General features: G+C 61.1%; 49 protein-coding genes, 1 tRNA gene and 6 pseudogenes (2 of these 56 cut by a window edge). 37 read left to right on the forward strand and 19 right to left on the reverse strand.

Translation table 11 applies throughout. The features are described from left to right. On the forward strand, nucleotides 1–259 hold the end of the coding sequence (locus E0E29_RS01750; RefSeq protein ID WP_130848370.1) for a putative DNA modification/repair radical SAM protein. 1,007 nt of this gene lie to the left of the window's left edge; the window shows 259 of its 1,266 coding nt (coding positions 1,008–1,266); its start codon lies beyond the left edge, outside the window; its stop codon occupies nucleotides 257–259. Between the two features lie 13 nt (nucleotides 260–272). Continuing rightward, entirely contained in the window at nucleotides 273–1,064 is a 792-nt protein-coding gene (locus tag E0E29_RS01755) for a TIGR03915 family putative DNA repair protein (RefSeq protein ID WP_242622337.1), read from the forward strand. Between the two features lie 190 nt (nucleotides 1,065–1,254). On the opposite strand, the gene nifJ is transcribed toward E0E29_RS01755, so the two are convergent. Continuing rightward, nucleotides 1,255–4,821, reverse strand: coding sequence for a pyruvate:ferredoxin (flavodoxin) oxidoreductase (nifJ, locus tag E0E29_RS01760; protein ID WP_130848371.1), 3,567 nt, complete (start codon nucleotides 4,819–4,821; stop codon nucleotides 1,255–1,257). Nucleotides 4,822–5,065: 244 nt separating this feature from the next. On the opposite strand from nifJ, the gene E0E29_RS01765 reads away from it, so the two are divergent. From E0E29_RS01765 to E0E29_RS01775, 3 genes are all read left to right on the forward strand, one after another. Then, nucleotides 5,066–6,583: a YifB family Mg chelatase-like AAA ATPase gene (locus E0E29_RS01765; protein WP_130848372.1), complete on the forward strand. Its 1,518-nt coding sequence runs from the start codon at nucleotides 5,066–5,068 to the stop codon at nucleotides 6,581–6,583. Between the two features lie 339 nt (nucleotides 6,584–6,922). Further along, complete coding sequence (gene thiI / locus E0E29_RS01770; RefSeq protein WP_130848373.1) at nucleotides 6,923–8,092, forward strand: tRNA uracil 4-sulfurtransferase ThiI; 1,170 nt, start codon at nucleotides 6,923–6,925, stop codon at nucleotides 8,090–8,092. A 24-nt stretch (nucleotides 8,093–8,116) separates the two neighbouring features. Then, the gene (locus tag E0E29_RS01775) at nucleotides 8,117–9,376 is read left to right on the forward strand and encodes a competence/damage-inducible protein A (RefSeq protein WP_130848374.1); all 1,260 of its coding nucleotides are present in this window, start codon (nucleotides 8,117–8,119) and stop codon (nucleotides 9,374–9,376) included. A 47-nt stretch (nucleotides 9,377–9,423) separates the two neighbouring features. On the opposite strand, the gene E0E29_RS01780 is transcribed toward E0E29_RS01775, so the two are convergent. Continuing rightward, a complete protein-coding gene (locus E0E29_RS01780; RefSeq protein WP_130848375.1) occupies nucleotides 9,424–10,977 on the reverse strand; it encodes a sodium:solute symporter family protein in 1,554 nt (517 codons plus the stop codon). Between the two features lie 118 nt (nucleotides 10,978–11,095). Continuing rightward, entirely contained in the window at nucleotides 11,096–12,730 is a 1,635-nt protein-coding gene (locus E0E29_RS01785; protein ID WP_130848376.1) for a class I adenylate-forming enzyme family protein, read from the reverse strand. Between the two features lie 221 nt (nucleotides 12,731–12,951). On the opposite strand from E0E29_RS01785, the gene E0E29_RS01790 reads away from it, so the two are divergent. The 5 genes from E0E29_RS01790 to E0E29_RS01810 all read left to right on the forward strand — a co-directional run bounded on the left by E0E29_RS01790 (nucleotide 12,952) and on the right by E0E29_RS01810 (nucleotide 17,514). Next, nucleotides 12,952–13,305, forward strand: a complete 354-nt coding sequence (locus E0E29_RS01790) for a YerC/YecD family TrpR-related protein (RefSeq protein WP_130848377.1) — start codon at nucleotides 12,952–12,954, stop codon at nucleotides 13,303–13,305. Beyond that, nucleotides 13,302–15,044 (forward strand): indolepyruvate ferredoxin oxidoreductase subunit alpha, encoded by a 1,743-nt coding sequence (gene iorA / locus E0E29_RS01795; protein WP_130848378.1) that lies wholly within the window; start codon nucleotides 13,302–13,304, stop codon nucleotides 15,042–15,044. Before E0E29_RS01790 ends, iorA begins: the two co-directional genes overlap by 4 nt. Before the next feature lie 3 nt (nucleotides 15,045–15,047). Beyond that, nucleotides 15,048–15,620, forward strand: a complete 573-nt coding sequence (locus E0E29_RS01800) for an indolepyruvate oxidoreductase subunit beta (RefSeq protein ID WP_130848379.1) — start codon at nucleotides 15,048–15,050, stop codon at nucleotides 15,618–15,620. A 143-nt stretch (nucleotides 15,621–15,763) separates the two neighbouring features. After that, complete coding sequence (locus E0E29_RS01805) at nucleotides 15,764–17,065, forward strand: phenylacetate--CoA ligase family protein (protein WP_130848380.1); 1,302 nt, start codon at nucleotides 15,764–15,766, stop codon at nucleotides 17,063–17,065. Nucleotides 17,066–17,079: 14 nt separating this feature from the next. Next, nucleotides 17,080–17,514 (forward strand): acetolactate synthase, encoded by a 435-nt coding sequence (locus E0E29_RS01810; RefSeq protein WP_130848381.1) that lies wholly within the window; start codon nucleotides 17,080–17,082, stop codon nucleotides 17,512–17,514. A 67-nt stretch (nucleotides 17,515–17,581) separates the two neighbouring features. Here E0E29_RS01810 and frlD read toward each other — a convergent pair whose 3' ends face one another. The 7 genes from frlD to E0E29_RS01845 form a co-directional block, all read right to left on the reverse strand. Then, nucleotides 17,582–18,379: a fructoselysine 6-kinase gene (frlD, locus tag E0E29_RS01815; RefSeq protein WP_130848382.1), complete on the reverse strand. Its 798-nt coding sequence runs from the start codon at nucleotides 18,377–18,379 to the stop codon at nucleotides 17,582–17,584. 24 nt (nucleotides 18,380–18,403) lie between these two features. Beyond that, complete coding sequence (frlC, locus tag E0E29_RS01820; protein ID WP_130848383.1) at nucleotides 18,404–19,222, reverse strand: fructoselysine 3-epimerase; 819 nt, start codon at nucleotides 19,220–19,222, stop codon at nucleotides 18,404–18,406. A gap of 53 nt (nucleotides 19,223–19,275) precedes the next feature. After that, nucleotides 19,276–20,271: an SIS domain-containing protein gene (locus E0E29_RS01825; RefSeq protein ID WP_130848384.1), complete on the reverse strand. Its 996-nt coding sequence runs from the start codon at nucleotides 20,269–20,271 to the stop codon at nucleotides 19,276–19,278. A 21-nt stretch (nucleotides 20,272–20,292) separates the two neighbouring features. Beyond that, the gene (locus E0E29_RS01830; protein WP_227603057.1) at nucleotides 20,293–21,378 is read right to left on the reverse strand and encodes a polyamine ABC transporter substrate-binding protein; all 1,086 of its coding nucleotides are present in this window, start codon (nucleotides 21,376–21,378) and stop codon (nucleotides 20,293–20,295) included. Between the two features lie 74 nt (nucleotides 21,379–21,452). Then, entirely contained in the window at nucleotides 21,453–22,274 is an 822-nt protein-coding gene (locus E0E29_RS01835) for an ABC transporter permease (RefSeq protein ID WP_130848385.1), read from the reverse strand. Next, a complete protein-coding gene (locus tag E0E29_RS01840; RefSeq protein WP_130848386.1) occupies nucleotides 22,275–23,183 on the reverse strand; it encodes an ABC transporter permease in 909 nt (302 codons plus the stop codon). A 12-nt stretch (nucleotides 23,184–23,195) separates the two neighbouring features. Then, nucleotides 23,196–24,269 carry an ABC transporter ATP-binding protein gene (locus E0E29_RS01845; protein ID WP_130848387.1) on the reverse strand — a complete coding sequence of 358 codons (1,074 nt, stop codon included), beginning with the start codon at nucleotides 24,267–24,269 and terminating at the stop codon, nucleotides 23,196–23,198. Nucleotides 24,270–24,616: 347 nt separating this feature from the next. Here E0E29_RS01845 and E0E29_RS01850 point away from each other — a divergent pair, with 347 nt between their 5' ends. Then, entirely contained in the window at nucleotides 24,617–25,366 is a 750-nt protein-coding gene (locus E0E29_RS01850; RefSeq protein WP_165449757.1) for a GntR family transcriptional regulator, read from the forward strand. Further along, a complete protein-coding gene (locus E0E29_RS01855; RefSeq protein WP_130848389.1) occupies nucleotides 25,356–26,087 on the forward strand; it encodes a GntR family transcriptional regulator in 732 nt (243 codons plus the stop codon). Before E0E29_RS01850 ends, E0E29_RS01855 begins: the two co-directional genes overlap by 11 nt. A gap of 120 nt (nucleotides 26,088–26,207) precedes the next feature. Here the strand turns inward: E0E29_RS01855 and E0E29_RS01860 are convergent, their stop codons facing one another. Further along, nucleotides 26,208–26,909, reverse strand: coding sequence for a YczE/YyaS/YitT family protein (locus E0E29_RS01860; protein ID WP_130848390.1), 702 nt, complete (start codon nucleotides 26,907–26,909; stop codon nucleotides 26,208–26,210). Between the two features lie 299 nt (nucleotides 26,910–27,208). On the opposite strand from E0E29_RS01860, the gene E0E29_RS01865 reads away from it, so the two are divergent. The 6 genes from E0E29_RS01865 (at nucleotide 27,209) to E0E29_RS01890 (ending at nucleotide 33,149) form a co-directional block, all read left to right on the forward strand. After that, the gene (locus E0E29_RS01865; protein WP_130848391.1) at nucleotides 27,209–27,823 is read left to right on the forward strand and encodes a TetR/AcrR family transcriptional regulator; all 615 of its coding nucleotides are present in this window, start codon (nucleotides 27,209–27,211) and stop codon (nucleotides 27,821–27,823) included. A gap of 350 nt (nucleotides 27,824–28,173) precedes the next feature. After that, a complete protein-coding gene (locus E0E29_RS01870) occupies nucleotides 28,174–29,388 on the forward strand; it encodes an ABC transporter substrate-binding protein (protein ID WP_130848392.1) in 1,215 nt (404 codons plus the stop codon). A 174-nt stretch (nucleotides 29,389–29,562) separates the two neighbouring features. After that, a complete protein-coding gene (locus tag E0E29_RS01875) occupies nucleotides 29,563–30,438 on the forward strand; it encodes a branched-chain amino acid ABC transporter permease (RefSeq protein WP_227603048.1) in 876 nt (291 codons plus the stop codon). A gap of 15 nt (nucleotides 30,439–30,453) precedes the next feature. Further along, a complete protein-coding gene (locus E0E29_RS01880; RefSeq protein WP_130848394.1) occupies nucleotides 30,454–31,626 on the forward strand; it encodes a branched-chain amino acid ABC transporter permease in 1,173 nt (390 codons plus the stop codon). Beyond that, nucleotides 31,619–32,467 (forward strand): ABC transporter ATP-binding protein, encoded by an 849-nt coding sequence (locus E0E29_RS01885; protein ID WP_130848395.1) that lies wholly within the window; start codon nucleotides 31,619–31,621, stop codon nucleotides 32,465–32,467. The genes E0E29_RS01880 and E0E29_RS01885 overlap by 8 nt, the downstream gene beginning before the upstream one ends. Continuing rightward, a complete protein-coding gene (locus tag E0E29_RS01890; protein ID WP_130848396.1) occupies nucleotides 32,454–33,149 on the forward strand; it encodes an ABC transporter ATP-binding protein in 696 nt (231 codons plus the stop codon). Before E0E29_RS01885 ends, E0E29_RS01890 begins: the two co-directional genes overlap by 14 nt. A 51-nt stretch (nucleotides 33,150–33,200) precedes the next feature. Here the strand turns inward: E0E29_RS01890 and E0E29_RS01895 are convergent, their stop codons facing one another. Continuing rightward, nucleotides 33,201–33,695 (reverse strand): phosphatase PAP2 family protein, encoded by a 495-nt coding sequence (locus tag E0E29_RS01895; RefSeq protein ID WP_165449758.1) that lies wholly within the window; start codon nucleotides 33,693–33,695, stop codon nucleotides 33,201–33,203. Nucleotides 33,696–33,833: 138 nt separating this feature from the next. Here E0E29_RS01895 and metF point away from each other — a divergent pair, with 138 nt between their 5' ends. From metF to E0E29_RS01935, 7 genes are all read left to right on the forward strand, one after another. Then, the gene (gene metF, locus E0E29_RS01900) at nucleotides 33,834–34,718 is read left to right on the forward strand and encodes a methylenetetrahydrofolate reductase [NAD(P)H] (protein WP_130848398.1); all 885 of its coding nucleotides are present in this window, start codon (nucleotides 33,834–33,836) and stop codon (nucleotides 34,716–34,718) included. Then, nucleotides 34,711–35,358 (forward strand): Vitamin B12 dependent methionine synthase activation subunit, encoded by a 648-nt coding sequence (locus tag E0E29_RS01905; protein WP_130848399.1) that lies wholly within the window; start codon nucleotides 34,711–34,713, stop codon nucleotides 35,356–35,358. The genes metF and E0E29_RS01905 overlap by 8 nt, the downstream gene beginning before the upstream one ends. Nucleotides 35,359–35,394: 36 nt before the next feature. After that, nucleotides 35,395–37,776 carry a homocysteine S-methyltransferase family protein gene (locus E0E29_RS01910; protein WP_130848400.1) on the forward strand — a complete coding sequence of 794 codons (2,382 nt, stop codon included), beginning with the start codon at nucleotides 35,395–35,397 and terminating at the stop codon, nucleotides 37,774–37,776. Nucleotides 37,777–37,908: 132 nt separating this feature from the next. Then, complete coding sequence (locus E0E29_RS01915) at nucleotides 37,909–40,254, forward strand: S-layer homology domain-containing protein (protein WP_165449759.1); 2,346 nt, start codon at nucleotides 37,909–37,911, stop codon at nucleotides 40,252–40,254. An 86-nt stretch (nucleotides 40,255–40,340) separates the two neighbouring features. Next, nucleotides 40,341–40,508 carry a late competence development ComFB family protein gene (locus E0E29_RS01920; protein ID WP_130848402.1) on the forward strand — a complete coding sequence of 56 codons (168 nt, stop codon included), beginning with the start codon at nucleotides 40,341–40,343 and terminating at the stop codon, nucleotides 40,506–40,508. 745 nt (nucleotides 40,509–41,253) lie between these two features. After that, nucleotides 41,254–42,171, forward strand: a complete 918-nt coding sequence (gene metA, locus E0E29_RS01930) for a homoserine O-acetyltransferase MetA (RefSeq protein WP_130848403.1) — start codon at nucleotides 41,254–41,256, stop codon at nucleotides 42,169–42,171. Nucleotides 42,172–42,740: 569 nt separating this feature from the next. Then, nucleotides 42,741–42,816: transfer RNA gene (locus E0E29_RS01935), tRNA-Pro, on the forward strand. A 430-nt stretch (nucleotides 42,817–43,246) separates the two neighbouring features. Here the strand turns inward: E0E29_RS01935 and E0E29_RS01945 are convergent. Next, complete coding sequence (locus E0E29_RS01945) at nucleotides 43,247–44,524, reverse strand: tyrosine-type recombinase/integrase (protein WP_130848405.1); 1,278 nt, start codon at nucleotides 44,522–44,524, stop codon at nucleotides 43,247–43,249. A 342-nt stretch (nucleotides 44,525–44,866) separates the two neighbouring features. Further along, a pseudogene (locus tag E0E29_RS01955) lies at nucleotides 44,867–45,157 on the reverse strand (sigma factor-like helix-turn-helix DNA-binding protein); the annotation flags it as partial. On the opposite strand from E0E29_RS01955, the pseudogene E0E29_RS01960 reads away from it, so the two are divergent. After that, nucleotides 45,156–45,338 (forward strand): annotated as a pseudogene (locus E0E29_RS01960) (IS66 family transposase); the annotation flags it as partial. The pseudogenes E0E29_RS01955 and E0E29_RS01960 overlap by 2 nt on opposite strands. Nucleotides 45,339–45,392: 54 nt before the next feature. Here the strand turns inward: E0E29_RS01960 and E0E29_RS19380 are convergent. Both E0E29_RS19380 and E0E29_RS01975 read right to left on the reverse strand, forming a co-directional pair. Then, nucleotides 45,393–45,473, reverse strand: a pseudogene (locus E0E29_RS19380) (excisionase); the annotation flags it as partial. 701 nt (nucleotides 45,474–46,174) lie between these two features. Next, nucleotides 46,175–46,940, reverse strand: a pseudogene (locus E0E29_RS01975) (IS5 family transposase). Between E0E29_RS01975 and E0E29_RS01980 the strand changes: the two are divergent. Further along, the gene (locus E0E29_RS01980; RefSeq protein WP_130849047.1) at nucleotides 46,933–47,367 is read left to right on the forward strand and encodes a DNA mismatch endonuclease Vsr; all 435 of its coding nucleotides are present in this window, start codon (nucleotides 46,933–46,935) and stop codon (nucleotides 47,365–47,367) included. The pseudogene E0E29_RS01975 and the gene E0E29_RS01980 sit on opposite strands and share 8 nt — an antisense overlap. Before the next feature lie 149 nt (nucleotides 47,368–47,516). Here E0E29_RS01980 and E0E29_RS01985 read toward each other — a convergent pair whose 3' ends face one another. Further along, nucleotides 47,517–48,563: a Fic family protein gene (locus E0E29_RS01985; protein WP_130848406.1), complete on the reverse strand. Its 1,047-nt coding sequence runs from the start codon at nucleotides 48,561–48,563 to the stop codon at nucleotides 47,517–47,519. A gap of 417 nt (nucleotides 48,564–48,980) precedes the next feature. Here E0E29_RS01985 and E0E29_RS01990 point away from each other — a divergent pair, with 417 nt between their 5' ends. The 3 genes from E0E29_RS01990 to E0E29_RS02000 all read left to right on the forward strand — a co-directional run bounded on the left by E0E29_RS01990 (nucleotide 48,981) and on the right by E0E29_RS02000 (nucleotide 50,921). Continuing rightward, nucleotides 48,981–49,847: an IS110 family transposase gene (locus E0E29_RS01990; protein ID WP_130848407.1), complete on the forward strand. Its 867-nt coding sequence runs from the start codon at nucleotides 48,981–48,983 to the stop codon at nucleotides 49,845–49,847. A 51-nt stretch (nucleotides 49,848–49,898) separates the two neighbouring features. Continuing rightward, nucleotides 49,899–50,255, forward strand: a complete 357-nt coding sequence (gene tnpB, locus E0E29_RS01995) for an IS66 family insertion sequence element accessory protein TnpB (protein WP_130848408.1) — start codon at nucleotides 49,899–49,901, stop codon at nucleotides 50,253–50,255. A gap of 96 nt (nucleotides 50,256–50,351) precedes the next feature. Beyond that, nucleotides 50,352–50,921, forward strand: a complete 570-nt coding sequence (locus E0E29_RS02000) for an IS66 family transposase zinc-finger binding domain-containing protein (RefSeq protein WP_242622389.1) — start codon at nucleotides 50,352–50,354, stop codon at nucleotides 50,919–50,921. Here the strand turns inward: E0E29_RS02000 and E0E29_RS19175 are convergent. Both E0E29_RS19175 and E0E29_RS02010 read right to left on the reverse strand, forming a co-directional pair. Further along, nucleotides 50,918–51,076 (reverse strand): annotated as a pseudogene (locus E0E29_RS19175) (AAA family ATPase); the annotation flags it as partial. The gene E0E29_RS02000 and the pseudogene E0E29_RS19175 overlap by 4 nt on opposite strands. Further along, a complete protein-coding gene (locus E0E29_RS02010) occupies nucleotides 51,073–52,215 on the reverse strand; it encodes an exonuclease SbcCD subunit D (protein ID WP_130848410.1) in 1,143 nt (380 codons plus the stop codon). The gene E0E29_RS02010 and the pseudogene E0E29_RS19175, both read right to left, overlap by 4 nt. 416 nt (nucleotides 52,216–52,631) lie before the next feature. Here E0E29_RS02010 and catA point away from each other — a divergent pair, with 416 nt between their 5' ends. From catA to E0E29_RS02045, 7 genes and pseudogenes are all read left to right on the forward strand, one after another. Next, a complete protein-coding gene (gene catA / locus E0E29_RS02015) occupies nucleotides 52,632–53,282 on the forward strand; it encodes a type A chloramphenicol O-acetyltransferase (protein ID WP_130848411.1) in 651 nt (216 codons plus the stop codon). Next, nucleotides 53,279–53,689, forward strand: coding sequence for a peptide deformylase (locus E0E29_RS02020; RefSeq protein ID WP_130848412.1), 411 nt, complete (start codon nucleotides 53,279–53,281; stop codon nucleotides 53,687–53,689). Before catA ends, E0E29_RS02020 begins: the two co-directional genes overlap by 4 nt. Continuing rightward, nucleotides 53,686–54,000, forward strand: a complete 315-nt coding sequence (locus E0E29_RS02025; protein WP_130848413.1) for a TIGR04076 family protein — start codon at nucleotides 53,686–53,688, stop codon at nucleotides 53,998–54,000. The genes E0E29_RS02020 and E0E29_RS02025 overlap by 4 nt, the downstream gene beginning before the upstream one ends. 12 nt (nucleotides 54,001–54,012) lie before the next feature. Next, nucleotides 54,013–54,723 carry an SDR family oxidoreductase gene (locus E0E29_RS02030; RefSeq protein ID WP_130848414.1) on the forward strand — a complete coding sequence of 237 codons (711 nt, stop codon included), beginning with the start codon at nucleotides 54,013–54,015 and terminating at the stop codon, nucleotides 54,721–54,723. Further along, nucleotides 54,720–55,178 carry a metallophosphoesterase family protein gene (locus E0E29_RS02035; protein ID WP_130848415.1) on the forward strand — a complete coding sequence of 153 codons (459 nt, stop codon included), beginning with the start codon at nucleotides 54,720–54,722 and terminating at the stop codon, nucleotides 55,176–55,178. Before E0E29_RS02030 ends, E0E29_RS02035 begins: the two co-directional genes overlap by 4 nt. Continuing rightward, nucleotides 55,178–55,693 (forward strand): DUF6933 domain-containing protein, encoded by a 516-nt coding sequence (locus E0E29_RS02040; RefSeq protein ID WP_130848416.1) that lies wholly within the window; start codon nucleotides 55,178–55,180, stop codon nucleotides 55,691–55,693. Before E0E29_RS02035 ends, E0E29_RS02040 begins: the two co-directional genes overlap by 1 nt. 143 nt (nucleotides 55,694–55,836) lie before the next feature. Beyond that, a pseudogene (locus tag E0E29_RS02045) lies at nucleotides 55,837–55,954 on the forward strand (DUF5714 domain-containing protein); its annotated part runs 395 nt beyond the window's last position; the annotation flags it as partial.

Consider the following 55,954-nt stretch of genomic DNA (forward strand, 5'->3'; position numbering starts at 1 on the left):
GGTGCCCGGCATGGGGGTGACCTCCGCCCGCCGGGTGCTGGCCGCCCGCCGGGTGGGCCCCCTCACCTTTGAGGGCCTCAAGACCCTGGGGGTGGTCCTCAAGCGGGCCCAGTACTTCCTCACCTGCTCCGGCCGCACCGTTCCCGGCGCCGCCCGGCTCCAGCCCGAGGACCTCTTCTTCCGCCTGGCCGACCCCATCCCCGGCGGCAGTGCCAAGGTGCTGCCCGGTCAGCTCTCCCTCTTCTCCCCCGCCACCTGAAAGGAGCATTGTTATGTCCATGTCCCAGCGCCCCCAGTTCGTCTACCTCTACGACGGCACCTTTCCCGGCTTTCTCACCTGCGTCTTTGAGAGCTACGCCAGGGACGAGGAGCCGGCCTGCTTCTCCCTCTTTGACGACCCCCGGACCTCCCTGTGGCCGGAGCGAGTGGTAGAGACCGACCGGGAGAAGGCGGAGCGGGTGTACCGCTCCCTGAGCCGCCGGGTCTCCCCGGAGGTCCAGAAGTGGGTCCGCCACGGCTTTCTCACCTGCGCCCCGGAGAAGGAACGGCGGCTCTACGACTTCATCCGCCTGGCCTACCGGGCGGGACCCGCCGTGGTCCGGGACCTGACCGACCCCCGGGTGGCCCCCCTCCACACCGCCCTCCTCCACCTGTGGAAGGAGGCCCACCTCTTCCAGGGCTTTGTCCGCTTCTCCGACCAGGGCGGCGTCCTCTGCGGCCAGATCTCCCCCAAGAACCGGGTCCTCCCCCTGCTGCGGCCCCACTTCTGCGCCCGTTTCTCCCGGGAGCGGCTCCTCCTCTACGACCGCACCCACAAAGAGGCCCTCCTCTACCAGCCCCGGCAGTGGGCCATCCTCCCCCTGGAGGAGTTCCACCTGGAGGGGCCCGGCGAGGAGGAGCGGGATTACCGGCAGCTGTGGCGGCGGTTCTACGACACCATCGCCATCCGGGAGCGGGAGAACCCCCGGTGCCGCATGACCCACATGCCCAAGCGGTACTGGGACGACATGACCGAGTTCCAGAGCGAGGCGGCGGCTCTCGGCACGGCCCTGGCACGGCCGTAGTTTTTGTGTGGGGCGCGACGGCCCCGGCGCGCCAAACCACAGCCGAAGCGCCCCCTCATCCGGCGGCTCCGCCGCCACCTTCCCCCCTGAGGGGGGAAGGTTTTGCATGGTCGACAGCATCAAAAAACGCCCGCCCTTCCATATGGAAGGGCGGGCGTTTTGCTTATGTCAGGGGATCACGCGGCGAAACTCAGGCGTAGAGCTCCTGCAGCTTGACCAGGTGCTCGTAACGAGCCTTGGCCAGCTCCTCGTTCTCCTTGAAGAGCTTCTCGGCGCGGTCGGGGAAGGCGCGGGTCAGAGCGGAGTAACGGGCCTCGTTCATCAGGAACTCCTGATAGCCGCCAGCGGGGGCCTTGGAGTCCAGGGTGAAGGGGCTCTTGCCCTCGGCCTTCAGAGCGGGGTTGAACCGGAACAGGTTCCAGTAGCCGCACTCCACAGCCTTCTTCATCTCGCTCTGGCAGTTGGTCATGCCGCCCTTGATGCTGTGCATCTCGCAGGGGGCGTAGCCGATGATGAGGGAGGGGCCGTGATAGCTCTCAGCCTCGTTGATGGCCTTCAGGGTCTGAGCGGGGTTGGCGCCCATGGCCACCTGGGCCACATACACATAGCCGTAGCTCATGGCGATCTCGGCCAGGGACTTCTTGGGCATGGTCTTACCGGCAGCCGCGAACTGGGCAACAGCGCCCACGTTGGTGGCCTTGGAAGCCTGTCCGCCGGTGTTGGAGTACACCTCGGTGTCGAAGACCATGACGTTCACGTCCTCACCGGAGGCCAGGACGTGATCCAGGCCGCCGAAGCCGATGTCGTAGGCCCAGCCGTCGCCGCCGAAGATCCAGATGGACTTCTTGGCCAGGAACTCCTTGTGAGCAAGGATCTCGCGGGCCAGCTTGCAGGCGTCGCAGCCGCAGTCGCCGTTCTCAGCCATGACGGCCTCCAGAGCAGCCACATACTTCTTGGTGGCCTCAGCGTTGGCGGTGCCGTCAGCCATGGTATCCAGCCAGGCCTGACCGGCGGTCTTGATGCTCTCGTCGGTGTAGTCGATGGCCAGCAGAGCCTTGGTCTGCTCGGTCAGACGGTCGCGGAGGGCCTTCTGGCCATAGTAGAAGCCCAGGCCGTGCTCGGCGTTATCCTCGAAGAGGGAGTTGGCCCAAGCGGGACCGTGGCCGGCCTTGTTGACGGTGTAGGGAGAGGTAGCGGCAGGACCGCCCCAGATGGAGGAGCAGCCGGTGGCGTTGGAGATGTACATCCGGTCGCCGCAGACCTGGGTGATCAGGCGGGCATAGCTGGTCTCGGCGCAGCCGGCGCAGGAGCCGGAGAACTCCAGCAGGGGCTGGTTGAACTGGCTGCCCTTGACGCTGGTGGTGTCGGCCATATCGGCCTTGTCGGCCACCTTGGCCACCATGTAATCGAACACAGCCTGCTGATCGGCCTGAGACTCCTGGGGAACCATCTCCAGAGCCTTGACGGGGCAGACGCCCACGCACACGCCGCAGCCCATGCAGTCCAGGGGGCTCACAGCGATGGCGAACTTGTAGACGCCCTTGCCCTTGCCGGCCTTCACGTCCACGATCTTGGCGGCGGCGGGGGCGTTCTTGGCCTCCTCCTCGGTCAGAGCGTAAGGACGGATGGTGGCGTGGGGGCAGACGTAAGAGCACTGGTTGCACTGGATGCACTTGGTGGCATCCCAGGTGGGCACGTTCACAGCGACGCCGCGCTTCTCATAGGCGGCAGCGCCCTGCTCGAAGGTACCGTCGGCGTGGCCCTCGGCGAAGGCGGAAACAGGCAGGCTGTCGCCGTCCATGCGGCCCACAGGCTCCATGATCTCCTGGACCATCTTCACGGTGGCGGTGCGGCCCTCCAGGTGCTCCTCCTTCTTCTCGTCCACGGCGGTGGCCCAGGAGGCGGGCACGGTGAACTTCTTGAAGGCGGTGGCGCCCATGTCGATGGCCTTGTGGTTCATATCCACCACGTCCTGGCCCTTCTTCAGGTAGGAGTGGGTGGCGGCGTCCTTCATGTAGCCGATGGCCTCAGCCTCGGGCATCACCTTAGCCAGCTTGAAGAAAGCGGACTGCAGGATGGTGTTGGTACGCTTGCCCATGCCGATCTTGGCGGCCAGGTCGATGGCGTCGATGGTGTAGACGTTGATGTGGTGCTCAGCGATGTAGCGCTTGGCCACGGCGGGCATGTGCTTGTCCAGCTCCTCATCGCTCCACTGGCAGTTGATGAGGAAGGTACCGCCGTCCTTCACGTCGCGGACCATGGGGAAGCCCTTGATGATGTAGGCGGGCACGTGGCAGGCCACGAAGTCAGCCTTGTTGATGTAGTAGGGGCTCTTGATGGGCTTGTCGCCGAAGCGCAGGTGGCTGATGGTCACGCCGCCGGTCTTCTTGGAGTCGTACTGGAAGTAAGCCTGGACGTACTTGTCGGTGTGGTCGCCGATGATCTTGATGGAGTTCTTGTTGGCGCCCACGGTGCCGTCGCCGCCCAGACCCCAGAACTTGCACTCGATGGTGCCCTCAGCAGCGGTGTTGGGGCAGTCGTGCTCAGGCAGGCTGAGGTTGGTGACATCGTCCACGATGCCGATGGTGAACTGGTGCTTGGGAGCGTCCTTGGCCAGCTCCTCGTACACAGCGAATACGCTCTTGGGCGGGGTGTCCTTGGAACCCAGACCGTAACGGCCGCCGATGATGGTGGCCTGACGGCCGGCGTTGGCGAAGGCGGTCACGACATCCAGGTAGAGAGGCTCGCCCTGGCTGCCGGGCTCCTTGGTGCGGTCCAGCACGGCGATCTTCTTGGCGGTGGCGGGGATAGCGGCCAGCATCTTGTCGGCGCGGAAGGGGCGGTACAGGCGGACCTTCAGCAGGCCCACCTTCTCGCCGTGAGCGTTGAGGTAGTCGATGACCTCCTCAGCCACGTCGCAGATGGAGCCCATGGCGATGATGACGCGGTCGGCGTCAGCGGCGCCATAGTAGTTGAAGAGCTGATAGTCAGTGCCCAGCTTGGCGTTGACCTTGCCCATGTACTTCTCCACGATCTCGGGGACAGCCTCGTAGTACTTGTTGGCAGCCTCGCGGTGCTGGAAGAAGATATCGCCGTTCTCGTGGGAACCGCGCATGGTGGGATGCTCGGGGTTCAGGGCGCGGGCGCGGAAGGCGGCCACGGCGTCCATGTCCACCATGTCCTTCAGGTCATCGTAGTCCCAGATCTCGATCTTCTGGATCTCGTGGGAGGTACGGAAGCCGTCGAAGAAGTTCAGGAAGGGGACGCGGCCCTCAATGGCGGCCAGGTGGGCAACAGCGCCCAGGTCCATGACCTCCTGGGGGTTGGTCTCGCACAGCATGGCGAAGCCGGTCTGGCGGCAGGCCATGACGTCGGAGTGGTCACCGAAGATGTTCAGGCTCTGGGCGGCCACGGTACGGGCGGAAACGTGGAACACCGCGGGGAGCAGCTCGCCGGCGATCTTGTACATGTTGGGGATCATCAGCAGCAGGCCCTGAGAGGCGGTGTAGGTGGTGGTGAGAGCGCCGGCATTCAGAGAGCCGTGCACGGTACCGGCAGCGCCGGCCTCAGACTGCATCTCAATGACGCGGACAGGATCGCCGAAAATGTTCTTGCGGCCTGCGGCGGCCCACTGGTCTACATTATCGGCCATGGGGCTGGAGGGGGTGATGGGGTAGATACCCGCGACCTCCGTAAAGGCGTAAGAAACGTGTGCTGCGGCGGTATTGCCGTCCATGGACTTCTTTTTTCTGGCCATGTTGATCGTTCCTCCTTGTTCTTCCAATGGATACAACTCCATTTTCTAGCCCCTTAATACTATCACTCCTTCCTGCGTTTGTAAATCGAATCTTGCTCCGTTCGAAGATTTTCGTCGATGAGCCTAAAATTGGTCCCTCCAATTTGGCAATTCTTAAAAATTAGACGGGTGCTCTCCTTGAAATGCCCTATAAAATAAGGTATAGTTAGGAAAAAGTTCTCAGTGAAATGGAGGTGCTCCCCCCGTGCTCTGTACCCTCAATTCCCTGGGCCTTCACGGCATTACGGGCTATCTGGTGACGGCGGAGTGCGACCTCTCCAGCGGTCTGCCCAACTTTGACATCGTTGGTCTCCCCGACACGGCGGTGAAGGAGGCCCGGGAGCGGGTCCGTTCCGCCATCCGGAACTGCGGCTTTACCTTCCCCGTCTCCCGGATCACGGTGAATCTGGCCCCCGCCGACCGGCGGAAGGGGGGCACCCTCTACGACCTGCCCATGCTGGTGGGCATCCTCTGCGCCGGTCGGCAGATGCCCGCCCCGGCGGCAGGGTCCGCCTTCGTGGGAGAGCTCTCCCTGTCCGGGGAGCTGCGGCCGGTGACGGGCATGCTGCCTATGGCCCTGGCCGCCCGCTCGGCGGGACTCACCGCCCTCTATGTCCCCGCCGACTCCGCCCCCGAGGCCACCCTGGCCGGTGGACTCACCGTCTACCCGGTGGAAAATGTAGCCCAGCTGGCCGCCCACCTGCGGGGGGAGGTCCCCATCGCCCCGGCGGAGCCCTGGGTTCCGGTACCCGGCAACGGGACGGTTCCCGACTTCGCCGACGTGAAGGGCCAGGAGCCGGTGAAGCGTGCCCTGGAGATCGCCGCCGCCGGCGGCCACAACATCGCCATGATCGGCCCCCCTGGGTCAGGTAAGTCCATGCTGGCCAGAAGGCTCCCCTCCATCCTCCCCGACCTCACCGAGCGGGAGGCCCTGGAGTGCACCCAGATCCACTCTGTCCTGGGTCTCACCACCAAGGAGGAGCCCCTCCTTACCCGGCGGCCCTTCCGTGCCCCCCACCACACCATCTCCGTGATGGGCCTCTCCGGCGGCGGCTCCCCGCCCCGGCCCGGGGAGATCTCCCTGGCCCACAACGGCGTCCTCTTCCTGGACGAGCTGCCCGAGTTCCAGAAGGAGACTCTGGAAGTGCTGCGGCAGCCCATGGAGGAGGGCAGGGTCCAGATCTCCCGGGTGTCGGGCACCGAGGTCTTCCCCAGCCGGTTCATGCTGGTGGCGGCCATGAACCCCTGCAAGTGCGGCTGGTACGGCCACCCCTCCGGCCGGTGCCGCTGCTCGGAACACGAGGTGAAGCGTTACCTGGGCCGGCTCTCCGGTCCCCTGCTGGACCGCATCGACCTCTATGTGGAGGTACCGCCCCTGGCGTTTGACGAGCTCTCCGCCCGCCCTGCCGGGGAGTCCTCGGCGGAGATCAAGAAGCGGGTGGACGCCGCCCGGGCCGTCCAGACCGCCCGGTTCGGCCCCGACGGCCCTGACTGCAACGCCCACATGGGTCCGAAGGAGCTCCATGCCTGCTGTGAGCTGGACGAGGGGTGCAGGGCCGTCATGCAGGGGGCCTTTGACCGCATGGGCCTCACCGCCCGGAGCTACGACCGCATCCTGCGGGTGGCCCGGACCATCGCCGACCTGGAAGGGTCGGAACACATCCAGGTCCCCCACCTGGCCGAAGCCCTCCAGTACCGGGAGAGCAGCTATCTGCGGCGGTAGACTGGACTTTTTCTCCCAGGGCATCTATAATAATGCCTACTGAATAAACCGCGATGGGGTTTATTCGCGCGGCATTGCCGCGCAATTGGTATGAAAACGGCTGATCCCAGTCGTTTTCATACCAATTTAGACATTATCGCAATGTGTATACTCACATAAGTGCCGCGGCACTTGTGTGAGTGGTGCAAGGGTTTGGGGCGCAAACTGCCCAAAACCCTTGCACTTGAACAAAGCTATTTTGCCTTGAAAGCCTTGGCTTTCAAGGTGTGCAGCTTTGTTCAGTATGCATTATAATATCCGAGAAAAACATCTGTTTTCAAAACAGGAAAGGAAGTTCACATGACCGAGATGATCCTGCTCAAGCAGGGGGAGATGGTCCTGAAGGGGACCAACCGATACACCTTTGAGGACAAGATGCGGGCCAACATCGCCCGGCGGCTGAAGCACCTGGGCAAGTTCAAGGTCTATACCCGGCAGTCCACCACCTACGTGGAGCCCCAGAGCGAGGACTGCGACATGGACGCCGCCTACGAGGCCATGAAGCACGTCTTCGGCGTGGTGGGTCTCAGCCGGGCCAAGGCCTGTGAAAAGACCAAGGAGGCCATGCTGGAGACCGCCAAGAGCTACCTGGGAGACCAGCTCTCCAGGGCCAAGACCTTCAAGGTGGAATCCAAGCGGGCCGACAAGACCTTCCCCATGACCTCCATCGCCCTGAGCCAGTGGGTGGGCGGGGAGCTGGACGACCTCTACCCCAACCTCACCGTGGACGTCCATAACCCCGAGCTCACCGTCCACCTGGAGGTCCGGGACTACGCCGCCTTCGTCCATGCCGACCCGGAGCCCGGCGCCGGCGGTCTCCCCGTGGGCACCAGCGGCCGTGCCCTGAGCATGCTCAGCGGCGGCATCGACTCCCCCGTGGCCTCCTGGATGATGGCCAAGCGGGGCGTGGCTTTGGAGATGATCCACTTCTACTCCTACCCCTATACCTCCCCCGAGGCCAAGCAGAAGGTGCTGGACCTGGCCCAGCTCCTCACCCCCTGGACCGGACGTCTCACCGTCCATGTGGTCCCCTTCACCCACATCCAAGAGGAGCTGCGCCGCTCCTGTCCCGAGGACTACTTCACCCTCCTCATGCGCCGGTTCATGATGCGCATCGCCGAGGGCGTCGCCCACCGCACCGGCTGCCACGCCATCGTCACCGGTGAGTCCCTGGGCCAGGTGGCCTCCCAGACCATGGACGCCATGGCCGTCACCGGCGCCGTCACCGACCTGCCCGTCTTCCGTCCCCTGGTGGGCATGGACAAGGAGGAGGTGGTGCGCCTCTCCCGGAAGATCGGCACCTTTGAGACCTCCATCCTGCCCTACGAGGACTGCTGCACCGTCTTCACCCCCCGCCACCCCCGGACCCGTCCCCGCCTGGAGGACGTGGAGGCCATCGAGGCTCCCCTGGACATCGACGGCCTGGTGAAGGAGGCCCTGGAGGGCATCGAGCGGGTCCAACTGGGCTGAAAAACAGGAAAGAGGCTTTATATTATGTCCTACACTGCCGAGCTTATTGCCGTTGGAACGGAATTATTGCTGGGCAATATCGCCAACACCGACGCCCAGGTCATCTCCCAGGGCCTGTCCGCCATGGGTATCAACGTCTACTACCACACCGTGGTGGGGGACAACCCCGACCGGCTCCGGGCCGCCGTGGACATCGCCAAGGGCCGGGCCGACATCATCATCACCACCGGCGGCCTGGGGCCCACCTGCGACGACCTCACCAAGCAGACCCTGGCCGCCGCCTTCGGCCTGCCCCTGGTCTTCCACCAGCCCTCCGCCGACCGCATCGCCGACTACTTCCGCCGGCTCCACCCCGACCGGCCCATGACGGAGAACAACCTCCAGCAGGCCATGCTGCCTCAGGGCTGCACCGTCTTTGAAAACGACTGGGGCACCGCCCCCGGCTGCGCCTTCGAGTCCGGCGGTGTCCGGGTGCTCATGCTCCCCGGTCCGCCCCGGGAGTGCCGGGCCATGTTCCAGCACCGGGCCCTCCCCTACCTCCAGTCCCTCTCCGACGGCGTCATTCTCTCCCGCACCCTGAAGCTCTTCGGCATCGGCGAGTCGGCCATGGAGGCCCGGCTCCGGGAGCGCATGAATGCCATGACCAACCCCACCCTGGCCCCCTACGCCAAGGAGGGGGAGTGCGAGCTGCGCATCACCGCCCACGCCCCCAACAAGGAGGCCGCCCACGCCCTCATCGCCCCGGTGGAGGCCGACATCCGGGCCCTCTTCGGCCCCCTGGTCTACGGCGCCGACGTGAAGAACCTGGAGTCCGCCGTCCTCCAGCTCCTGAGAGACAAGGGCCTCACCTTCGGTACCGCCGAGAGCTGCACCGGCGGCCTCATCGCCAAGCGCATCACCGACCTGCCCGGTGCCTCCTCCGTCCTCCGGGGCGGCGTGGTGAGCTACACCGACGCCGTCAAGCACGGCGTGCTGGGGGTGCCCCAGGACCTGCTGGACCGGCACGGCGCCGTCTCCGCCCAGGTGGCCCAGGCCATGGCCCAGGGTGCCCGACGGGTGCTGGGCTGCGACCTGGCCGTCTCCACCACCGGGGTGGCCGGTCCCGACCGCGACGACCGGGGCAACCCGGTGGGCCTGGTCTATGTGGCCCTGGCCGGGCCCGACTTCTGCTACGTGAAGGAGCTCCATCTGGGGGCCTCCGGCCGGGCGGGCATCCGCAACCGCTCCGCCCACCACGCCTTCGATCTGGTCCGCCGGTACCTCACCGGACTGCCCCTGGAATAAAACCGAAAGGTCCGTCCTCATCAGAGGACGGACCTTTTTCGTTTGGTTCAGTTCTCCTCGGCGGCGGTGCCCAGAGCCTCCCGCTGCCGGACGGTGACCCGCCGGTCGTAGCAGGAGAAAGCCCCCTCCACCAGATCGTGGTCCGGCTTTTTGGTAAAGAGGGAGATCACCGGCACCAGCACCAGCCCGGAGAGCATGCAGAAGGCGCCGGCGTTGATAGGGGATTGGAGCAGGGCGGGGAAGGCATCCCCCACAAAGATATTGGCCAGCATGACCACCACGGAGAAGAGAAAGCTGGCCCAGCAGCCGGCCTTGGTGGTGCCCTTCCAGTAGAGGCCGTAGAGGAAGGGGGCCAGGAAGGCCCCGGCCAGGGCACCCCAGGAGACGCCCATGAGCTGGGCGATGAAGGTGACGCTGGACCGGTGCTGGATGATGGCCAGCACCACCGAGATGGCGATGAAGACCACGATCAGCCCCCGGATGACCCGGAGCTGCCGGCGCTGGTCCATGCCGGGGGCCATCATCTCCACGATGAAGTCCAGGGTGAGGGTGGAGCTGGAGGCCAGCACCAAAGAGGAGAGGGTGGACATGGAGGCCGAGAGGACCAAGATGACCACCACGGCGATGAGGAGGTCGGGGAGCCCCGAGAGCATGGCGGGGATGATGGCGTCGTAGCCCTCGGCGGCCACGTCCACCCGGTCGCCGTAGAGCCGTCCGAAGCCGCCAAGGAAATAGCAGCCCCCTGCCACCACGGCGGCAAAGAGGGTGGAGATGACGGTACCGGTGTCGATGGCCTTTTCGCTGCGGATGGCGTAGAATTTCTGGACCATCTGGGGCAGGCCCCAGGTGCCCAGGCTGGTGAGGAGGACCACCCCCAGCAGGTTCACCGGGTCGGGGCCGAAGAAGGAGGCGAAGACGCCGGGGGTCTCAGAGACGGCCGGGTCGGACACCCGGGCCAGGGCGTCCAGGGCGGCAAGGAAGCCCCCCTGGCTGCCCAGCACCGCCCCAATGACGGCGCAGATGCCCACGATCATGATGAGGCCCTGGATGAAGTCGTTGATGGCGGTGGCCATGTACCCCCCGGCGATGACGTAGACGCCGGTGAGCACCGCCATCACCAGGACGCACACGGCGTAGTCGATGTCAAAGGCCATGGCGAAGAGGCGGCTCAGGCCGTTGTAGAGGCTGGCGGTATAGGGGATGAGGAAGAGGAAGGTGATGGCGGAGGCGGCCAGCTTCAGGCTCCGGGAGCCGAAGCGGCGGCCAAAGAACTCGGGCATAGTGGCGCTGTTCAGGTGCTGTGTCATGATGCGGGTCCGGCGGCCCAGCACCACCCAGGCCAGCAGGGAGCCCAGCAGGGCGTTGCCGATGCCCGCCCAGATGGCGGCGATGCCGTATTTCCAGCCGAATTGCCCGGCGTAGCCCACAAAGACCACGGCGGAGAAATAGCTGGTGCCGTAGGCGAAGGCGGTGAGCCAGGGCCCCACCGACCGTCCACCCAACACGAAGCTGCTCACGTCGGCGGCCCGGCGGCGGCAGTAAAAGCCCACCCCCACCATGACGGCGAAAAAGATCAGCAGCATTCCCACTTTGATGGCCATGATTCCTCTCTCCTCGTCTCTTTTGATTTATTGCTTAAAAGTGTTAAAGTATACAGGTAAGGAAAGGCGCCCGGAAGGGTATCGCCCTTCCGGGCGCCGGAACTGTACGGCTTCGCGCTTAGCTGCTGCTCTGGGCCTCCACCAGGCGGGTGGAGCAGTACTGCTCCCGGAGCTTGGGCTTTTCGATCTTGCCGGTGGCGTTGCGGGGGACGGGGGCGAAGATGATCTTCCGGGGCCGCTTGTACCGGGGCAGCTCAGTGCAGAAGCGGTTGATCTCCTCCTCGGTACAGGTCTCCCCCTCTTTGACCTGGATGATGGCGGCGGCGATCTCACCCAGACGACGGTCGGGCAGGCCGATGACGGCCACGTCGTGGACCTTGGGATGGGCGGAGAGGAAGTCCTCGATCTGCACGGGGTAGAGGTTTTCGCCGCCGGAGATGATAACGTCCTTTTTCCGGTCCACCAGGTAGTAGAAGCCCTCCTCGTCCTGGCGGGCCATGTCGCCGGTGTGGAGCCAGCCGTCGTGAAGGACCTCGGCGGTGGCCTTGGGGTCGTGGTAGTAGCACACCATGACGCCGGGGCCCTTTACGCACAGCTCGCCCACCTGGCCCTGCTCCACCTCTGCGCCGTTCTCGTCCACGATCTTGGCCTGCCAGCCGTAGCCGGGGACACCGATGGCACCCACCTTTTCGATGTTGTCCAGGCCCAGGTGGACACAGCCCGGGCCGGTGGACTCGGAGAGGCCGTAGTTGGTGTCGTACTTGTGGTTGGGGAAGTAGCGCATCCAGTGCTTGATGAGGCTGGGCGGCACCGGCTGGGCGCCGATGTGCATGAGCCGCCACTGGCTGAGCCGGTAGTTGGGCAGCTGGATGGTCCCCCGGTCCAGGGCGGCCAGGATGTCCTGGCACCAGGGCACCAGCAGCCACACGATGGTGCACCCCTCCTGGGAGACGGCGTGGAAGATGGCCTCGGGGGAGTTGCCCTTCAGGAGGACGGCCTTGCCGCCGGTGAAGAGGGAGCCCATCCAGTGCATCTTGGCGCCGGTGTGGTAGAGGGGCGGGATGCAGAGGAAGACGTCCTCATGGGTGGTCTTGTGGTGGATGGCCTCCATGCGGGCGGCCTGGAGGAGGGCGCTGTGGCGCAGGAGGATGGCCTTGGGAAAGCCGGTGGTGCCGGAGGAGTAGTAGATGGCGGCCTCGTCCTCGTCGTCGACGAGGACCTTGGGCGCTACGCTGGAGCAGTTGGCCGAGGCCCGGTGGTAGTCCTCGGCAAAGGAGGGGCAGCTGTCCCCCACGAAGAAGAGGAGCCGCTCCCGGCCCAAGTCGTCGGCGATGTTCTCCACCCGGCCGATGAACTCGGGTCCGAAGAAGAGCACGTCGGCGTCGGCCAGCTTCACGCAGTAGTCGATCTCCTCCGCCGTGTAGCGGAAGTTCAGGGGGACGGCCACCGCCCCCGTCTTTAAGATGCCGAAGTAGATGGGCAGCCACTCCAGACAGTTCATCAGCAGGATGGCCACCTTCTGGCCCTTCCGGATGCCCCGGCCCCGGAGCAGATTGGCTACCCGGTTGGCCTTCTCGTCAAAGACCGACCAGGTGATCTCCCGGCGGTAGGGGACGGAGGAGGTGGGCTGGATGAGGGCGTACTCCTTCCAGGTCACCCGCTGCTTTTCGTGGACTTCGGGGTTGATCTCCACCAGGGCGATCTCGTCGCCGTAGAGCTTGCTGTTGCGCTCCAGCAGATCGGTAATGGGCATACCGGCTCGTTCCTTTCCACGGCGGGCGTCCCCGCCGGTATTTTTTCCTTTAAACCGTTAAAGTATCATAACCGATTTCCCACGTTCTGTCAAGTAACCCATATAAATTTTAAAAAAGGCGAATTTTGTGTTTACTGTCGCGCTTTAATGTGTTAATATTGAAGCAGTATATCCGGCCGGCGGGAGCCGGTCCATTCTTGATCGTCCGGAAGGAGCATATTATGGAAAAGGCAGAGCGCAAGGAGCGCAGTCTGGCGCTGTACGAGACCATTGCGAAGCTGAAAGACGCGGAGGAGTGCTGCCGCTTTTTTGAGGACCTGTGCACACCCGTGGAGCTGCGGTCCATGGAGCAGCGCTTCGATGTGGCGGTCTATCTCCAGCAGGGGCTGGTGTACCTGGATATCCTGGAGCGGACGGGGGCCAGCAGCGCCACCATCAGCCGGGTGCGCCGGGCCATGCTGGACAACGGCGCGGGAGGCGTCATGCGGGACGTCATCCTCCGGAGCGGTCTGGACAAGCGGGAGATCCCGCCGGTCTCCCAAGAAACGCAGGAAAGCAAGGTGGAAGTGGAATGAAGCAACTGATGTTGGGCAACGCCGCCGTTGCCCGGGGGCTCTATGAGGCTGGCTGTTCCCTGATTTCCAGCTATCCGGGCACCCCCAGTACCGAGATTACCGAGGAGGCCGTCAAGTACGACGAGATCTACTGTGAGTGGGCTCCCAATGAGAAGGTGGCCATGGAGGCCGCCTTTGGCGCCTCTCTGGCGGGCAAGCGTTCCTTCTGCGGCATGAAGCACGTGGGCCTCAACGTGGCCGCCGACCCTCTCTACACCATGTCCTACACCGGCGTCAACGCCGGCATCGTCATCGGCGTGGCCGACGACGCCGGGATGCACTCCTCCCAGAACGAGCAGGATTCCCGGCACCACGCCATCGCCGCCAAGCTGCCCATGCTGGAGCCCTCCGACTCCGCCGAGGCCCTCCAGTTCGCCAAGCTGGCCTATGACCTCTCCGAGGAGTTCGACACCCCGGTGCTGCTGAAGATGTGTACCCGTGTTTCCCACTCCCAGGCCCTGGTGGAGACCAGCCCCCGGGTGGAGCCCCCCGCCAAACCCTACGAGAAGAACATCGCCAAGTACGTCATGATGCCGGGCAACGCCAAGCAGCGTCACCCCATCGTGGAGGAGCGCACCCGGAAGCTCACCGCCTGGGCGGAGACCGCTCCGGTGAACCGGGTGGAGATGGGCGGCACCGCCCTGGGCATCATCACCGCCTCCACCTCCTACCAGTACGTCAAGGAGGTCTTTGGAGATTCCGTCTCCGTCCTCAAGCTGGGCATGACCAACCCCCTGCCGGTGGACCTCATCAAGGATTTTGCCGCCAAGGTGGACAGGCTGGCCGTGGTGGAGGAGCTGGACCCCATCATCGAGGACCACTGCCGCAAGCTGGGCCTGGAGGTCGTGGGCAAGGACGTCCTCCCCATGATCGATGAGTTCTCCCAGAACCTGGTGGCCTCCGCCCTGGGCGGCGAGGTACATACGGGCAAGACCCTCTCCGACGCCATTCCGCCCCGTCCCCCCGTCATGTGCGCCGGCTGCCCCCACCGCGGTCTCTTCTACACCCTGAATAAAAACAAGTGCACCGTCCTGGGCGACATCGGCTGCTACACTCTGGGCGCCGTGGCCCCCCTGGCGGCCATGGAGATGACATTGTGCATGGGCGCCTCCATCTCGGCCATCCACGGCTTTAACAAGGCCCTGGGCACCGAGAGCGAGGGCAAGACGGTGGCCGTCATCGGTGACTCCACCTTCATGCACTCCGGCATGACCGGTCTTGCCAACATCGCCTACAACCAGTCCAACTCCACCGTCATCATCCTGGACAACTCCATCACCGGCATGACCGGCCACCAGCAGAACCCCACCACCGGCTACAACATCAAGGGCGACCCGGCGGGCAAGATCGACCTGGAGGCCCTGTGCCGGGCCATGGGCTTCAACCGGGTCCGGGTGGTGGACCCCTACGATCTGAAGGCCTGCGACCAGGCCGTGAAGGAGGAGCTTGCCGCCAACGAGCCCTCTGTCATCATCTCCCGGCGGCCCTGCGCCCTTCTTAAGTACGTCAAGCACAAGGCCCCCCTGGCGGTGAACAAGGACAAGTGCATCGGCTGCAAGTCCTGCATGAAGATCGGCTGTCCCGCCATCTCCATCAAGGAGGGCAAGGCCCGGGTGGACAACACCCTGTGCGTGGGCTGCGGCGTGTGCGAGCAGCTGTGCCCCGTGGGTGCCTTCGAAAGCACCGGGAAGGAGGGTTGAGCCATGGAAACCAAGAATATTATGATCGTGGGCGTGGGCGGCCAGGGCTCCCTGCTGGCCAGCAAGCTACTGGGCCACCTCCTCATGGAGCAGGGCTATGACGTGAAGGTCTCCGAGGTCCACGGCATGAGCCAGCGTGGCGGCAGCGTGGTGACCTACGTCCGCTACGGCGACAAGGTCTACTCCCCCGTCATCGACAAGGGCGAGGCCCACTGCATCGTCTCCTTCGAGCTGCTGGAGGCGGCCCGTTGGCTGGAGTACCTGCGGCCCGACGGCCAGATTGTCACCTCCACCCAGCAGATCGACCCCATGCCGGTCATCACCGGCGCGGCGGCCTATCCCGAGGACCTGGTGGTCAAGATGCAGGCCGCCGGCGCCAAGGTGGACGCCCTGGACTGCCTGGCCCTGGCCGAGGAGGCCGGTTCCTCCAAGGCGGTCAATCTGGTCCTCATGGGCCGGCTGTCCCACTACTTTGACTTCCCTGAGGAGGCCTGGCAGGAGGCCATCGAGGCCTGCGTGCCGCCCAAATTCCTGGAGCTGAACAAGAAGGCCTTCGCCCTGGGCCAGAAGGCGTAACCTCCGCTCCGCTTTTTTGACCGCTTTCTTGAAAGAAAGCTTGGCAAAGAACTTTATTCTGTGTGTCGATACCGGAGTCCGTTTGTCCTCCCTTTTTCAGGGATGGGCACGGACATTTCAGAAACCAGAGAGGGATGGTACCCATGGAACGCTATTATCAGCCTGAGATCGAGTGCGCCTCCCGGGAGCAGATCAAGGCCTGGCAGGATGAGCGCCTGGTCAAGCAGGTCCAGCATGTGTGGGAGCACATGCCCTATTACCGCAAGAAGATGGAGGCCAAGGGCCTGACCCCCGCCGACATCAAGGGGACGGAGGACCTCTACAAGCTGCCCTTCCTCTCCAAGGCCGACCTGCGGGAGGCCTATCCCTACGGCCTGCTGGCCAAGCCCCTGAAGGACTGCGTGCGCATCCAGTCCACCTCGGGTACCACCGGCAAGCGGGTGGTGGCCTTCTACACCCAGCACGACATCGACCTGTGGGAGGACTGCTGCGCCCGGGCCATCGTGGCCGCCGGCGGCACCGACGAGGACGTGTGTCAGGTGAGCTACGGTTACGGCCTCTTCACCGGCGGCCCCGGCCTCAACGGCGGCAGCCACAAGGTAGGCTGTCTCACCATCCCCACCTCCTCCGGCAACACCGAGCGTCAGATCATGTTCATCCGTGACCTGAACGCCACCATCCTCTGCTGCACCCCCTCCTACGCCGCCTACCTGGGTGAGACCATGAAGGAGATGGGTCTCACCCCCGACCAGATCCCCCTGAAGGCGGGCATCTTCGGCGCCGAGGCCTGGAGTGAGGAGATGCGCCAGGACATCCAGAACACCCTGGGCATCAAGGCCTATGACATCTACGGCCTCACCGAGCTCTCCGGCCCGGGCGTGTCCTTCGAGTGCTCCGCCCAGAGCGGCATGCACATCAACGAGGACCACTTCATCGCCGAGATCATCGACCCCGACACCGGCGAGGTGCTGCCCGAGGGCGCCCAGGGCGAGCTGGTCTTTACCTCCATCACCAAGGAGGCCTTCCCCCTGTTGCGCTACCGCACCCGGGACATCTGCTCCCTCAGCCGTGAGAAGTGCTCCTGCGGCCGCACCCATGTGAAGATGGTCAAGCCCAAGGGCCGCACCGACGATATGCTCATCATCCGTGGCGTCAACGTGTTCCCGTCCCAGATCGAGACGGTGCTCCTCAACCACGGCTATCCCGCCAACTACCAGATCATCGTGGACCGGGTCAAGTCCACCGACACCCTGGACGTCCAGGTGGAGATGACCCCCGAGATGTTCACCGACAACCTGGGCGAGGTCTCCCGCCGGCAGACGGAGCTGGTGGAGGGCCTGCGCTCCATGCTGGGTCTGGCGGCCAAGGTCACCCTGGTGGCGCCCAAGTCCATTGTCCGCAGCGAGGGAAAGGCCGTCCGGGTCATCGACCGCCGCAAGATCTGAGGGGAGGAACGACCATGAGTTTGAAGCAGATCTCCGTGTTTCTGGAAAACAAGCCCGGCACCCTCTACACCATGACCACCGCTCTGGCCCAGAACGGGGTGGACATGCGGGCGCTGTCCCTGGCCGAGACCAAGGACTTCGGCATCGTGCGGCTCATCGTGGACAACGTCTACGACGCCACCACCGTCCTCAAGGACGCCGGCTTTATCCACAGCCTGACCCCGGTGCTGGGTGTGATGATCCCCGACGAGCCCGGCGGACTCAACCAGGTCCTCCAGGTCCTCAACGAAGCCGCCGTCAACGTGGAGTACATGTACGCCTTCCTGGGCGGCGCCGACGCCGACCACGCCTACATGATTTTCCGTGTCCAGGACGGGGAGGCGGCCACCGCCGCCCTCACCTCCCACGGCATCCGCCTGGTGGACCAGGACGAAGTCGCCGGACTGTAAGGCACAACAAAACGCCCTCACCGCATAGCGGTGAGGGCGTTTTTTCTGTTCCGTATGGGGAAGAGGCTCACCAGGCTCCGGCGTAGCTCAGGGTGACGCTGCTGTTTTGGGCGCCCAGGGCCATACAGGCGGGGATGTCCTGTCCCCGCATGAGGCCGTACAGGAACCCGGCAATGAAGCTGTCTCCGGCGCCCATGGTGTCCACCACCTGGCAGGGGACGATATCCCCCCGGTAGAAGTGCTGGCCGTCGTAGGCCAGGCTCCCCTTCTCTCCCCGGGTGACCACCGCCGCCTTGGGTCCCTTGGCGGTGACGTTTCGGAGGAAGTCCTCCAGAGCGGCATCCCCGTCGGCGTCGTTGGAGAAGAAGGCGTAGTCCACGAAGGGAAGGGCCTGGGCCACCACCGGGTCCTCCGGCTTGTCGGCGAAGTCAAAGGCCACTTTGACTCCACGGGCCTTCAGCTTGGGCAGGTCGGGGGCGATCATGCCCCACAGGCCGGACACCACCATGTCGTGGGCGCAGAGGAAGTCGATGTCCTCGTCGGTGAGGCGGAAGGAGGCCATGACCCCCTCCTCGTAGTCCCCAAAGACCCGGTCTCCGTTTACGATGGACACGTGGGACAGGGCGGTATTCCCCGGCTCGGTGCGCAGGTGGGAGACGTCCACCCCCTTGCCGGCGATGGCCCGGCGCATGAGCGCGCCGTAGTCGTCCTCCCCCACCACTCCGGTGTAGGAGGCCGTCCCCCCCAGCCGGACGGTGTAGACCGCCACGTTCACCGGGTTGCCGCCGGGATAGGCGTCCCCGGTCTGGTCGTAGAAATCGATGCAGTTGTCTCCTACGGCGGCCAGCTTGCAGTTCTCGTTCATGTCGTCCTCCTGTGTTCCGTTGGCTTATGGCAGCATGGCCCGGACCCGCTCCACCGCCCGGCGGGCGGCCAGGGTGGGCTCGGCGATGTAGGCCGTCACCAGCTCGATGGTGGCCCGCCCCTGGTAGCCCCGGCGCTCCAGCTCCCGGAGCAGCTCCGGCAGGTAAAGCCGGCCCTCCCCGGGGAGCAGATGGGTGTCGCTGGCCCCGTCGCTGTCCACCAGATGGAGGTGGGCCATCCGGGCGCCCAGCAGGTCCAGATACTCGGTCACCGGCTCCCCCGCGGCAGAAGGCGGCACCACGTCGCACATGCCCAGCAGGCAGGGGGAACCCACCTCCTCCAGCACCTGGGCCAGCTCTCCCGCCGTGTTGCACAGGTTGCTCTCATAGGGGGTGAGGCTCTCCAGCAGGATGTTGTGGCCGATGGTCTCGGCGTGGGCAGCCAGTACACGCAGGCTGTCGGTGAGCCGTTTCCACAGCTCCCGCCGGGGCACGCCGTAGCCGCCGTGGCCCACGGAGATCAGGGTGTGCTCCGCCCCCAAAGCCTTGCCCATATCCAGGCACAGCTTCAGGTAGTCCATGGTATCCTCCCACTGGAGACGGCTGCCCGTCATATAGTTGTAGGGGTAGGCATTGTGCTCTGGGGTGTAGACCCGTACCGGCATCTCGTATTGCTCCGACAGGGCCAGCACCTCTTTCAGCTCTCCCCGCTTCAGATCGGGGGCAAAGGCGTGGGGCCGGCCGCCCCAGAGCTCGATGTAGTCATACCCCAGGTCCCGGGCGTCGGCAAAGGCCCGCTCCAGGGGGTAGCGCTGGTAGCCGCTGGTGAACATGCCCAGTTCCATAGGCTCCTCCTGACAGGGACCGCCCCGGTGCTGCCCGGGGCGGTCCCTTTTGCTCAATACTTGAATTGACGGTAGTAGCGCCGGATCTCCATGGGGTGGCAGTTGATGGCCTCAATGTGGGCATCGATGCGCTGGGTGACAGCGTGGGTCACCAGGTGGGAGAGGTTCCCGCGGTACTTCTCATCGATGCCGGGCAGGTCGTAGTCCTTGGAGTCGATGACGGTGAAGTTGGCACACACCCGGGGCAGGAACTTCACCACCCGCTCGCTGAGGGGACGCTGGGCGTCCTCGCCCACGAAGACGGTCACCGGGGTGTCCCGGTCCACGATCTCCAGCATGCCGTGGAAGAACTCGGCGGAGTGGATGCTCTTGGTGCGGATCCAGTGCTGCTCCTCCCAGTAGCACATGGCGTAGGAGTAGGTGGAGCCGTACTGGTTGCCGGCACCCACGAAGTAGTGGAGCTTGTCGTCGTGGTGCTTCTGGGCAAAGGCCAGGCCAAAGGCGTCGGCGGCCTTCTCCACCTCCACCAGGTCACGGGCCAGGTGGGCGTCCAGCTGGGCGTAGTAGTCGTCGTACTCCGGGAACTCGCCACGGTGGTACATGAAGCGGTCGGCCACCATGAAGAATTTGAGCTGCTCATTGGCGGGATAGGCGATCTCCCAGTCCACCATACTGGCCAAGGCGGCGGTCTCCACGTCAATGAAGCCCAGCACCTTGGCGCCGGCGGCCTTGGCCTTCTCCACACCCTTCACCATTTCTTCGGTGCTGCCGGTGACGGAGGAGATGACCACGATGGTGCCCTCCCCCACCCGGCGGTTACCGGTGGTGAGGTACTCCGCGGCGTTTTCCACAAAGAGGTCCAGGTCAGAACGCTCCTTCATGTGGGCCTGGGCCTGGAGGCAGGAGGCGTAGGTCCCGCCGATGCCCAGCCAGCACAGGTTCCGGAAGCCGTCCTTGCAGATGCCGTCCACGACGGCCTCAATCCGGGGCCGGAGGGCCAGGGCGCCCTGGACGCTGGCAAGCTGTTTTTCCTCGTCAAATTTCAGCATACAAATCTCCTTACCGTGGGCTTACTGGCCCACCTTCAGCTTCTGATAGTAGTCGTTGTAAATGGTGAGGGCGTCGCCCACGTCCTCCTGGAAGAAGACGTTCTCCTTATAGGAGAAGTTGCGGGCGGGGTCGTTGCGGTAGGACTCGGAAGCGGCGGCCACAGCGGCGTCGTTGGGGCAGGAGTAGGGGTACTCCTCCAGGTTCTTGGCCATGACCTCGGGGTCGCAGATGTAGTTGAGGAACTTATAGGCCAGGTCGGTGTGCTGGGCGCCGGTGGGGATGACATAGAGGTCGAAGCCCAGCTGCACGGCGTCGTCGAAGGGATCGGCCACCACCAGGGTGTTGTTCTCGCCCATCTCGGCCATGGCCCAGGAGGTGTTGCCGTCGTAGGTCAGGGCCACGGAGGCGGTGCCGTTGGTCAGGTTCTGCTCGGCAGCGCCGTAGGCCACCACGTTCTCGTTGAACTTCACCAGCCACTCATAGGCCTCGGCGATCTCGCTCTCCTCGGTGGAGTTGGGGTCGTAGCCCAGGGCGATGAGGGCGATGGGGAACAGGTTACGGGCGCCGTCGATGGTGCTGATCTGGCCCTTCAGGGCGGGGTCGATGAGGTCATTGTAGCAGGTGATCTCAATGGGGCAGGTCTCGGTGTTGTAGACGATGTAGATGTAGTTCATGAGGTAGGGGACGCAGTAGTCCTTGGCAGTCCAGTAGGCCTCGTTGATGTTGCTGGAGTTGGGGATCTGGGTGAGGTCCAGCTTCTCCACGTAGCCGCCGGCAATGAGGGACTCCATGTAGGCGTCGCAGGTCATGATGAGGTCGTACTCCTGGCCGCCGCCGGCGGTGAGCTTGGTGATGGCGTCGGCGTTGTCGCTCATGTAGGAGAGGTTGACGGTGCAGTTGTTCTCCTCCTCAAAGTTGGCAATGAGCTCGTCGGAGATGTACTGCTGCCACATGTAGATGTTCAGCTCGGTGCTGGCCTCGGCAGCGCCGGTCTCAGCGGGGGTGTCGGTACCGGCGGTGGTCTCAGCGGGGGTGCTGCCGCCGCCGCAGGCGCACAGGGCCAGGAGCATGGCACTGGCAAGGACTCCGGACAGGATTCTCTTCATGAAAATGTTCCTCCTTTTAAAATTTGGCTCTATTCCATATCGCCGGGGCGATCCCCCGGGCGGTAAGGACCTGTTCAGGCGGCCGCGCTCCGCTTGCGGAGAGCAGCCTTGACCGCGTTGCTCAGGAGCATGCACGCCACGATGACCAGGATCATGATGGTGGTGAGGGCGTTGACGTCTGGGGTGACGCCGCTCTTGTTCATGGACAGGATGAGCACAGGCAGGGTGGTGTTCTTGGCGCCGGCCAGCATGTTGCTCATGACCACGTCATCGATGGAGAGAGTGAAGGAGAGGAAGGCCGCCGACATGACGCCGGGCATGATGCTGGGCAGGGTCACCCGCAGGAAGGTCTGGATGCGGTTGGCGCCCAGGTCCATGGAGGCCTCCTCCAGGGTCTCGCCGTCGCCGCTGATGCGGCCCTTGATGGTGACCACGGCATAGGGGATGCAGAAGGTGCAGTGGCCGATGAGGATGGACCCCATGCCCAGGGAGACGCCGATGTTCATGAAGATGATGAGCAGGGCCACCGCCAGCACGATCTCGGGGACGATGATGGGAATAAAGATCATGCCGTTGACGAACTTCTTCATCTTGAATTCATAGCGCTTGAGGCCCAGGGCGCCCAGGGTGCCCACCACCACCGAGATGACGGTGGCCAGCACGGCGATGATGATGGAGTACCACAGGCTGTCCATGAGGGCGTGGTTGGTGAAGAGCTTGCCGTACCACTGGGCGGTGAAGCCGCTCCAGTAGTAGTTGTAGCGCTGGTCGTTGAAGGAGAAGATCATCATCACCACAACGGGGATATAGAGCACGGTGTAGATGAGGATGGCATAGACATCCCCCAGGATGCCCAGGGCCTTCCGGCGGCGCTGTACCTTGGTGAGGCTTGCCATTTACACCACCTCCATATCTTCCAGCTTGGAAAAGCGGGTGTAGAGGAAAATGAGGGCGCCGGTGATGACCAACAGCAGCACCGACAGGGCGGCGCCCAGGGGCCAGTTGCGGATGGAGCCGAACTGGTTTTTGATGATGTTGCCGATGTAGAGGACCTTGCCGCCGCCCAGCATGTCGGAGACGGTGTAGATGCCCAGGCTGGGGATAAACACCAGGATCACGGCGGAGAAGATGCCGGGGAAGGTGAGGGGCAGGGTCACCCGGAAGAAGGTCTCCCGTGGGGTGGCCCCCAGGTCGGAGGAGGCCTCCAGCAGGGATTTTTGCAGCTTCTCAATGGAGCTGTACAGGGGGAGCACAGCGAAGGGGAGCATGTTGGTGATCATGCCCAGCACCACCAGGCCGTCGGTGTAGACAAAGGTGATGGGGGCGTCGGTGAGGCCGATCCACTGGAGGAAGGTATTCACCGGGCCGCTGGTCTGGAAGAGGAGCAGCCAGCTGTTCAGGCGCATCAGGGAGTTGGTCCAGAAGGGGATCATAATGAGCATGATGAGCCGGGAGGCCTTTTCCGGGGGCTTGCGGGCGATGTAGTAGGCGAAGGGATAGCCCAGCAGCAGGCAGAGCACCGTGGTGAAGAGGGCCACCTGGAGGGACTTGAGGATGACCTTGAAGTAGGTGGCGTCCAGCAGGGTCTGGTAGCTCTCCAGGGAGAACTCATAGACCACATCGCCGAAGACGCCCCGGGACATGAAGCTGATGTAGATGATGTACAGCATGGGGAGGGTGACGAAGAGAATCATCCACACCGACACCGGGCCGGCCTGGGCCAGAGCGGGGATGGTCTTCCGCCGCAGGTCCCGTTTCCGGCTGATGGCCTGGAGATCGGTGGTGTCGTTGATGCGCGTGCTCATGTTCCCGCCCCCTTACGCCTGGGCCTTCTTGATGGCCACGGACTTGTCCGGGTCCCAGAAGATCTGGACCGCATCCCCCTCCCGGAATCGCTCGTCCTGCTCAAAGCGGGAGAGCTTGACCTCGGTTCCGTCGGAGATATCCAGGGCCGTCTTGACCACCGTGCCCATGTAGGTGAAGTCCTTTACCTTGGCGGGCAGCTCGAAGCCTTCGAACTTGCCCGTGCCTACCTCCAGATACTCGGGACGGATGGAGACGTGCATCTCCTCCCCCACCTGGAAGCCCTCGCCCCGGGTGGTGAGCATGCCCGCCGGGCACTCCACCCGCAGCAGGTCCCCGTCCACGGCCCGGACCACGCCGTCAAAGATGTTGGACTCGCCGATGAACCCGGCCACGAACCGGGTCTTGGGCCGGTCGTAGATCTCCCGGGGGGTGTCCAGCTGCTCGATGACGCCGCCGTTCATGACGGCGATGCGATCGGACATGGTGAGGGCCTCCTCCTGGTCGTGGGTGACGTAGACGAAGGTGATGCCCAGCTTCTTCTGGAGCCGCTTGAGCTCGATCTGCATCTGCTTGCGCAGCTTCAGGTCCAGGGCGCCCAGAGGCTCGTCCAGCAGCAACACCTTGGGGTTGTTGATGAGGGCCCGGGCGATGGCCACACGCTGCTTCTGGCCGCCGGAGAGGGCGTCGGGCTTCCGGTTCTCGTAGCCGGCGAGCTGCACCAGGGAGAGCATCTCGGTGACCCGGCGGCGGATCTCATCCTTGGGCACCTTTTTAATGGTGAGACCGTAGGCCACATTGTCAAAGACGGTCATGTGGGGAAAGAGGGCGTAGTTCTGAAAGACTGTGTTTACGTCCCGCTGGTAGGGCTCCTTGTTCTCCACCCGCTCCCCCTGGACCTTGATGATGCCGGAGGTGGCATCCTCAAAGCCGGCGATCATCCGCAGGGTGGTGGTCTTGCCGCAGCCGGACGGACCCAGCAGGGTCAGGAACTCTCCCTCCTGGATCTCCATGTTCATTTGCCGTACCACCAGATTGGAACCAAAACGTTTTTCCACATTGATCAGAGATACGATACTCTCCGGCATGCCATTCCCACCTCATTTTTAATCAAAACCACAAAAAATCACAGAGATTTCATGGGGTTTTCTCGCCGTTTTTTCCAGTCGTCTGCATCATAGCATACTTTTTTTATAATAGCAATGGATTTTTACAGATATGGAAAATTTAAATCATACCAATTTAAGGTTTTGAATATTTCTTTTCTGAATTTCAGCGGTTTTTCTCTTTCCTGCCACCGCTGTTCCGCTTCTTGCCAGCGAAAATTGGTCCAAAAACAAGTTTTCTTATCTGTACCCATCTCTTCCCGTTGCGCCGCGGCTGCGGTTATGATATGATAGGCAGTACGAAGAATACCAATTTGGGAGGGACGGACATGCAGGAATATCGGCCCCGGCCCAGCGCCCGGGCTCGCGAGCTGCTGGAGGGACTTCTGGCGGATTACCGGCTGCGGCCTGGGGACCGCCTCCCCTCGGAGCGCAGTCTCAGCGATGCCTGGGGACTCAGCCGCACCACCCTGCGCAGTGCGGTAGCCCTGATGGAGCAGGACGGCCGCCTGCTGTCCCGACCGGGTGCAGGCACCTTTGTGGCGCCGGAAAAGTACACCCGGAGGCTGCAGGGCCTGCTGTCCATGAGCCAGTCGGCGGCGGAGCAGGGCCGTCAGGTGACCACCCGGCTGCTGGAGCTGCGGCGGACGGAATGTGACAAGCATCTGGCACGGCGGTTCAACCAGGTGCTGGGCTACCCCCTCTATAAAATCGTACGCCTGCGGTCGGTGGATGGCGAGCCTCTGATGGTGGAGACCTCCTATATACCGGCCCAGAAAGTGGCCGGCCTGGAAAACAAGGACCTGGAGAACCACTCCCTCTTCTCTATTTTGGAGGAGGACTTCGGCATCCTCCCCGTCCAGGGCGAGGAAGAGATCGGCATCACCTATGCCACCGCCGAGGAGGCCGAGCTCATGGGCATTGAGAGCGGCTCTCCCCTCTTCTGGATCGTCAGCATGACCTACGACCAGACGGGACAGCTCATGGAGTATTGCCGTGGGGCGGCCCGGCCCGACCGGCTGCGGATCACTACGGTGATGGAGTGTCAGGAAGAGGAGGCGGACAGCAATGAGGCGTGATGAGCCGGTGGGCCCCAAGTCGCCCCTCTATCTCCAGCTCCGGGAGCTCATCCGGGGCAAAATTGAAAACGGCGAATACCTCCCAGGCACCGCCATCCCCTCGGTGGGCGCCCTGGCGGAGACCTACGGTATCCACCGTCTGTCGGTGCGCTCGGCCATCTCCGCCCTCATCGGCGAGGGGCTTCTGAAAAGCGTCCAGGGCAAGGGCATCTTTGTGGTGGGGGAAAAGCTGGCCAAGGACCTGGAGACGGCGGGCGGCTTTGAGCAGACGCTGAAGGAGTCGCCCCAGCGGTCGGAGACCCGGCTGCTCATTAAGGCGGCCCGTCCCGCCGGCACCCTCTACGCCGGCTATCTGGGCTGCTCCCCCCAGGAGCCCCTTTTCTACGTCAAGCGTCTGTGTCTGCTGGACGGGGAGCCTCTCTCCCTGGAGGAGGCCTACGTCCCCCAGAACCTGGTCCCCAACCTGCCCGACGTGGATCTGAACGTCTTCTCCCTCCACCAGGTCTACGCCTTCTATGGCATTCGGATCTCCCGCGGGGAGCAGAGCCTTTCCATCTCCCGGCTGGACTCGGCTGAGGCACGGCTGCTGGATGTGGACGCCCACCGGGGCGTCCTCACCCTCCAGTGCGTCAGCTACGACGCCCAGGGACGGGCGGTGGAGTTTGCCCGCTCCCACATCCGCGGTGACAAGTGTGATTTCCACGTCCATTTTCACCGGTGACGCCTACCGTCTCCGGACAGAGCAAAAGCGGACCCTCCGGCGTCTGGAACACCGGAGGGTCCGCTTTTATAGCTTAACATTCTAATTTTGGAGCCGGTCTCACTCGCCCACATCCATACCTTACAGCTCCTCCAGCTCCCGCACCTCCTCGGGTTCGGGACCAACGGCGCCGAAGCACAACTTCTGCACCACAGGCTGAAGAGGCTTTTTGAAGAGCCCCATGACCTTGCCCACCACAATGGCGGTGATGACGGTACCCTCACGGATCCCCATAAGGCCATGGAGGAAGACGAAGGAGAGCAGGATTCCCAGGGCGACCGTGCTGCAGTCCACCACGATCTTGACATTGTGGAAGGGTCGGCCCACCTTCCTCGCGATGGCCTGGGTGAGCCCCTCCATGGGCATGGCCACCAGGTCCACCTCCATATAGAGGAACACGCCGAAGGCCACCGTAACGATGCTGATGACCAGCATCACCAGCTGTCCGGCATAGGTGGGCAGGGCGAAGTCGGCCAGCAGCCACTTGGTAAAGTCGGTGAAGTAGCCGAAAATGGTGGAGAAAATGATCTGGGTCAGGTTGATGAGACGGAACTCCCGCCGGAGAATGAGGATCTGCAGGACGATATAGACGCCGTATACCGCGATGACGCAGGTACCCAGAGCCGTGTCGGCAATGAGGCTGATCACATAGGGCAGAGAGGTCACTGGAGAGACGCCCAGATCGGAGTTGACGGCGAAGGCCACGCCCAGAGCCATAAAAGAAAAGGCCGACGATGTAGAGTACGACACGGGTCGCCCACTGGGCGGGGGTGCTTTTTTCATAGACAAAATTCCTTCCTTTCCTGGCCTGTCCGCCGCTGTCCCGCGGCGCGGAACGTGACCGCAGCTTCACGGCCGCTCCGCTCAAACCTCAAATATGTTCAGTGAACTTGTTCATATATAGTCTAACACCGGCTGGAAAAAGCGTCAATAGTCTCCAGCCGGCCATTCCATACACGGCGGACCCGGCAACGCCCCTCCGGTGTGAAACGGACATGGACGGAACGCCACGCCCTTGCAGGAGCAGTATTTTTCCTGTATAATCCGTGGTACAAAAACCGATCCGTATCGAGGTGGAGGACATGGAGACCGAGAACAAAAGCAAGCGGCAGCTCCAGGCGGAGCAGACCAAGGACAAGCTCTTCCATGCAGCGGTGGAACTTCTAACGGAGAAGGACTTCAACGACATCACCATCCGGGACATCGTGGCCCGGGCCAAGGTATCCATCGGTACCTTTTATAATCACTACTCCACCAAAATGGAGGTCTTTTATGAGGCCTACCGCATCGCCGACCACTACTTTGCCGAGACAGTGGCGCCCCTGCTCACCCAGGGGTCGGCGCTGGAACAGATCACGGCGTTTTTCGACTACTACGCCCACTACTCCAGCGACCTCACCGACCTGCGGATGACCAAGCTGCTCTACAACCCTGACAACACCCTCTTCAGCCGGGACCCCCATCAGGGCATGGTTGGGGTGCTCATCGGGATCATCCAGCAGGGTTTGGACGACGGTACGCTTTCCGGCGATGACAGCGCCGAGGTAATCGCCGAGTACCTGATGATCTCCGTCCGCGGCCTGGTCTACAACTGGTGCACCCGCGACGGCTCCTACGATCTGGCTGCCGTCATGCGGAAATTCGTCCACCGCCTGTTGGCCTACTACCGCTCCGCCGCCGACGGCCACACAGAATGATAAATTGAGACATACGAACGCCCGGAAGATGGATTCTTCCGGGCGTTCTCTGTTTTTCGCTCAGGACTTGTCTCCTCGTGCATCTTTGATTTGTCGACATTTGTCCATGTATCAAGCACATTTTCCTTTGTTTTGTCGCTGCATGCAAGATTGTCTTGCTTTTCCTGCTATTTTTACTAAAAAAGGCGGACAAATCAGCGTCAGCCCAAAAATATTTGATCATTATTCGGAAAGCGGCTTGCATTTTCTCTGACACATTGCTATAATAAAGCAACGGCTGTGGACAATCGTTCTCTATGTGAAGACAGTTTGTCTCATCCGACAGAACGGACAAGGAGGAACCAGCAACAATGAAAAAGTTTCTTGCATTCGCGCTTTCCTGCTCCCTGGCCCTGACAGCCCTGGCCGGCTGCTCCAGCACACCGCCCTCCAGTGCCGCCCCTGAGACCGGCAGCCCTGAGGCCTCCGCCCCCGCCGCCAGCGGCGACAAGGTGGTCCGCATCGGCGTCTTTGAGCCTTCCACCGGCGACTCCGGCCCCGGCGGCAAGCAGGAGATGCTGGGCATGCAGTACGCCAACACCGAGACCCCCACCGTGGACATTGGCGGTGAGACCTACACCGTCCAGCTTGTCTACGCCGACAACGGCTCCGACTCCGCCAAGGCCCCCACCGCCGCCGCCGACCTGGTGGCCCAGGACGTGGCCCTGGTGCTGGGTTCCTACGGCTCCGGCGTTTCCATGGCCGGCGGCCCCGTCTTCGATGAGGCCGGTCTGGCCGCCATCGGCGTCACCTGCACCAACCCCGGTGTCACCGCCGGCAACGACTACTACTTCCGCATCTGCTTCCTGGATAACTTCCAGGCCCAGGTCCTGGTGAACTTCGCCGAGGAGAAGTTCTCCGCCAAGAAGGCCTACCTGCTGGGTGAGCTGGGCAACGAGTACGACCAGGGCCTCATCAGCTACTTTGAGCAGACCTTCTCCGGTGAGGTGGTCAAGGACTCCTTCCCCACCAACACCTCCGACTTCACCACCTACCTCAACAAGGCCGTGGCCGAGGGCTGTGACGTTATCTTCTGCCCCGTGTCCATCGCCTACTCCACCCAGATCGTGAAGCTGGCCGCCGACATGGGTCTGGAGATCCCCATCCTGGGCTCCGACACCCTGGACAGCAACATGGTCCTGGAGGCCGCCGCCGGCTCCAACGTGAAGCTCTATGTGTCCACCTTCTACCAGGAGGGCGGCTCTCCTGAGTTCGACAAGGGCATCAAGGCCTACATCAACGGCGACTCCACCGCCCTCACCAACAACGGCGGCAACGACACCATCGCCGCCGTCACCGCCATGGGCTACGACGCTTACTATGTGGCCCTGGAGGCCCTGAAGGCCGCCGGCTCCACCGATCCCGCCGCCGTCAAGGCCGCTCTGCCCGGCGTCACCTACACCGGTGTGTCCGGCTCCATCGCCTTCGACGAGCAGGGCGACGCCGTCCGCGACACCGCCTACATCAAGACCGCCGACACCGCCAACAATGTCTGGACGCTGGAGACCGTCCAGACCGCCAGTTGATCCCTGCCGACATTATGCATGCCGCCTGGCGGAGTCCCCGCCAGGCGGCGTCTTACCTGGGCACCGCAGCTCATCCGCGGCCCCCGATGGGGCCGCCTCGAAAGCTGCCGCCCCCGGCCGCTTTCGAGACGGTCTGATCCGATCCAAGTTGAGAAAGAAAGGGAGGTCATCCCTGTGCAATACGCCGTATCCATCCTGCTCTCCGGCATTTCCTTGGGCGGACAGTACGCCCTCATCGCCATCGGCTACACCATGGTCTACGGTATCCTGCGCCTCATCAACTTCGCCCACGGCGACGTGTTCATGGTGGCCGGCCTGATGATGGTCTACCTCAGCGCGTCCCTGCCCCTCATGGCCAGTCTGCCCCTGATGCTGCTCCTCACTGTGGTGCTGGGCTTCGTCATTGAGCGGGCCGCCTACAAGCCCCTGCGCTCCGCCCCCCGCATGAGCGTCATGATCTCCGCCATCGGCGTGAGCTACCTTTTGCAGAACCTGGCCACCTATGTCACCGGCGGCCTGCCCCAGATGTACCCCTCCCTGCCCTTTCTCTCCGAGTCGGTCACCATCCTGGGCGCCCCCACCAAGTGGGTCACCGTGGTCACCCCCATCCTGGTGGTGATCCTGGTCATCGCCCTCACCCAGCTCATCAACCGCACCAAGGTGGGCATGGCCATGCGGGCCGTGGCCAAGGACTTCGAGACCAGCCAGCTCATGGGCATCAAGATCAACTCCGTCATCTCTGTGACCTTCATCATCGGCTCCTTCCTGGCGGCGGTGGGGTCCATGCTCTACTTCACCAACTACCCCTCCATCGTGCCCCTCTCCGGTGCCCTGCCGGGACTGCGGGCCTTCGTGGCCGCCGTCTTCGGCGGCATCGGCTCCATCCCCGGCGCCGTCATCGGCGCCTTCCTCATCGGCATCTGCGAGAGCATCATCAAGGGCTCCGACTGGAGCGTCTTCTCCGATGCCTTCACCTTCGCCCTGCTCATCGTGATCCTGGTGGTCAAGCCCACCGGCCTCTTCGGTGAGAAGGCCACCGACAAAGTGTAAAGGGGGCGCTTGGATATGCTGCAACAGAAAAGCAAAAAGGGCGCCTTCCTCGCCCTGGTCTTTGTGGTGGCCTTGCTGGCCCTGGTGGTGCTCCTGGAGAACACCCTGGACCCCACCAAGTACATCCTCCTCTTTACGTCCCTGAAAAAGGGCGCCGTCTACGCCCTGGTGGCCGTGTCCATGAACCTGCTCAACGGCTTTACCGGCCTCTTCTCCCTGGGCCAGGCCGGCTTCATGCTCCTGGGCGCCTACACCTACGCCATCCTCACCATCCCTGTGGAGAGCCGTGAGAGCGTCTACTACCTCTACGGCGGCTCGGCGGTGAAGTTCTCCCTGCCCGACCTGTTCGGCGGCGCCGACACCGTCCCCGGCCTGGTGCTGGGCGTCCTCATCGCCCTCATCCTGGCCGGCTGTGTGGCCGCCGTGGTGGCCTGGCTCATCGGCCTGCCGGTCCTCCGGCTCAAGAGCGACTACCTGGCCATTGCCACCCTGGGCTTCGGCGAGATCATCCGTGCCGTCTTCCAGTGGGATAAGCTGGGTCCCGTCACCAACGGCGCCAACGCCCTCAAGAGCTTCCCCACCTTCTCCAGCTTCAACATCACGGGGGCCGACGGCCAGGTGGTCTTCCGCCTGTCCACCTTCGTGGCCTTCCTCATCGCCGCGGTGTGCATCGCCGTCATCGTCCTGCTCATCAACTCCTCCTACGGCCGGGCCTTCAAGGCCATTCGGGAGGACGAGATCGCCGCCGAGGCTATGGGCGTCAACCTGGCCAAGCACAAGCGCCTGGCCTTCTGCATCTCCTCCTTCTTCGCCGGGGTGGGCGGCGGCATGTTCGCCATGTTCGCCAACCAGGCCCAGGCCAAGACCTTCACCACCGCCATGACCTATGAGATTCTCCTCATCGTGGTCATCGGCGGCATCGGCTCCGTGTCCGGCTCCACCATCGCCGCCTTCCTCTATGTGGCGGCCAGCGAGTGGTGGCTCCGCTTCCTGGACTCCGAGACGTGGGTTTTCGGCGTCAAGGTCCCCTTCCTCCGCACCGGCTTCCGGATGGTGGTCTTCTCCATCATCATCATGATCGTGGTCCTCTTCTTCCGCCGGGGCCTCATGGGCAGCAAGGAGCTGCCCGACCTCTTCCGGCCGAGGCCGAAAAAGTCCGCCCGAAAGGCTGGTGAGCACAATGGCTGAGAACGTACTGCGCCTGGAGGACGTCACCATGCAGTTCGGCGGCGTGGTGGCCGTCAACAACCTGTCCCTGGAGGTGAACCAGGGGGAGATCGTGGCCCTCATCGGCCCCAACGGCGCCGGCAAGACCACCGCCTTCAACTGCGTTACCGGGGTATACGAGCCCACCAACGGCCGGGTGAGCCTGGCCGGGGAGGTCATCGTGGAGAACCACCCCCAGGGCAAGATGAAGACCATGTACCAGGGGGAAAACAACGGCAAGTACACCAATGTGGTCCGCCTCACCCCCGATCAGATCACCCAAAAGGGCATCGCCCGCACCTTCCAGAACATCCGGCTCTTCGGCGCTCTCACGGTCTTTGAGAACGTGCTGGTGGCCAAGCACATGCGGGCCAAACAGAACTTTCTCTCCGCCACCTTCCGTCTCAACGCCTCGGAGGAGAAGCGGATGCGGGAGGAGTCCATGGCCCTCCTGGAGGAGCAGGGCCTGGCCCACCTGAAGGACGAGGTGGCCTCCTCCCTGCCCTACGGCCTCCAGCGCCGGCTGGAGATCGCCCGGGCCCTGGCCACCGACCCCAAGCTCCTCCTCCTGGACGAGCCGGCCGCCGGCATGAACCCCCAGGAGACCCAGGAGCTCACCGATTTCATCAAGCAGATCCGGACCGAGTACAATCTCTCCGTCTTTATGATCGAGCACCACATGGACCTGGTCATGCAGATCTCCGACCGGATCTACGTCCTGGACTTCGGCCGGCTCATCAGCCAGGGCACACCGGAGGCCGTGCAGAACGACCAGCGGGTCATCGACGCTTATTTGGGGGTGGCAGACGATGCTGAGGATTGACGACCTGCGGGTCAACTACGGCGGCATTGAGGCCGTGAAGGGGATCTCCTTCGAGGTGCCGGAGCGGGAGATCGTCACCCTCATCGGGGCCAACGGCGCCGGCAAGTCCACCACCCTCCGGGCCATCGCCGGACTGGTGAAGCCGGCCTTGGGCCGCATCCACCTCCAGGCGGAGGACATCACCGGTCTCTCCCCCGACCGCATCGTGTCCAAGGGCATCACCCTGGTGCCCGAGGGGCGGCACGTCTTCCCCGACCTCACGGTGCTGGAAAACCTGAAGATCGGCGCCTACCTGCGCACCGACAATCTGGAGGACGACATCAAGTGGGTGTACGACCTCTTTCCCCGGCTCAAGGAGCGGTCCTGGCAGGCGGCGGGCACCCTCTCCGGCGGCGAGCAGCAGATGCTGGCCGTGGGGCGGGCCCTCATGTCCCGGCCCAAGATCATGATGATGGATGAGCCCTCTCTGGGCCTGGCCCCGCTGGTGGTCAAGGGCATCTTTGAGATCATCAAGGAGATCAACCGCCAGGGCGTCACCATCCTACTCATTGAGCAGAACGCCAACATGGCCCTCCACATCGCGGACACCGCCTACGTGCTGGAGACCGGCCGCCTCACCATGCGGGGCACCGGCAAAGAGCTTCTCAACAACGAGGCCGTCAAAAAGGCCTACCTGGGCTAAATACGACAAAAGGGAGGACCGTTTCACGGTCCTCCCTTTGTTATGTTCCATTCACAGGAGATAAAAGCCCACCCAGCCGCAGGCCACGCCCAGGAGCGCTCCGACCAGCACGTCCCGTGGGAAGTGGATGCCGGCCACCACCCGGGTAACGGCCAGCAGCACGCCTACCACGCCCAGAATCCAGCCCACCGGCGGGCAGACCCAGCCCCAGGTCATGGCGATGACGAAGACGGAAAAGACGTGGCGGCTGGGGAAGGACTCTCCCTTTTTGTCCCTTGGGATGAGGGGGACGATGTTCAGGGCCTCATAGGGCCGGGGGCGGTTGAGTCCCCGGCGGACCACGCTCAGGGACACAAAGGAGACCGCCGGTACCAGTACCAGCCGGAGGAGGCGTGGGTCCTTCGTCACCAGCGCCCAGAGCAGCAGGGCGGGATAGAGGAGATAACAGCTCAGGGTGAGGACCCGGTTGAAGGCCTTCAGCCCCTTCACAGCGCCGGGCCGCCCCCGGAAGGGCCGGCTCAGGGCCTCGTATTGTTCTTTTGTCATGGGTCCACCTCCAGGTGTCATGTTTTTTCATCATAGCTTCTCACGCCCCGAATTGCAAGAGCGGATACAATTTTTCGTTGCGCCGCTCGCTTTACCGTGGTAAAATATCCCCCAGTCAACAACAAGGAGAGGACCGATATGAAACTTTCCCAGCTGCTCACCCAGGGACGGGTCACCGTCTCCTGTGAACTCTTCCCCCCCAAGACCGGCGCCGCCCTGGCCAAGGTGGAGGACGTCCTCCGGGACACCGCCGCCCTGGCCCCCGATTTCATCAGCGTCACCTACGGCGCCGGTGGCTCCACCTCCAAGCGTACCCTGGAGCTGGCCGCCCGGCTCCAGGACGTGTACCGGGTCCCCGCCCTGGCCCACCTCACCTGCGTCTCCTCCACCCGGGACCAGGTGGCCAACATGGTGGAGCGGCTCCGGGCCGCCGGCATCGAGAACATCCTGGCCCTCCGGGGCGACGTCCCCCAGGACACCTCCTTCCCCTCCCCGGAGCACTACCACTACGCCAACGAGCTCATCGCCCACATCCGCTCCCTGCCCGGCGGGCAGGACCTGTGCATCGGCGCCGCCTGCTACCCCGAGGGCCACGTGGAGTGCCCCCACTTTACCACCGACCTGGACAATCTGAAGCGGAAGGTGGACGCCGGCGCCGACTTCCTCACCACCCAGATGTTCTTCGACAACGACGTGCTCTACCGCTTCCTCTTCCGGGCCCTGGACAAGGGCATCACCGTGCCCATCGTGGCGGGCATCATGCCCGTCATCACCGTCCAGCAGATCCGCCGGTCCTGCGAGCTCTCCGGTACCGTCATGCCCCCCCGGCTCCAGGGCATCGCCGACCGCTTCGGCGACGATCCCGCCGCCATGCGCCAGGCCGGCATCGCCTACGCCACCGAACAGATCCTGGACCTCATCGCCCACGGCGTGGAGCACATCCACATCTACACCATGAACAAGCCGGAGGTGGCCGCCAAGATCATGGACAACCTCTCCTGCATCCTCCGTCCCCATGGCTGAGATCGACTGGAAGGAGGCCCGCCGGTATCTGGGGCTCCACCGCCCCGGCGGCAATGTGGACGAACAGCTGGAGGACACCCTCCATTCCTGCGGGGCGGAGCTGGAGGCCACTGCCCGCCCAAGGGCGGTGTGGCGCCGTTTTCCACTGACGGTGGAAAACGGGATGGTGACCTGCGCCGGTATGGTCATCCCCAGCGCCCACCTGGCCCGGCACCTCAAAAGCTGCGGGGAGGTGTATCTCTTCGCCGCCACCCTGGGGGCGGAGACCGACCGGCTCCTCCGCCGCTCGGCCGTCACCCAGGTGAGCCGGGCCGTCATCCTCCAGGCCTGTGCCGCCTCCCTACTGGAGGCCTACTGCGATGAGTGCTGCGACGGTCTGGCCCATGAAGTCGCCCCGGAAGGGCTCTTCCTCCGGCCCCGGTTCAGCCCCGGCTACGGCGACTTCCCCATCGCCTTTCAGCGCCCCCTGCTGGAGGCCCTGGAGGCCTCCAAGCGCATCGGCCTCACCGCCACCGAGACCATGATGCTCACCCCCACCAAGTCGGTCACCGCCGTGGTGGGGCTCTCCCCCACCCCCTGGTGCCCTCCCACCGGCTGCGCCGCCTGCGGCAAGACCGACTGCGCCTTCCGGAAGGGCTGAGCACCCATACCATTTCATAGATAAAGGAGTCCACCCATGAACATCAGAGAAGAACTGGCCCGTCGGGTGCTCATTTTCGACGGCGGCATGGGCACCATGCTCCAGGCCGCCGGCCTCCCCGCCGGCTATGAGCCGGAGCTGTGGAACCTGGAGCGGCCCGACGCCGTCCGGACCGTCCACGCCCAGTACCTGGCCGCCGGAGCCGATATCGTCACCACCAACACCTTCGGCGCCAACGCCGTCAAGCTCGCCGGCCATCCGGTGGAGGAGATCGTCACCGCCGCCGTATCCCTGGCCCGGGAGGCCGTGGCCGAGCACGGCAGCGGCTTTGTGGCGCTGGACCTGGGCCCCACCGGCCGTCTGCTGCGCCCCATGGGAGACCTGCCCTTTGAGGAGGCGGTGGCCGCCTACGCCCCCGCCGTCCGGGCGGGTGCCGCCGCCGGGGCCGACCTGGTGCTCATTGAGACCATGAGCGACCTCTACGAGGCCAAGGCCGCCGTCCTGGCCGCCAAGGAAAACTGCGATCTGCCCATCTTCGTCTCGGTGGTGCTGGACCAGACCGGGCGGATGCTCACCGGCGGCGACCTCTCCTCCGCCGTGGCCCTGCTGGAGGGCCTGGGGGTGGACGCCATCGGCCTCAACTGCGGTCTGGGCCCCGAGCAGATGGCCGCCCTCTTCCCGGAGATGCTCCGCCTCACCTCCCTTCCCGTGCTCATCCAGCCCAACGCCGGCCTCCCCGAATGTGTGGACGGCTGCACCCACTTCCGGGTGGGGCCCGAGGACTTTGCCGCCGCCATGGCGGAGCTGGTCAAGTCCGGTCTCCGGGTGGCGGGAGGCTGCTGCGGCACCACCCCGGAGCACATCCGGGCCCTCTCGGCCCACTGCCGGGACCTGCCCGCCCTGCCCGTTGCCCCCAAGCACCGGACCTGGGTGTCCTCCTACGCCCGCACCGTGGTCTTTGGGGAAAAGCCCGTGCTCATCGGCGAGCGCATCAATCCCACCGGCAAGCCCCGGCTCAAGGAAGCCCTCCGGTCGGGGGATATGGACTACGTTCTCCGGCTGGCCATCGAGCAGCAGGAGAAGGGGGCCCAGGTACTGGATGTGAACGTGGGCCTCCCCGAGGTGGACGAGCCCGCCCTCCTGCCCCGGACGGTGGAGGAGCTCCAGGCCGTCACCGACCTCCCCCTCCAGATCGACACCAACCACCCGGAGGCCATGGCCGCCGCCATGCGGTGCTACAACGGCCGGCCCCTGGTGAACTCGGTGAGCGGCAAGGCCGAGAGCATGGCCGCCGTCTTCCCCCTCCTGAAACAATACGGCGGCACCGCCATCGCCCTTACCCTGGACGAAAACGGCATCCCCGCCACCGCTGAGGAGCGGGTGGCCATTGCCCAAAGGATCATCGACACCGCCGCCAGCTACGGCATTCCCAAAGAGGACCTCATCTTCGACCCCCTGGCCCTCACCATCAGCGCCGACCAGAGCGCCGCCGCCGTCACATTGGAGACGGTGGAGCGCATCACCCGGGAGCTAGGCTGCCGCACCAGCCTGGGGGTTTCCAACGTGTCCTTCGGCCTGCCCCGGCGGGAGGCGGTCAACTCCGCCTTCTTCCTGCTGGCCCTGGAGCACGGCCTGTCCGCCGCCATTCTGAACCCCAACTCCGCCCCAATGACCGACGCCCTGCGGGCCTACTGCGCCCTGAAGGGGCTGGACCCCAACTGTCAGGACTACATCGCCGCCATGGCTGGGGAGACCGCCCCCGCCCCCACGCCCGCCGCGCCTGCCGCCGGCATGGACCTGGGCGCCGCCGTGGAGCGCGGCCTCAAGGAGAGCGCCGTAGCCGCCGCCAAGGCGGCCCTGGACGGTGGCAAAGCCCCCATGGAGCTCATCGACGGCGGGCTCATCCCCGCTCTGGACCGGGTGGGCGCCGCCTTCGAGACGGGCAAACTCTACCTCCCCCAGCTCCTCATGAGCGCCGAGGCGGCCAAGGCCGTCTTTGAGCTTCTCCGGGGGGCCATGACCAAAGAGGGGGAGCGCCCCGCCGCCAAGGCCAAGGTGGTCCTCTCCACCGTGAAGGGGGACGTCCACGACATCGGCAAGAACATCGTCAAGGTGCTGCTGGAGAACTACGGCTATCAGGTGGTGGACCTGGGGAAGGACGTCTCCCCCCAGGCCGTGGCCGACGCCGTGGTCCGAGAGCACGCCGCCTTCTGCGGTCTCTCCGCCCTCATGACCACCACCGTTGGAGCCATGGAGGAGACCATCGACCTCCTCCGCCGTGAGGCCCCCTGGTGCAAGGTCATGGTGGGGGGCGCCGTCCTCACGGAGGATTACGCCCGGCGGATGGGCGCCGACTTCTACGGGAAGGACGCCATGAGCGACGTGCGCTACGCCGACGGTGTCACCGAAGCCGGCTGATCTCTCCCGTGGGTTTTTGTGGAAACCGACATACTTCCAGTTGCTTTTTTCCAACGCGGACGGTATACTGGATGTTAGAAGCTTATGTCGACCGCTCCGGCCGACCACCAAATGCCCATGGAGGTGTCACGCATGAAAGTGAAACGACTGCTCTCCGGCCTGCTGGCGCTGGTCATGGTCCTGACCGCGACCATTCTGCCCGCATCCGCCGCCACCACCTTTCCCGATATCCAGAGCCACTGGGCCAAGAGCTACATTGAGGCCATGACGGCCGCCGGGATGTTCAAGGGCTACGAGGACGGCAACTTCAAGCCGGAAAACCAGCTCACTACCGCTGAAGCCCTGGCGCTGTGCGCCCGGACCGTGGGTCTGGACTCCAGCACTACCATGGATATCGCCACCGACTACTATGACACGGTGAAGACCACGCTCAACAACGAGCAGACCTGGTTCTATCAGGAGTTCTCCATCTGTCTGGCCACCGGTATCCTCACCACCTCCGACCTGAAGAGCCTCTACCAGTCCGGCGACCTCACCGACCCCATTGCCAAGGAGGACCTGGCCGTCTATCTGGTCCGTGCCATGCAGCTGGGCCCCATGGCCGAACGGCTCACCTCCTATCCTCTGACCTTTGATGACGCCTCCTCCATCTCCGCCGACGCCAAGCCCTCGGTGTACCTGCTCCACGTCTACGGCATCGTGGAGGGCGACGAGTTCAACGACTTCAGCCCCAAGCTGAACGTCACCCGGGCCGTCATGGCCACCATGCTCACCCGGGCCATCGCCTACATGCAGGCCCACGGCACCTCTCCCGACCTGCCCGAGTACACCGACTACGCCTTCCGTCAGGGCGTCATCTCCTCGGTCTCTACCACCAACGGTGTCATCCAGCTCTCCCTGAACAGCGACCTCACCGGCGCCGCCATCGGTACCGTCACCCTGCCCGCCAACGTGAAGATCTATGAGAACAACATGGAGACCACCTCCTCCGCCCTGAAGAACGGACGCCATGCCCGGGTCTGCCTGGACAGCTCCGGCACACCCTTCGCCGTCCGGGTCAGCGGTGAGCTGGAGACCTTTACCGCCACTGTCAACGGCATCGACGGCAAGAATGTAGCCGTCACCGCCGACGGCACCGGCCGGCTCCTCACCATGGACCGCCTCACCCAGGTCCAGATCGGAACCAAGACCACCGGCGACTACTCCATTGTGGACTCCGGCGCCAACTACACCACCGCCGTGTGCAAGCTGGACGACCAGGGCCGTCTGGTGGCTATCCAGTTCACCGGCGGCACCTCCACCGTGGAGGGCATCCTCTCCGACTACATCAAGGCCTCTACCAGCTCCGCCAACGCCACCATCCAGCTCATCGGTTTTGATGGCGTCACCCGGACCTACACCATCCCCTCCGACGCCACCATCACCGTGGACGGCCTGGTGGACTCTCTGAGCAGCTCCCTCAAGGACAGCTACGTAATCCTCCGCCTGCTGGATGAGGACGCCTCCGTCCAGTCGGTCTCCGTGGACACCAAGTCCAACTATGTCCAGGGCGTCATCAAGTCCGTGGACTCCTCTGACGACACCATCTCCATCACCCGGCTGTCCAACGACCGCACCGCCACCTACGACGTCACCTCTTCCGCCGTCATCACCTACGACGGGGAGACCACCCGCCTCAAGGACCTGGACAAGAACGACTTCGTTACCATCCTCCTCAACGAGAGTGACGACGCCACCATGATCCAGGCCTACCCCAGCTCCACCACCACCGAGGGCACCATCAGTGAGCGGACCTTCGGCTCCGGTACCGACACCACCATCACCTTCGTGGTCACGCAGAAGGATGGCACCAAGGTGAGCTTCAAGGTGGACCTGTCCGATCCCCCCGTCGTGGAGCGGGACGATGAGGACTCCACCGTGGATAAGCTCCGGGTGGGCGACGAGGTGGAGTTCACCGTCCGCTACGGCGATGTGACCCGCATCGAGGCCACCACCCAGAATGTCAACCTCACCGGTACCGTGGAGCGCATCATCCAGGAAAAGAGCGGCTACACCCTGGAGATGCTCCTCTCCGATGGTGAAGAGGTCTCCTACACCGTGGACAACTCCGTCTCCGTCACCCAGAACAACAAGGAGGTCGCCCTCTCCTCCCTGAAGCCCGGCTATAAGCTGGGGCTGGCCGTCAACGGCGACCAGGTCGTGGCCATCGAGCTCCAGCAGGCCGTCAATACCGGCAACAAGGTTTCGGGCACCATCCTCTACGTGGACTACTCCGAGGACATCATCTATCTCCGGGCCACCACCGACACCGGCAGCGAGGAGATGGTCACCGTGGAGGTCCCCTCCTCCGCCGTCATCCTCAACGCCTCCACCGGCGGCACCCTGGTCCTCCGGGACCTGGACACCGGTGACAGCATCGAGGTCAACGGCGCTTATAGCGGCACCATCTTCCAGGCCACCATCATTCTCCGCCAGTAAGAGCACTTCGCGCAGGGTCTCGCTTTTTGGGGAGCGGGGCCCTGTGCCATTTTATCCGATCATCTAGTAATAGGAGCGATTTTGCAATGTCTCAGAATGTTCAGAATTTGATGGAGGAGATCGTCCTCCAGAATGTGGATTCCGTCATGGCATCGCAGGGCTGCTGCACCTGCGATGTCTGCCGGACCGATGTGATTGCGTATGCCCTCAACCACCTCCCTCCGCACTATGTGTCCACTCTCCACGCCGGCTGATGGTCAAGCTGAGCAACTGCGCCCTGCAGTCCCAGGCTGACGTCACCGCCGCCCTCAGCGAGGCTGCGCTCTTGATCTCCAAGCATCCCCGCCATCCCGTCTGATCATACGACAGCCGCAGTCAAAAAGGACCCGCCCTGGGGCAGAGCGCTGAACAGATCCAGTAAAAACGGACAGTGACAAAAGCCCCCCTGATGTAGGAAAATAGACTACATCAGGGGGTTTTGTCATGAAGAAACGAAATTACACACACGTTCAAATGCTTTTACCAGAGATCAAGGCCATGTTGGCAGAGGGGAAAACACAGCGGGAAGTCGCAGAATACTATGGCTNGGGTCTTTATTTTACCACATCCCGTGGTGCTTGTCAAGCACTTTTTTCAGCTTCTTTCGAAGTTTTCAGAGTGCTTAACTCGTTTGCGTCTTATGCGAACTCATTTAGTCTACCAGATCGTTGAGCTCTTGTCAAGAACTTTTTTCAAGTCTCAGAGAATTTCTTCTCATCATCGACTGGATTCAGTACCTTTCGTCAGGCGCTCCGTTAATATATCAGATCGTCCCCGTATTGTCAACACCTTTTTTCATATTTTCCATTTTTTCTTCTCCTGTCCTTTACAGTGGACATCTGTCCGCCAATCCTCCCATTGCAGGCATCGGCAGATTGTGTTACTCTTTACTTATATATTAGAAGTCTTATACTTCGTTAATACTTGTAATTCCCATTGCATAACAGGGAGGTCCCATCTATGCCCATCAAAATCCCAGACTCCCTTCCCGCCCGCACGACACTGGAAGGCGAGAATATCTTCGTCATGACAGAATATCGGGCCATGCATCAGGACATTCGTCCTCTGAATGTCCTGATCCTCAACCTGATGCCTACGAAGATCGTGACCGAGACCCAAATCCTGCGCAAGCTCTCCAACACACCTCTTCAGGTAACGGTAGAGTTGCTGCGCACTTCCAGCTATCAGTCTCATAATACCGACGAGGACCATCTGTCCTCCTTTTACACTACCTTTGATCAAATTCGCAACCGGCGTTATGACGGCATGATCATTACTGGCGCTCCAGTGGAGAACCTGGACTTCACTCAAGTGGACTACTGGGATGAGCTCTGTGAAATCATGGAATGGTCTAAGACCCATGTCCACTCTACGCTCCACATATGCTGGGGTGCCCAGGCCGGCCTCTATTTTCACTATGGGATCGAGAAGCGTTCTCTGCCGGAAAAGCTCTTTGGCGTGTTCGACCACCGGGTCCTGAAACCCAACTCCCCTCTTTTCCGTGGCTTTGACGATGTCTTCCAGGCTCCCCATTCCAGATATACTGAAGTCTATGAGAGCGACATAAGGGCTACCCCCGGTTTGGAATTGCTCTCTGTCTCCGGAGATGCAGGCGTCTTTGCTGTAAAAAGCGTGGACTCCCGGCAATTCTTTATTACCGGCCATCCCGAGTATGATCCAGACACACTGGCCAAAGAATATTTCCGGGACCGGGACAAGGGGTTACCCATTCATGTGCCCTATCATTATTTCCCTAACAACGATCCCTCCCGTCCCCCCATCGTCCGCTGGAGAAGCGCTGGCCAGCTGCTTTATACCAACTGGCTCAATTACTACGTATATCAGACCACACCTTACGATATTTCTGAAGTCCATTGATTTTATCTTCAAAATGGGTGTTGTCAGTTTACTATTGACAACACCCGTTTTTTTGCTTGCAAAGAGAGCGAGAATATATTATACTTCTCCTATGTCCCGCATAGATATTGGGGCATGTAGTTTAGCCGTGTGGATTCTATAGCATAATTTCTCCTCAATATAGTTGGGTGTAGTACAAGTTGGGCGCACGCTTGGTTTGGGAGCATATCCCGCCCATCCATGAGGACAAAACCGCAACCCCGCAACTCGCTGGGACACTACCATAAGCGGGAACCATTTCCGCAAAGCCATTGGTCAAAAAACGACCAAGACCACATGAAAGACCACAGATAAAACAATTCCATAACCGGGTGTAGCGCAGTTGGTAGCGCGCTTGCTTTGGGAGTGCCGTGGACTTCATCCACGACCTGAGAAGGCGAAGCCCGGAAAGCCTTGCGGCACGGGCGTTTGCGGGATTTCTCCGGATTGCGAAACAGGACCGAAAAGCGGCCCTGACCACAGGAATGACCACAGACAGGAAAATCTTTGATTTTCGCCTGTGGCGTGTTATAATGGCAAAAACTGAATATCCGGGTGTAGCGCAGTTGGTAGCGCACGTGATTTGGGTTCACGGGGCCGAGCGTTCGAATCGCTCCACTCGGACCAAAGGACGGTTATTTGGATAGAATAACCGTCCTTGTTTATTTCCTTTCAAGCACTTTCAGCCCAATGGTTTCCGAGGATATATTATAAGCCGTCAAGGAGCAGTTTCTTTGACGGTTTTCTTTTTGCTTTTGGCACACATGCGTCTACCGACCTGGGTTCAGTGGACTAACTTCCTATGTAACGCAACTTTGGGGGATAATCAACTAAAGCTGTGCGCTGCTAAACAAAACAGCGCACAGTTTAATTTTTTTGAAGAATCATTTAATAGATTTCTAATTATCTCTTTAGATGTTCTTATATGCCGGTATAGCCCGTTATTCCGGGCTTTTCCGGCACTTTTCATATCGGAAGAACCTCACAAATCTTTTTATTACCCCTCATGTTTTCGCTCTCAAAAGTAGTAAAAGCAGTAGTAAATTCTGCGTACTACTTATGCCGCCTTGGTTTCCTCGGCGCTTTCCGCCACAGGCTCCGGCTTGGCCTCTGCGGTGGTTTTTGCCTTGGCTTGCAGCCGTTCCATTTCCTCCTGTGCGGAATGGAAAGTAGCGTGGGCATAATAGTTCAGCGTCATTACAATGTTGGCGTGTCCCATGATGTACTGCAATGCCTTGGGGTTCATGCCCGCGTTTGCCATTCTGGTACAGAATGTATGCCGCATGGTGTGCGGCGTCATCACATCGGGCAGCGGCTCCTTGTGGCACTTGTTGTACTTCTTTGCAAGGCACTTGAACATGGCGTCATAGTTGACGGCGGTTTTGGGCAGGCCGTCCCGGTTCAGGAACAGGAAGTCCTTATAATCGTCAACCTCAATGCACCTGCCGTCCCTGCGCTTCTTTAACACGCGCTCAAACGCTTCATAGGCGGCTGCGCTCATCGGCACTTGGCGGAATCCGCTTTCTGTTTTTGGCGCTTCGATATAGTAGCCGTCCTCGGTGCTTCTCAAAAGCTGGTGGTCTACATTCACAAAGCGCTTCTCAAAATTCAGGTCAGCGGGCGTCAGGCCGCAGAGTTCGGAAATACGAAGCCCGGTTTCCAGCAGGATCACCACCTCGTCATAATACTTGGCATAGACGGGATCGTTCTGCATGAAGTCTAAAAGCTCGTTTTCCTGTGTAGGGGTAAGCGGCACCTTTGGTACGGTATCGTCGTTGATAACCTCATTGATCTGGAAGTCAAAGGGATTCTTGCGGAGGCAGTCATCCTGTACGGCCATATAAAAGATGGCTTTTAAGGAACGCTTGCTGTTGCAGATGGTGTTGTAGGCAACGCCCTTTTCCTGCATACGCAAGGCCCATTCTTTCGCGTCGGACAGCTTCACGCTGTCAATGCTGGCCGCGCCCAGCTTATCTTCGGACAGAAGTTTCATCAACTGCTGGCGGCTCTTTTGGGTTCCTTTCCGCACATTCCCGCGCTCCCGGGTGTACTTTTCATAAAGCTGGCACACGGTCATTTTCTTGCCGATGGTGTCGATCCCGTCGTCAAGGTCTTTCTGTATCTGCTTGATCTTCTCGCGCAGGGAAAGACAGGGCCGCTTCCCGGCAGGTACTTTGTCGGTGGGTACTAACTTCCATGAGTAAACAAACTGGGGTTCTCCAAAGGTGTCAATGTATTTGTAAGCGTATCTTCCATCTGATCGCTGGCTCTCTCCAGACTTCAAAAGGCGGCCTTTGTTGTCCCGTCTTTTTTCATCTCGTTCTTTTCTTGGCATTTCGTCATGCTCCTTTCCATGACGGAAAGAGCCTTGACACGCTTATAACCTATTATAACACGCGCAAGGCCCTTTTTCACTATATTGTGTCAAGGGAATCAATGATTTTTTCAAACTGCTTCCGCTTGATCTGGATGCGGTTGCCGTTCAGGATCACCGTAACCGTCAAATCTCCCTGCGCATAAAAAGGCCGCCATCTCAGTGCCTGTGCATTGAGATGGCGGCCTGCAGTTCTATTATGATTTAGGACTTCTGCATTCCTGGGGTGCGTTCACCGGGAGGAAAGATTCGGCCCAGGCTTCATCCGTCTGGCTCATGTCAGGCGCGTTGTGCAGGAGCCANTGCGCTGCGGGACATTCCCATCAGGCGGCCAATTTCTTCGTCAGTCAAATCCAGAACAAAGCGGAGAATCAAAATACTCTGCTCGTCTTTTGGCAGGCTGGCAAATGCCTCGGCCACAAGCTCGTTGTCGATATGTAGGTCATACCCATGCGAACTGAATGTAAAGCTGTCGCAGGAATACCGATCTACGGTCGAGATCTTGTCCCAATCAGCCGGGGAAAGAGCGTCCAGCGACACTTCACGGTCGCGGCGGCACTTCATTTCCCGCAGATAATCTATCGCCTCATGGTATCTGCGGGAGCAGTGGCCCTATCTGGTACGCTATCTGGAGGACGGCAGGCTGGAACTCTCCAACAACCGTGCCGAGCGCAGCATTAAGCCATTCGTCATGGGCCGGAAGAACTGGCTCTTTTCCAACACCCCGGCCGGCGCCCAGTCCAGCGCTGTGATCTACAGCCTGATTGAGACCGCAANGGATCACCCAGCCAGCGGTGGGGTTTTCCTCGGCAAGCCGACGCAGTTTGTTTTCCCCGATCCGAAAATATTTGGACGCTTCCTCAATGGTGAGCGTGTATTTTTCCCAAATAGGCACATCGGTATTACTCATAACATGGCCCCCTTTCTTTTCAAAACAAAGGTTGTTTTTTGTGAAAGTGGGNGCACAACGCGCCTGACATGAGCCAGACGGATGAAGCCTGGGCCGAATCTTTCCTCCCGGTGAACGCACCCCAGGAATGCAGAAGTCCTAAATCATAATAGAACTGCAGGCCGCCATCTCAATGCACAGGCACTGAGATGGCGGCCTTTTTATGCGCAGGGAGATTTGACGGTTACCTTATAAACCAATTTTAATTCTGGCACTACTTCACTATGGTGACCGGGATGGCTGTATTTCTATTGAAAATGCTGCGGTCTATTTTCGTGAATACTATTCAAATAGGAAAGCACAAGGACTGGCAATTGAGAAGAAACAGTGTATATATCTGAGAGACGATGTGACCGATGCACAAATAATCGCAAATCTTCTTTCTAACCCCGTAAAGGCATTAATAGAGAGCGGCTTTTTCTTTTATAACGAAGACGCGCATGTATTTTCTGTTTCTCCGGACATCTGGAGCACGATTGACATATCCAATAAAGCTGCGATTACGAGAATATGTCGTCAAAAACTGAAAGACTACTACAAAGACTAATTGAAATGGGGGATTGTTATGGCCGATGTCCATTCTCCGGAAACCAGAAGCTATAATATGTCCCGTATTCGTGGAAAGGATACTAGGGCTTGTTTGAAAAAAGGCGGAGATTGTGCTAAAGCAACAAAATAGCGATGGAGGCAAGATACACAAAGGCTAGGAAGGAAGCATCCGACTTGTCATATCTGGTGGCGATTCTGCGAAACCACTTGATTTTCTGGAAAAAACACTCCACCAGATGGCGTTCTTTATACAGATGCCAGTCAACCGGCCAGGGATCGGAAACGTTGCTTTGCGGCGGGATCACATAGCTGGCCCCGTGCGCTGAGATATATTCCCGAATCGTCCGGGCACCATAGGCCCGGTCTGCCAGCACGGCACTCCCGCCGATTCTGACCTTTTTCAGCAGTTCAACAGCGTGAACCGAATCGTGGTCATTTCCAGCGGAGAGAAGGAACTCCACCGGGTTTCCCAGACCGTCTACGACAGCGTGGAGCTTTGTGTTCCACCCGCCTTTGGTACGGCCAACCGCCTTATCCGCCGTTTTTTTCCCCGCCATTTGCGCTTTCATGCACCTTTACGCAAGTGGAGTCCATGCTCAGGTTCTCCATATCCGCGTCCGCAGACAGTGTGTGGAATACCGCTTCCAGAGTGCCCTCATTCCGCCATTTGGCGAATCTTGCGTATATAGACTGCCAAGGACCATAGGTCGCCGGCAGCTCACGCCACTGCGCACCGCTCCGGACGATCCAGAGCATTCCGTTGAGCATGATCCCGTTATCCTTCCGGGGACGACCCCGCTTTCCCGTTTCTTCCGGTGGCAGCAGCGGCTTGATTCGTTCCCATTGTTCTTTTGTTAATTCATATCGTTTCATGCTCATAGCTTCGCATAACTTGGTTTCTTGTGCAACTTTTATTTTTCAAACAAGGCCTAAACCACAAGAACTTGTCAGAAAATACTTGTTTTCTCAAGGATTCCGATACAGAAAAAATGACGCTCGTCTTCCAGGAAAACCGGATATTGTTCTTCCCAAATATAAGACGGTGATCTTTGTAAACGGTTGTTTCTGGCATGGGCATGAGGGTTGTCACTATTTTGTGTGGCCTAAGAACAATGCGGAATTTTGGAAAAAGAAAATAGGCTCCAACATTGAGCGCGATGCTAAAAATCACGCCCTCCTCGCCAAGCTCGGATGGAATGTGATTGTAGTTTGGGAATGTGAACTGAAACGATCAACAGCTGAAGAGACACTCAATCTCTTAGTACATTGCATCGTGCAGCGGCAGTCATATGGTAACAGCGACTAAAAGTTTTGTATTTCTCCAAGAAAAGCAATTGTGTGACAACAATTTTTCTGCCTATTGGGATGCTAACTTCGCTACTTTTATCAAAAAGACCGTACCTGCTCATATGAACAGGTACGGTCTTCTAAAATGTTATTTTTATTGAAGGATATCTAATTCAGCCTGAAATAGCAGGTATTCTTCCCACGACCTTCTTTTTTCAATTCTCCGGCTGCGACCAGCTTGCGCAAGGCCCCCTCAATGGAACTGTCACTGAGCGTCGGGCAAAGCTCCCGGATGTCCTGCTTATTGAACCGCCCGATTCTATTCTTGCTTGCTCTGCGCACCATTTCCAATGCGGACAGCTTGGTTTCCACAAGCGCCACACGATCTTCAAAGTCTTTGTAGGCGGCAAGGATCGTTCCCAGCAGGTACTTGATGAAGGGCACTACATCCTCATTGCCTTCGTGCCAGCCAGTTTGCGCCTGTGCAAGCGCGTCGTAATACAGGTCCTTGTTTTTGGCGATTTTGGCTTCAAGGGAGATATACTTGCCGACATAAAATCCGCTTCGGTACAGAAGCAGCGTTGTGAGCAATCGGCTCATTCGTCCGTTGCCGTCATTGAACGGGTGAATGCACAGGAAGTCATGGATGAAAACCGGGATTGCAATCAACGGCTCCAGTTCCATGTTGCCAATCACACGATTGTATTCCTCGCAGATTCTGTCCAGCGCTTCCGGCGTTTCATAAGGGGCAAGCGGGGTGAACAGCGTTTCCACATGACCGTCCGGATAGGTGGCAGTGATATAATTCTGCACGCTTTTTGTGCGGCCCGCAAGCGGGTTATTCATGTGGCTGTAGAGGATTTTGTGAAGCTGCAGGATATAGTTCTGCGTAATTGGTATCGCGTCAAAGCTCTCGTGAATGATACTCAGCACGTCGCGGTATCCGGCGATCTCCTGCTCATCTCGGTTCCTCGGCGTGGTTTTCTCCTCGACGAGCTGCCGGATTCGGGTGCTCGTGGTAACGATGCCCTCAATGGCATTCGATGCCTCAGTGCTCTGTATCTTGGCAATCTCCACGAGCTTTTCGAGTTCCTCCGGGCGCTGCTTCAAATACAGCTCCTGCTTGCCGGCTTCCTTGTATATAGCCGCAATCAAACCAAGAACATCCGAGTCCCACTTCTGTTCCTTGATTGCGGAGTAATTGAAGGTTCTCATTCCCTCACCTCCACTCGTTTTTCCTTAAATGGTAACATAAAATAAGGGAATAGTCAATGGGCTGCGCCATAAATCCCTTACTATTATGCCTGTATTAAGGGATTTATACTCAGAGAATAAGGAAAGCACCTCTGCCTATCTTCCCGCCTATTCTTTGTCTGGTACAAAATAAGCATAGCACCCGAAGCGTATAGGAAGCCTCGGAGGCTATGCTTATTTTTGTTATAATGGGAGGGCAATGGATGGACGGCTTCTTTGATGAGCCAAGCGCTCGAGCTGTAAACAGTCCTCCGCCCTCTTGTTATAAAGATTCGATTGAGCAGGTTGCTCCGGCTATGCCGCGTGCGCGTCACGAACCAAATTGAATCGTAATAAGCCGGTGCGAAAGCATTGCAATATTTTATCAGGAAGAAAGGAATGCCCATGCTCAGTATCGGGATCGATGTGTCCAAAGGAAAAAGTACAGTGTGCGGAATGAAGCCAGGGGGAGAAATCGTGTACGCTCCGTTTGAAGTTCAGCACACGAGGGAAGGGATGTCGGAGCTCGTATCGCTGCTGCGCGGCAGCGGCGAAGAGGTTCGTGCCGTTTTGGAAAGCACCGGCAGCTACCATTGCCCGGTGGTAGCTGCTTTGTTGGAGAACGGAATATTCGTCTCCGTCGTCAATTCGCTGCGGATGAAGCGGTTTTGCTCACAAAGTATCCGCAAGGTGAAGACCGATCGAATCGACGCCATGCAGATCGCTTTGTACGGTCTGGCCTATTGGCAGGAGCTTCAACCGACCAAGCTGCCGGAGGATACATATCGGGAGCTTCAGCTTCTGGCGCGGCAGTATTACCAGATGACCTCCCTCCTTATCAAGGCAAAGGTCGATTTTAACGCCATCTGTGACCAGGTTTTGCCCGGTATGCAGGAGCTCATGAACGACCATGCCGGACGGCACAAGCTTTCGGACTTTGTCCTGCGGTATCGTCACACCACTCACATCCTCGAAATGGGAGAAACGCGCTTTCGGAAGGATTATTGCAAATGGGCGGGAAAAAAGGGATACCGCAATTGCGAACGTATGGCAGCACTCATCTTTGCCACAGCTCAAAACGGTATCCCTGTGCTTCCCAATGCACCATCCACGCAGATCGTCATTACGGAAGCGATACGAGTCCTCCACACAGTGGAGGCGTCCCGTGACGCTATCAGCGTGAAATTCAAGTTTGCTGACGAGTTTCGCAGAATTGCCGAATACATTGAAATTAACATTTCTGAAATTCCCGCCGCGGCGGGCTGATGCCCGCCACATCATTTCTGGCAGTGTGTTTTCCTAATATGAAACATTCATATGCTGAACGATTTTAGTTGCAGCTGTCCGGTGTACATCGCCTGCGGATACACAGACCTGCGGCGGGGCATTGATGGACTGGCCACTCTGGTAAAGAGCCAGTTCCAGATGGACCCGTTTCAGCGGGCGCTGTTTCTCTTCTGCGGGCGGCGGCGGGACCGGCTCAAGGCGCTGTACTGGGAGGGAGACGGCTTTTTACTGCTGTATAAGCGCCTGGAGAGCGGCAGTTTTCAATGGCCTCGGAGCACGGAGGAAGTGCAGGCCTTAACACCTCAACAGTACCGCTGGCTGATGGAGGGGCTGAAGACAGAGCAGCCGAAGGCAAACAAAGCAGTGAGCGGTCTGAGCGCAATATAATACCGGAAAGCATTGAAAACACTGGTTTTTTGTCCCGTTTTGTGGTATCATTTTCTTATGGGAAATGAGAAGAAGACTGCCGCAAGCACCCCGGAAATGGTGACCATCTCACGGGCGGAATATGAAGAATTGAAGCTCCAGAACCAATGGCTTCTGGAGCAGCTTGGTCTTGCAAAAAAACGGCAGTTTGGCACATCCTCAGAGCGGCTCCAGGAGGGCCTGATGGACCAACTGTCTCTCATGGCAAATGAGGCGGAGGCCTACGCCTATGGGACGAAAAATGCCACAGCGGAACAGGTGGCGGTGAAGGCCCATGCCCGCAAGCGGCACAGCGGCAATGTACTGGATATCGTGCCGGAGGGAACCCCTACGGAAGTGGTGGAGCACCGCCTTTGCGAAGAAGAGCGCACCTGTGATACCTGCGGTGCCGTGATGGAGGAGATTGGGAAAGAGGTGCACCGGAGCCTGAAGATGGAGCCGGCCCGGTTCTGGATCCGGGAGGATGTGTACTACACCTACGCCTGCAAGCAGTGCGAGGCGGAAACAGGCGAAGGCAATCTCCGGAAAACACCCAAACAGCCGACGCTCTGCCTAGGCAGCTTTGCCTCTCCGGAGGCGGTGGCCCATATCATGACGCAGAAATTCGTCATGTACGCGCCGCTGTAGAGCGCATAGGTGATGGCATCAAAGATGGTGGTCTTGCCTGCGCCGGTGTCTCCGGTGATGAGGTAAAGCCCCTGTTCCCCCAGCCGCTCCAGGTCCATGACCACCTTCCCGGCATAGGGACCGAAGGCGGATACCGTCAATTTCAGCGGTCTCATCTCTCATCCTCCTCCCAGATGCGCTCCATCCATGCCCGGGCAAAGGCCTGCTGCTCCTCGCCCATGGGTTGCCCGTTCTGCTTTTCGTAAAACTCCTCCAGCAATTCCAGAGGCGATTTTTGCTCTGCATCTTCCGCCCCATCCAGGCGGGCTCCCGCCCGGGTGCGCCTGTTGTCATAGTCCAGCTTCATCAGGTTGGGGTAGATGATCTGGAGCTTGCGCATGGCGTCGGGGACGTCCTCCTCATCCGTGAGGGTGATGTAGACATAGTCCTTCTGATAGCTCGTCCCCTCATAAAACCCCCGGAAGGTCAGTTCTTCATAGGTCCCCCGCAGCTCCACCAGATCCCGCAGGGGGGCAAGGGGCACTGTGCGCACCGACACCGACCCCTTTGCCTCCAGCTCGACTACGGTCACGGACTTCTGATGCCCGGCTTCAGAGAAGGAATACTTGAGGGGCGTACCGCAGTAGCGCACCGTCTCCCTGCCCACCCGCTGAGGCCCGTGGATGTGCCCCAGGGCCACATAGTCAAAGGGATCGAAAACGGACACATCCACATTGTCTGTCCCGCCCACGGAGAGCTCCTCTGAGTCGCACCGGTCGGCGCCGGTGACAAACTGATGGGTCACCAGCACATTTCTCCCGGCCGGGTCCACGCCCATGGCTTCAATGGCTGCGGCCAGGGCGTCGGTATAGGTGGTGATCTCCCGCTCGGGAAAGCACCGGCGCACATGGGCCGGCTTTACAAAGGGCAGGAGATAGAAATTTACCGTGCCGTACGCGTCGGTCAGGGTGATGGGGCTCACCCTGCCGTCATAGACGGGGGCCAGGTGGACACCGCTCCCCTCCATCAGCCGCCTGCCGAAGGCCATGCGCTCCGGAGAATCGTGATTGCCGCTGATGAGGAAGATCTGGAGGTCCCGTTTGGCCAGCCGCACCAGGAAGTCATCCAGCAGAGCCACCGCTTCCGCGGACGGCACAGTCTTGTCATAGACGTCCCCGGCAATCAGGACCCCGTCTGGCTGCTCCTCGTCCATGATGTGTAGGATCTCCGTGAGGATGTACTGCTGGTCCTCCAGCATGGAAAACTCATTGACCCGCTTGCCCAGATGCAGGTCGGAGAGGTGAATCAATTTCATCGCAATCCCTCCTAATATGACGACAGGATGGCGTTCATACAGCGTTGGAGAATGCAGATCTGCTTTACATTTGAAATGCAGTTTTTCCCATTATACTGAATCGCCCCCTCCTCAGCAAGGGAGAGAAATTCCAATCTGTCATCAAAGGGTCTCCATGGCCGGATGCTGGAACATACCGCCGTGACATGCCCGTCCTCAGCGCCGTGTCAGAGGGCGCATACATACGTCTTTGCCGCAACGTCCGATAGAAAAGGAATTGCCTTATATTGACGAAAGAACGGTTCCCGCCTATGATAGTTGAAGAAGAACTGCTTTGCCCCATCAGAAGGCGCTGGGCATCCTGCCGGTCCGAGCAGAGGAAAGGCCGGGCAAACCCGTCCAGAGGGCGCGAAGCAGTCCAAGGAGGAACAGGTGAAATGACTTTTACCCCCATTGACCGGGCACATTGGGCCCGCAAGGAGTATTTTGACCACTATTTTTCCCAGGTCCCGTGCACGTACAGTGCCGTCTTTCAGCTGGACATCACCAGGCTCCGTCAGCAGGGGCAGAAGCTGTATCCGACCATGCTCTACCACATCGCCACAGAGGTGAACCTCCATGAGGAGTTCCGCACGGCGCTGGACGGGGCAGGACAGCTGTGGATCTATGACCGAATGCACCCCTGCTACACCATCTTTCACAAGGAAAGCGAGACCTTCTCCAACCTTTGGACGGAATACACCCCCGATTATGAGGCCTTCTGTGAGGCCTACCGGCGTGACATGGCTCAGTATGGCGGGAATCTCGGCATGGAGGCCAAGCCCGGCACGCCGGAGAGCACGTTTCCTGTGTCCATGCTCCCGTGGGCCAGCTTCGAGGGGTTCAATCTGAACCTGCAGAAGGGCTACGATTACCTGCTGCCCATCTTCACTATGGGCAGGTATCAGGAAACGGGCGGCAAGACCTTACTGCCCCTGGCGGTGCAGGTACACCACGCGGTATGCGACGGCTTCCACCTGTGCCGTTTTGTCAACGGCCTCCAGACACGGCTGGACGGCACTCAAGTACACGAGGAGAAGGAACCATGATCCGAGACATCTGTAAGGACGAGGCCTTTCTGGCCCAGAAAGCGGAACCCGCCACACCGGACGATCTTCCCGTTGCCGCCGACCTGCTGGAGACGCTGGAGCACCACAAGGCCGGCTGTGTGGGGATGGCAGCCAACATGATCGGCGTCAACAAGCGCATCATCGCCTTTGACAACGAGGGGACCTATATGGTCATGTTCAATCCGGAGATCGTCAAAAAATCCGGCCCCTACGACACGGAGGAGGGCTGTCTCTCCCTCACCGGCGTTCGCCCGGCCAAGCGTTGGAAGTCCATCAAGGTGCGCTGGCAGAACGAGAAATTTCAAGAGCGGCTCAAAACCTTCACCGGCTGGACGGCCCAGATCATCCAGCACGAGATCGACCACTGCGAGGGTATCATCATATGAAAAAGTGCAGGATCACTGTGATGCGCATCACACGGTACGAGGACCTGATGACTCAATACGAAAATCCCATCTCCCACGCCTGCGACATGGAGGTGGGACAGGTCTTTGTGACCAACGGCTGGGAAAAACCGGAGGGCTTTTGTCAGAGCGCCTGGGACACCCTCTCCCCCTTTGTGCTGGCCCTGAGCCACGGGGGCGAGAATTTCTACGACGGCTGGATGAAAAACCCCCGCTCCGCCATGCTCTCCTGCAACGACGGCTTTCGTCCGGTGAGCTTTCTGGTGGAGGCCCTGGACGAGGATGCGGACTGAGGAGGAAACGCTATGTTTGAACACAAAGTGGCCGTGGTCACCGGCGGGGCCAGGGGCATTGGAAAGGCCATTGCGGAAGAATTTCACAAGGCGGGTGCCCGGGTGTGCGTCATCGACCTCCTCCCCAACGACTATTTCGTGGGCGACCTGGCCGACCTGGCCGTGCTGGAGGACTTTGCCCGCAAGGTCATCGCCGACTATGGCCACGTGGACTTTTTGGTCAACAACGCCCTGCCCCTCATGAAGGGCATCGACACCTGCACCTACGAGGAGTTCAACTACGCCCTGCGGGTGGGCGTCACCGCCCCCTTCTACCTCGCCAAGCTCTTCGCCCCCCACTTCGCACCCGGGGCGGCCATCGTGAACATCTCCTCCTCCCGGGACCGGATGAGTCAGCCCCTGACCGAGAGCTACACGGCGGCCAAGGGCGGCATCTCCGCCCTGACCCACGCTCTGGCGGTGAGTCTGAGCGGTAAGGTGCGGGTCAACTCCATCTCCCCCGGCTGGATCGACACCGACTATACCGTCTATGAGGGCCCCGACGCCGTCCAGCAGCCCGCCGGGCGGGTGGGCAATCCCCTGGACATCGCCAATATGGTGCTCTACCTCTGTTCTGACAAGGCGGGCTTTATCACCGGGGAGAACATCTGCATCGACGGCGGCATGACCCGCCAGATGATCTACCACAACGACTTTGGTTGGACCCTGGGAGGGAGCGTATGAATCTTGCCCTTCTCTCCGACACCCACGGCCTCCTGCGGCCCGAGGTGCTGGAGCATCTGAAAACCGCCGACGCCATTCTCCACGGCGGCGACATCAACAAACAGAGCATCGTAGACCAGCTGCGCCAGTATGCCCCCCTCTACGTGGTCCGGGGTAACAACGACAAGGAGTGGGCGGAGGACATTCCCCACCACCTCACCGTCACCCTGGGCGGCGTGACCTTTTTCATGGTCCACAACAAAAAAGAGGTCCCAGCCGATCTCTCCGGCGTGGATGTGGTGCTCTTCGGCCACTCCCACAAGTATGTGCAGGAGGAGAAGGATGGCTGTCTCTGGCTCAACCCCGGCTCCTGCGGACCCCGGCGGTTCCACCAGGAGATTACCATGATGATGGTCCAGGCGGAGAACGGGCAGCTCCGGGTGGAGAAGATCTCCATCCCCCACGAGGTGCAGTGATGGAGCTTGGCCTCACCTTTCCCCTCCAGCGCTTGCTGAAGGTAAAAACGCCGGCCTACGGCACTCAGCCGGACCGGCGTTTCTGCTGGGACCTCCATGTCATTGAGCTGCACGGGCGCAAGAGCCTGCTGGCCGTCCACTGCCACAGCCGCTACACCTTTGTGCGCTACGACGTGTCCCCCCTCCAGTGGGCGGATCTTCCCGGGCTCTTCCGGAAGGGGCTTTGGGAGAGCCTCACTGCCGCCGGGTTCCCACAGGCCCGGGCGGAGGAGTATCTGCAGCGGGCCGGGACCTTTTTCATCACCCGCACCCACGGCCGCCGGGAGGTGGCCTTTCTCAATCGGGCCTGGGAGGACGTGCTGGCCCTGGACCTGTGCCTGGACATCGAATGCCAGGCCCAACCCCTGCTGGACCGCACCGTCAACACCCGGCCCAGCCGCTGCACCGGCTTCGACGGGCTCGGAACGGGCCTTGACCGGATGGCCTGGACACTGACAAAAGGAGTGGAAATATAGAAGAATGTCTGATCTGCAAGGCGCCCCTGGAATACCTGACTCAGGACCAGGTCATGGAGTGCGCCATCTGCCACAAGAAAGAGCCCAGCAAGACCCGCTGTGTAAACGGCCACTACGTGTGCAGCGACTGCCACACCCAGGGGATGGACAGTATCTTCGGCCTGTGCCTGGCCGAGACCTCCACAGATCCCATCGCCATCGTCCGCAAAATGATGGACCTGCCCTTCTGCCACATGCACGGCCCGGAGCACCATGTGATGG

This window comes from Intestinimonas timonensis, assembly GCF_900626145.1.
Taxonomy (GTDB): domain Bacteria; phylum Bacillota; class Clostridia; order Oscillospirales; family Oscillospiraceae; genus Intestinimonas; species Intestinimonas aquisgranensis.

Bases quoted from the DNA above. Each gene is read 5' to 3' on its own strand.
- E0E29_RS01755 (WP_242622337.1), top strand. From the start codon at position 273: ATGTCCATGTCCCAGCGCCCCCAGTTCGTCTACCTCTACGACGGCACC.
- nifJ (WP_130848371.1), bottom strand. From the start codon at position 4,821: ATGGCCAGAAAAAAGAAGTCCATGGACGGCAATACCGCCGCAGCACAC.
- thiI (WP_130848373.1), top strand. From the start codon at position 6,923: ATGACCGAGATGATCCTGCTCAAGCAGGGGGAGATGGTCCTGAAGGGG.
- E0E29_RS01775 (WP_130848374.1), top strand. From the start codon at position 8,117: ATGTCCTACACTGCCGAGCTTATTGCCGTTGGAACGGAATTATTGCTG.
- E0E29_RS01780 (WP_130848375.1), bottom strand. From the start codon at position 10,977: ATGGCCATCAAAGTGGGAATGCTGCTGATCTTTTTCGCCGTCATGGTG.
- E0E29_RS01785 (WP_130848376.1), bottom strand. From the start codon at position 12,730: ATGCCCATTACCGATCTGCTGGAGCGCAACAGCAAGCTCTACGGCGAC.
- E0E29_RS01790 (WP_130848377.1), top strand. From the start codon at position 12,952: ATGGAAAAGGCAGAGCGCAAGGAGCGCAGTCTGGCGCTGTACGAGACC.
- iorA (WP_130848378.1), top strand. From the start codon at position 13,302: ATGAAGCAACTGATGTTGGGCAACGCCGCCGTTGCCCGGGGGCTCTAT.
- E0E29_RS01800 (WP_130848379.1), top strand. From the start codon at position 15,048: ATGGAAACCAAGAATATTATGATCGTGGGCGTGGGCGGCCAGGGCTCC.
- E0E29_RS01805 (WP_130848380.1), top strand. From the start codon at position 15,764: ATGGAACGCTATTATCAGCCTGAGATCGAGTGCGCCTCCCGGGAGCAG.
- E0E29_RS01810 (WP_130848381.1), top strand. From the start codon at position 17,080: ATGAGTTTGAAGCAGATCTCCGTGTTTCTGGAAAACAAGCCCGGCACC.
- frlD (WP_130848382.1), bottom strand. From the start codon at position 18,379: ATGAACGAGAACTGCAAGCTGGCCGCCGTAGGAGACAACTGCATCGAT.
- frlC (WP_130848383.1), bottom strand. From the start codon at position 19,222: ATGGAACTGGGCATGTTCACCAGCGGCTACCAGCGCTACCCCCTGGAG.
- E0E29_RS01825 (WP_130848384.1), bottom strand. From the start codon at position 20,271: ATGCTGAAATTTGACGAGGAAAAACAGCTTGCCAGCGTCCAGGGCGCC.
- E0E29_RS01830 (WP_227603057.1), bottom strand. From the start codon at position 21,378: ATGAAGAGAATCCTGTCCGGAGTCCTTGCCAGTGCCATGCTCCTGGCC.
- E0E29_RS01835 (WP_130848385.1), bottom strand. From the start codon at position 22,274: ATGGCAAGCCTCACCAAGGTACAGCGCCGCCGGAAGGCCCTGGGCATC.
- E0E29_RS01840 (WP_130848386.1), bottom strand. From the start codon at position 23,183: ATGAGCACGCGCATCAACGACACCACCGATCTCCAGGCCATCAGCCGG.
- E0E29_RS01845 (WP_130848387.1), bottom strand. From the start codon at position 24,269: ATGCCGGAGAGTATCGTATCTCTGATCAATGTGGAAAAACGTTTTGGT.
- E0E29_RS01850 (WP_165449757.1), top strand. From the start codon at position 24,617: ATGCAGGAATATCGGCCCCGGCCCAGCGCCCGGGCTCGCGAGCTGCTG.
- E0E29_RS01855 (WP_130848389.1), top strand. From the start codon at position 25,356: ATGAGGCGTGATGAGCCGGTGGGCCCCAAGTCGCCCCTCTATCTCCAG.
- E0E29_RS01860 (WP_130848390.1), bottom strand. From the start codon at position 26,909: ATGAAAAAAGCACCCCCGCCCAGTGGGCGACCCGTGTCGTACTCTACA.
- E0E29_RS01865 (WP_130848391.1), top strand. From the start codon at position 27,209: ATGGAGACCGAGAACAAAAGCAAGCGGCAGCTCCAGGCGGAGCAGACC.
- E0E29_RS01870 (WP_130848392.1), top strand. From the start codon at position 28,174: ATGAAAAAGTTTCTTGCATTCGCGCTTTCCTGCTCCCTGGCCCTGACA.
- E0E29_RS01880 (WP_130848394.1), top strand. From the start codon at position 30,454: ATGCTGCAACAGAAAAGCAAAAAGGGCGCCTTCCTCGCCCTGGTCTTT.
- E0E29_RS01885 (WP_130848395.1), top strand. From the start codon at position 31,619: ATGGCTGAGAACGTACTGCGCCTGGAGGACGTCACCATGCAGTTCGGC.
- E0E29_RS01890 (WP_130848396.1), top strand. From the start codon at position 32,454: ATGCTGAGGATTGACGACCTGCGGGTCAACTACGGCGGCATTGAGGCC.
- E0E29_RS01895 (WP_165449758.1), bottom strand. From the start codon at position 33,695: ATGACAAAAGAACAATACGAGGCCCTGAGCCGGCCCTTCCGGGGGCGG.
- metF (WP_130848398.1), top strand. From the start codon at position 33,834: ATGAAACTTTCCCAGCTGCTCACCCAGGGACGGGTCACCGTCTCCTGT.
- E0E29_RS01905 (WP_130848399.1), top strand. From the start codon at position 34,711: ATGGCTGAGATCGACTGGAAGGAGGCCCGCCGGTATCTGGGGCTCCAC.
- E0E29_RS01910 (WP_130848400.1), top strand. From the start codon at position 35,395: ATGAACATCAGAGAAGAACTGGCCCGTCGGGTGCTCATTTTCGACGGC.
- E0E29_RS01915 (WP_165449759.1), top strand. From the start codon at position 37,909: ATGAAAGTGAAACGACTGCTCTCCGGCCTGCTGGCGCTGGTCATGGTC.
- E0E29_RS01920 (WP_130848402.1), top strand. From the start codon at position 40,341: ATGTCTCAGAATGTTCAGAATTTGATGGAGGAGATCGTCCTCCAGAAT.
- metA (WP_130848403.1), top strand. From the start codon at position 41,254: ATGCCCATCAAAATCCCAGACTCCCTTCCCGCCCGCACGACACTGGAA.
- E0E29_RS01945 (WP_130848405.1), bottom strand. From the start codon at position 44,524: ATGCCAAGAAAAGAACGAGATGAAAAAAGACGGGACAACAAAGGCCGC.
- E0E29_RS01980 (WP_130849047.1), top strand. From the start codon at position 46,933: ATGCTCATAGCTTCGCATAACTTGGTTTCTTGTGCAACTTTTATTTTT.
- E0E29_RS01985 (WP_130848406.1), bottom strand. From the start codon at position 48,563: ATGAGAACCTTCAATTACTCCGCAATCAAGGAACAGAAGTGGGACTCG.
- E0E29_RS01990 (WP_130848407.1), top strand. From the start codon at position 48,981: ATGCCCATGCTCAGTATCGGGATCGATGTGTCCAAAGGAAAAAGTACA.
- tnpB (WP_130848408.1), top strand. From the start codon at position 49,899: ATGCTGAACGATTTTAGTTGCAGCTGTCCGGTGTACATCGCCTGCGGA.
- E0E29_RS02000 (WP_242622389.1), top strand. From the start codon at position 50,352: ATGGTGACCATCTCACGGGCGGAATATGAAGAATTGAAGCTCCAGAAC.
- E0E29_RS02010 (WP_130848410.1), bottom strand. From the start codon at position 52,215: ATGAAATTGATTCACCTCTCCGACCTGCATCTGGGCAAGCGGGTCAAT.
- catA (WP_130848411.1), top strand. From the start codon at position 52,632: ATGACTTTTACCCCCATTGACCGGGCACATTGGGCCCGCAAGGAGTAT.
- E0E29_RS02020 (WP_130848412.1), top strand. From the start codon at position 53,279: ATGATCCGAGACATCTGTAAGGACGAGGCCTTTCTGGCCCAGAAAGCG.
- E0E29_RS02025 (WP_130848413.1), top strand. From the start codon at position 53,686: ATGAAAAAGTGCAGGATCACTGTGATGCGCATCACACGGTACGAGGAC.
- E0E29_RS02030 (WP_130848414.1), top strand. From the start codon at position 54,013: ATGTTTGAACACAAAGTGGCCGTGGTCACCGGCGGGGCCAGGGGCATT.
- E0E29_RS02035 (WP_130848415.1), top strand. From the start codon at position 54,720: ATGAATCTTGCCCTTCTCTCCGACACCCACGGCCTCCTGCGGCCCGAG.
- E0E29_RS02040 (WP_130848416.1), top strand. From the start codon at position 55,178: ATGGAGCTTGGCCTCACCTTTCCCCTCCAGCGCTTGCTGAAGGTAAAA.